The 57,671-nt window shown below is 59.0% G+C and carries 49 protein-coding genes and 1 tRNA gene (1 of these 50 running past the window's edge); 27 read left to right on the top strand and 23 right to left on the bottom strand.

All coding sequences use genetic code 11. The features are described from left to right. Positions 1 to 796 carry the 3' portion of a SpoVR family protein gene (locus AC07OG_RS23550; protein WP_495068231.1) on the top strand. The gene continues 767 nt to the left of window position 1, outside the view, so 796 of the gene's 1,563 nt are visible here — the last part of the coding sequence; its start codon lies beyond the left edge, outside the window; it ends in the stop codon at positions 794 to 796. A 63-nt stretch (positions 797 to 859) separates the two neighbouring features. Further along, entirely contained in the window at positions 860 to 2,089 is a 1,230-nt protein-coding gene (locus AC07OG_RS23545; protein ID WP_495068230.1) for a multifunctional CCA addition/repair protein, read from the top strand. 82 nt (positions 2,090 to 2,171) lie between these two features. On the opposite strand, the gene folK is transcribed toward AC07OG_RS23545, so the two are convergent. Then, positions 2,172 to 2,690 (bottom strand): 2-amino-4-hydroxy-6-hydroxymethyldihydropteridine diphosphokinase, encoded by a 519-nt coding sequence (folK, locus tag AC07OG_RS23540; protein WP_060541637.1) that lies wholly within the window; start codon positions 2,688 to 2,690, stop codon positions 2,172 to 2,174. Continuing rightward, entirely contained in the window at positions 2,681 to 3,037 is a 357-nt protein-coding gene (folB, locus tag AC07OG_RS23535; protein WP_060541638.1) for a dihydroneopterin aldolase, read from the bottom strand. Before folB ends, folK begins: the two co-directional genes overlap by 10 nt. A gap of 74 nt (positions 3,038 to 3,111) precedes the next feature. On the opposite strand from folB, the gene plsY reads away from it, so the two are divergent. Beyond that, complete coding sequence (gene plsY, locus AC07OG_RS23530) at positions 3,112 to 3,681, top strand: glycerol-3-phosphate 1-O-acyltransferase PlsY (protein ID WP_060541639.1); 570 nt, start codon at positions 3,112 to 3,114, stop codon at positions 3,679 to 3,681. 23 nt (positions 3,682 to 3,704) lie between these two features. Here plsY and tsaD read toward each other — a convergent pair whose 3' ends face one another. Further along, a complete protein-coding gene (tsaD, locus tag AC07OG_RS23525) occupies positions 3,705 to 4,730 on the bottom strand; it encodes a tRNA (adenosine(37)-N6)-threonylcarbamoyltransferase complex transferase subunit TsaD (protein ID WP_495068229.1) in 1,026 nt (341 codons plus the stop codon). 199 nt (positions 4,731 to 4,929) lie between these two features. Here tsaD and rpsU point away from each other — a divergent pair, with 199 nt between their 5' ends. From rpsU to AC07OG_RS23500, 5 genes are all read left to right on the top strand, one after another. Beyond that, positions 4,930 to 5,145: a 30S ribosomal protein S21 gene (gene rpsU / locus AC07OG_RS23520; protein WP_002551877.1), complete on the top strand. Its 216-nt coding sequence runs from the start codon at positions 4,930 to 4,932 to the stop codon at positions 5,143 to 5,145. 482 nt (positions 5,146 to 5,627) lie between these two features. Continuing rightward, the gene (dnaG, locus tag AC07OG_RS23515) at positions 5,628 to 7,607 is read left to right on the top strand and encodes a DNA primase (protein ID WP_495068228.1); all 1,980 of its coding nucleotides are present in this window, start codon (positions 5,628 to 5,630) and stop codon (positions 7,605 to 7,607) included. 67 nt (positions 7,608 to 7,674) lie between these two features. Next, a complete protein-coding gene (gene rpoD / locus AC07OG_RS23510) occupies positions 7,675 to 9,522 on the top strand; it encodes an RNA polymerase sigma factor RpoD (protein ID WP_495068227.1) in 1,848 nt (615 codons plus the stop codon). A gap of 124 nt (positions 9,523 to 9,646) precedes the next feature. After that, the gene (locus AC07OG_RS23505; RefSeq protein WP_495068226.1) at positions 9,647 to 13,393 is read left to right on the top strand and encodes an EAL domain-containing protein; all 3,747 of its coding nucleotides are present in this window, start codon (positions 9,647 to 9,649) and stop codon (positions 13,391 to 13,393) included. Between the two features lie 15 nt (positions 13,394 to 13,408). Next, positions 13,409 to 13,485 (top strand) — tRNA-Ile (locus AC07OG_RS23500). Positions 13,486 to 13,681: 196 nt separating this feature from the next. Here the strand turns inward: AC07OG_RS23500 and AC07OG_RS23495 are convergent. From AC07OG_RS23495 to AC07OG_RS23475, 5 genes are all read right to left on the bottom strand, one after another. Further along, positions 13,682 to 13,909 (bottom strand): hypothetical protein, encoded by a 228-nt coding sequence (locus tag AC07OG_RS23495; RefSeq protein ID WP_495068225.1) that lies wholly within the window; start codon positions 13,907 to 13,909, stop codon positions 13,682 to 13,684. Positions 13,910 to 14,479: 570 nt separating this feature from the next. Beyond that, on the bottom strand, positions 14,480 to 15,487 hold the full coding sequence (locus tag AC07OG_RS23490) for an SEL1-like repeat protein (protein WP_495068224.1): 1,008 nt from the start codon (positions 15,485 to 15,487) through the stop codon (positions 14,480 to 14,482). Positions 15,488 to 15,767: 280 nt separating this feature from the next. After that, complete coding sequence (locus AC07OG_RS23485) at positions 15,768 to 15,974, bottom strand: hypothetical protein (protein WP_495068223.1); 207 nt, start codon at positions 15,972 to 15,974, stop codon at positions 15,768 to 15,770. Positions 15,975 to 16,158: 184 nt separating this feature from the next. Further along, positions 16,159 to 16,635: a hypothetical protein gene (locus AC07OG_RS23480; protein WP_495068222.1), complete on the bottom strand. Its 477-nt coding sequence runs from the start codon at positions 16,633 to 16,635 to the stop codon at positions 16,159 to 16,161. 700 nt (positions 16,636 to 17,335) lie between these two features. Beyond that, positions 17,336 to 18,217, bottom strand: a complete 882-nt coding sequence (locus tag AC07OG_RS23475) for a polysaccharide lyase family 20 protein (protein WP_495068221.1) — start codon at positions 18,215 to 18,217, stop codon at positions 17,336 to 17,338. Positions 18,218 to 18,596: 379 nt separating this feature from the next. Between AC07OG_RS23475 and AC07OG_RS23470 the strand changes: the two genes are divergently transcribed. Both AC07OG_RS23470 and lptF read left to right on the top strand, forming a co-directional pair. Further along, entirely contained in the window at positions 18,597 to 19,010 is a 414-nt protein-coding gene (locus tag AC07OG_RS23470; protein ID WP_495068245.1) for a DUF4398 domain-containing protein, read from the top strand. Between the two features lie 54 nt (positions 19,011 to 19,064). Further along, positions 19,065 to 19,853 carry a lipotoxin F family OmpA-related lipoprotein LptF gene (lptF, locus tag AC07OG_RS23465; protein WP_495068220.1) on the top strand — a complete coding sequence of 263 codons (789 nt, stop codon included), beginning with the start codon at positions 19,065 to 19,067 and terminating at the stop codon, positions 19,851 to 19,853. 276 nt (positions 19,854 to 20,129) lie between these two features. Here the strand turns inward: lptF and AC07OG_RS23460 are convergent, their stop codons facing one another. Next, complete coding sequence (locus AC07OG_RS23460; RefSeq protein ID WP_495068219.1) at positions 20,130 to 20,807, bottom strand: peptidase M41; 678 nt, start codon at positions 20,805 to 20,807, stop codon at positions 20,130 to 20,132. A gap of 212 nt (positions 20,808 to 21,019) precedes the next feature. On the opposite strand from AC07OG_RS23460, the gene AC07OG_RS23455 reads away from it, so the two are divergent. From AC07OG_RS23455 to AC07OG_RS23410, 10 genes are all read left to right on the top strand, one after another. Next, complete coding sequence (locus AC07OG_RS23455; RefSeq protein WP_060541655.1) at positions 21,020 to 21,481, top strand: Lrp/AsnC family transcriptional regulator; 462 nt, start codon at positions 21,020 to 21,022, stop codon at positions 21,479 to 21,481. 259 nt (positions 21,482 to 21,740) lie between these two features. Then, positions 21,741 to 23,423, top strand: a complete 1,683-nt coding sequence (locus tag AC07OG_RS23450; protein ID WP_218423710.1) for a flavin monoamine oxidase family protein — start codon at positions 21,741 to 21,743, stop codon at positions 23,421 to 23,423. Between the two features lie 12 nt (positions 23,424 to 23,435). Then, a complete protein-coding gene (locus AC07OG_RS23445; protein ID WP_495068218.1) occupies positions 23,436 to 24,230 on the top strand; it encodes a carbon-nitrogen hydrolase family protein in 795 nt (264 codons plus the stop codon). A gap of 38 nt (positions 24,231 to 24,268) precedes the next feature. After that, entirely contained in the window at positions 24,269 to 26,683 is a 2,415-nt protein-coding gene (pqqF, locus tag AC07OG_RS23440; protein ID WP_495068217.1) for a pyrroloquinoline quinone biosynthesis protein PqqF, read from the top strand. A gap of 155 nt (positions 26,684 to 26,838) precedes the next feature. Continuing rightward, positions 26,839 to 26,913, top strand: a complete 75-nt coding sequence (gene pqqA, locus AC07OG_RS23435) for a pyrroloquinoline quinone precursor peptide PqqA (protein ID WP_003422658.1) — start codon at positions 26,839 to 26,841, stop codon at positions 26,911 to 26,913. Between the two features lie 81 nt (positions 26,914 to 26,994). After that, positions 26,995 to 27,906 (top strand): pyrroloquinoline quinone biosynthesis protein PqqB, encoded by a 912-nt coding sequence (gene pqqB / locus AC07OG_RS23430; RefSeq protein WP_495068216.1) that lies wholly within the window; start codon positions 26,995 to 26,997, stop codon positions 27,904 to 27,906. A gap of 129 nt (positions 27,907 to 28,035) precedes the next feature. Beyond that, positions 28,036 to 28,788 (top strand): pyrroloquinoline-quinone synthase PqqC, encoded by a 753-nt coding sequence (gene pqqC, locus AC07OG_RS23425; RefSeq protein ID WP_495068215.1) that lies wholly within the window; start codon positions 28,036 to 28,038, stop codon positions 28,786 to 28,788. Next, complete coding sequence (gene pqqD, locus AC07OG_RS23420) at positions 28,785 to 29,060, top strand: pyrroloquinoline quinone biosynthesis peptide chaperone PqqD (protein ID WP_495068214.1); 276 nt, start codon at positions 28,785 to 28,787, stop codon at positions 29,058 to 29,060. Before pqqC ends, pqqD begins: the two co-directional genes overlap by 4 nt. Beyond that, positions 29,032 to 30,204, top strand: a complete 1,173-nt coding sequence (pqqE, locus tag AC07OG_RS23415; RefSeq protein ID WP_060541661.1) for a pyrroloquinoline quinone biosynthesis protein PqqE — start codon at positions 29,032 to 29,034, stop codon at positions 30,202 to 30,204. Before pqqD ends, pqqE begins: the two co-directional genes overlap by 29 nt. After that, positions 30,170 to 31,996: a S9 family peptidase gene (locus AC07OG_RS23410; protein ID WP_495068213.1), complete on the top strand. Its 1,827-nt coding sequence runs from the start codon at positions 30,170 to 30,172 to the stop codon at positions 31,994 to 31,996. The genes pqqE and AC07OG_RS23410 overlap by 35 nt, the downstream gene beginning before the upstream one ends. 127 nt (positions 31,997 to 32,123) lie before the next feature. Here AC07OG_RS23410 and AC07OG_RS23405 read toward each other — a convergent pair whose 3' ends face one another. Together AC07OG_RS23405 and AC07OG_RS23400 are read right to left on the bottom strand one after the other, a co-directional pair. Continuing rightward, positions 32,124 to 32,282 (bottom strand): YqaE/Pmp3 family membrane protein, encoded by a 159-nt coding sequence (locus AC07OG_RS23405; RefSeq protein ID WP_007947822.1) that lies wholly within the window; start codon positions 32,280 to 32,282, stop codon positions 32,124 to 32,126. Positions 32,283 to 32,470: 188 nt separating this feature from the next. Further along, positions 32,471 to 33,754, bottom strand: coding sequence for an aspartate aminotransferase family protein (locus AC07OG_RS23400; RefSeq protein ID WP_495068212.1), 1,284 nt, complete (start codon positions 33,752 to 33,754; stop codon positions 32,471 to 32,473). Positions 33,755 to 33,923: 169 nt separating this feature from the next. On the opposite strand from AC07OG_RS23400, the gene AC07OG_RS23395 reads away from it, so the two are divergent. Next, on the top strand, positions 33,924 to 34,853 hold the full coding sequence (locus AC07OG_RS23395) for a LysR family transcriptional regulator (protein WP_495068211.1): 930 nt from the start codon (positions 33,924 to 33,926) through the stop codon (positions 34,851 to 34,853). 227 nt (positions 34,854 to 35,080) lie between these two features. On the opposite strand, the gene AC07OG_RS23390 is transcribed toward AC07OG_RS23395, so the two are convergent. The 10 genes from AC07OG_RS23390 to bioB all read right to left on the bottom strand — a co-directional run bounded on the left by AC07OG_RS23390 (position 35,081) and on the right by bioB (position 47,681). Beyond that, positions 35,081 to 36,859 (bottom strand): acyl-CoA dehydrogenase C-terminal domain-containing protein, encoded by a 1,779-nt coding sequence (locus tag AC07OG_RS23390; RefSeq protein ID WP_060541665.1) that lies wholly within the window; start codon positions 36,857 to 36,859, stop codon positions 35,081 to 35,083. A 304-nt stretch (positions 36,860 to 37,163) separates the two neighbouring features. Beyond that, positions 37,164 to 38,960 carry an acyl-CoA dehydrogenase C-terminal domain-containing protein gene (locus tag AC07OG_RS23385; protein WP_495068210.1) on the bottom strand — a complete coding sequence of 599 codons (1,797 nt, stop codon included), beginning with the start codon at positions 38,958 to 38,960 and terminating at the stop codon, positions 37,164 to 37,166. 86 nt (positions 38,961 to 39,046) lie between these two features. Further along, positions 39,047 to 40,339, bottom strand: a complete 1,293-nt coding sequence (locus AC07OG_RS23380) for a GGDEF domain-containing protein (RefSeq protein ID WP_495068209.1) — start codon at positions 40,337 to 40,339, stop codon at positions 39,047 to 39,049. 239 nt (positions 40,340 to 40,578) lie between these two features. Next, the gene (locus AC07OG_RS23375) at positions 40,579 to 42,384 is read right to left on the bottom strand and encodes a phenylacyl-CoA dehydrogenase (protein WP_218423702.1); all 1,806 of its coding nucleotides are present in this window, start codon (positions 42,382 to 42,384) and stop codon (positions 40,579 to 40,581) included. 279 nt (positions 42,385 to 42,663) lie between these two features. Further along, a complete protein-coding gene (locus AC07OG_RS23370) occupies positions 42,664 to 42,960 on the bottom strand; it encodes a hypothetical protein (RefSeq protein WP_060541669.1) in 297 nt (98 codons plus the stop codon). Positions 42,961 to 43,067: 107 nt separating this feature from the next. Beyond that, positions 43,068 to 43,748 (bottom strand): dethiobiotin synthase, encoded by a 681-nt coding sequence (gene bioD, locus AC07OG_RS23365; RefSeq protein WP_060541670.1) that lies wholly within the window; start codon positions 43,746 to 43,748, stop codon positions 43,068 to 43,070. Beyond that, positions 43,745 to 44,557 (bottom strand): malonyl-ACP O-methyltransferase BioC, encoded by an 813-nt coding sequence (gene bioC / locus AC07OG_RS23360; RefSeq protein ID WP_495068208.1) that lies wholly within the window; start codon positions 44,555 to 44,557, stop codon positions 43,745 to 43,747. Before bioC ends, bioD begins: the two co-directional genes overlap by 4 nt. Further along, positions 44,550 to 45,281 carry an alpha/beta fold hydrolase gene (locus AC07OG_RS23355; protein ID WP_495068207.1) on the bottom strand — a complete coding sequence of 244 codons (732 nt, stop codon included), beginning with the start codon at positions 45,279 to 45,281 and terminating at the stop codon, positions 44,550 to 44,552. The genes bioC and AC07OG_RS23355 overlap by 8 nt, the downstream gene beginning before the upstream one ends. Then, positions 45,274 to 46,452 (bottom strand): 8-amino-7-oxononanoate synthase, encoded by a 1,179-nt coding sequence (gene bioF, locus AC07OG_RS23350; RefSeq protein WP_495068206.1) that lies wholly within the window; start codon positions 46,450 to 46,452, stop codon positions 45,274 to 45,276. Before bioF ends, AC07OG_RS23355 begins: the two co-directional genes overlap by 8 nt. Positions 46,453 to 46,625: 173 nt before the next feature. Continuing rightward, on the bottom strand, positions 46,626 to 47,681 hold the full coding sequence (gene bioB / locus AC07OG_RS23345) for a biotin synthase BioB (protein ID WP_495068205.1): 1,056 nt from the start codon (positions 47,679 to 47,681) through the stop codon (positions 46,626 to 46,628). A 92-nt stretch (positions 47,682 to 47,773) separates the two neighbouring features. On the opposite strand from bioB, the gene AC07OG_RS23340 reads away from it, so the two are divergent. The 5 genes from AC07OG_RS23340 to rarD all read left to right on the top strand — a co-directional run bounded on the left by AC07OG_RS23340 (position 47,774) and on the right by rarD (position 53,585). Continuing rightward, complete coding sequence (locus AC07OG_RS23340; RefSeq protein ID WP_495068204.1) at positions 47,774 to 48,514, top strand: ComFC family protein; 741 nt, start codon at positions 47,774 to 47,776, stop codon at positions 48,512 to 48,514. 61 nt (positions 48,515 to 48,575) lie between these two features. Then, the gene (locus tag AC07OG_RS23335) at positions 48,576 to 49,340 is read left to right on the top strand and encodes a TOBE domain-containing protein (RefSeq protein WP_218423701.1); all 765 of its coding nucleotides are present in this window, start codon (positions 48,576 to 48,578) and stop codon (positions 49,338 to 49,340) included. A 67-nt stretch (positions 49,341 to 49,407) separates the two neighbouring features. Then, positions 49,408 to 51,309, top strand: a complete 1,902-nt coding sequence (locus AC07OG_RS23330; RefSeq protein ID WP_495068203.1) for a PhoX family protein — start codon at positions 49,408 to 49,410, stop codon at positions 51,307 to 51,309. A 202-nt stretch (positions 51,310 to 51,511) separates the two neighbouring features. Then, positions 51,512 to 52,486 carry a serine/threonine protein kinase gene (locus AC07OG_RS23325; RefSeq protein ID WP_060542306.1) on the top strand — a complete coding sequence of 325 codons (975 nt, stop codon included), beginning with the start codon at positions 51,512 to 51,514 and terminating at the stop codon, positions 52,484 to 52,486. A gap of 211 nt (positions 52,487 to 52,697) precedes the next feature. Then, complete coding sequence (gene rarD, locus AC07OG_RS23320) at positions 52,698 to 53,585, top strand: EamA family transporter RarD (RefSeq protein ID WP_218423698.1); 888 nt, start codon at positions 52,698 to 52,700, stop codon at positions 53,583 to 53,585. A gap of 214 nt (positions 53,586 to 53,799) precedes the next feature. Here rarD and AC07OG_RS23315 read toward each other — a convergent pair whose 3' ends face one another. Continuing rightward, complete coding sequence (locus tag AC07OG_RS23315) at positions 53,800 to 54,318, bottom strand: glycine cleavage system transcriptional repressor (RefSeq protein WP_060542308.1); 519 nt, start codon at positions 54,316 to 54,318, stop codon at positions 53,800 to 53,802. A gap of 546 nt (positions 54,319 to 54,864) precedes the next feature. Between AC07OG_RS23315 and AC07OG_RS23310 the strand changes: the two genes are divergently transcribed. Then, positions 54,865 to 57,042: a malate synthase G gene (locus AC07OG_RS23310; RefSeq protein ID WP_060542309.1), complete on the top strand. Its 2,178-nt coding sequence runs from the start codon at positions 54,865 to 54,867 to the stop codon at positions 57,040 to 57,042. 53 nt (positions 57,043 to 57,095) lie between these two features. On the opposite strand, the gene AC07OG_RS23305 is transcribed toward AC07OG_RS23310, so the two are convergent. After that, a partial coding sequence (locus AC07OG_RS23305; RefSeq protein ID WP_495068202.1) for an IS3 family transposase occupies positions 57,096 to 57,671 on the bottom strand: 576 nt, incomplete at its 5' end.

Raw genomic sequence — 57,671 nt, 5'->3', positions numbered from 1 at the left:
GGAAATCGTCAGGATCGTGCGCAAGATCGCCCAGTATTTTTACCCTCAACGCCAGACCCAGGTGATGAACGAGGGCTGGGCAACGTTCTGGCACTACACGCTGATGAACGATTTGTACGACGAGGGCCTGGTCACCGACGGCTTCATGATGGAGTTCCTGACGTCCCACACCAGCGTGGTGTTCCAGCCCGGCTTCGACAGCCCCTATTACAGTGGCATCAACCCCTACGCCCTGGGTTTTGCCATGTACCGGGACATTCGGCGCATGTGCGAAGAGCCAACGGAAGAAGACCGCCGCTGGTTCCCGGACATCGCGGGCACCGACTGGTTGGCAGCCATCAAGTTCGCCATGAGCAGCTTCAAGGACGAGAGCTTCATCCTGCAGTACCTTTCGCCCAAGGTGATCCGCGACCTCAAGCTGTTCAGCATTCTCGATGACGACCAGAAGGATGACTTGCTGGTGCCGGCCATTCACGATGAAGGCGGCTACCGCATCATTCGTGAAACCCTGGCCGCGCAGTACAACCTGGGCAACCGCGAGCCGAACGTGCAGATCTACAGCATCGATCGTCGCGGCGATCGCTCCCTGACCTTGCGCCACCAGCAGCACGACCGCAAACCCCTGGGAGAGTCCACCGAGGAAGTACTCAAACACCTGCACCGCCTCTGGGGCTTCGACATTCACCTGGAGACCCTGCAAGGCGACCAGGTCATGAAAACCCACCATGTACCACCCAGAAACGAGCATAGCGAAGGCGATTACGGCCGGCTGGACCTGGCCGTCATTCATCTTTGATCAGGTTTGCGCCTCCGAAAGCCCGACGCAACGGTTATCCTGTCGAGCTAACGGAGGTTTTTTATGCAGATTTATAAAGTCGGCGGCGCCGTACGTGATCGCCTGCTGGGCAAACCCGTCACCGATATCGATTGGGTAGTGGTCGGTGCTACCACCGATGAAATGCTCGCCAAGGGCTTTCGTCCAGTGGGTGCGGACTTCCCGGTATTTCTTCATCCCAAAAGCGGTGAGGAATACGCCCTGGCCCGTACCGAACGCAAAAGCGGACGCGGTTACGGCGGCTTTACCTTTCATGCCAGCCCCGAAGTGACTCTGGAAGAAGACCTGATTCGCCGCGACCTGACGATTAACGCCATGGCCGAAGACGATCAACAGAACCTGACCGATCCTTATCATGGTCAGCGTGATCTGGAAGCTCGCGTGCTGCGCCACGTTTCCCCGGCATTCGCCGAAGATCCGCTCAGGGTTCTGCGTGTAGCCCGCTTCGCCGCGCGTTATGCCGGACTGGGATTCACCGTCGCCCCAGAAACCCTGGAGCTTATGCGCCAGCTCAGCGAATCCGGCGAACTGGAGGCTTTGACGGCTGAACGCAGCTGGAAGGAAATTTCCCGCGCACTGATGGAAGATCAGCCCCAAGTGTTCATTCGGGTACTGCGCGAATGCGACGCCCTGAAGGTGCTGATGCCCGAAGTGGACGCACTCTTCGGCGTGCCACAACCTGAAGCTCATCACCCGGAAATCGACACCGGCGAGCACATCCTGAACGTCTTGCAGCAAGCCGCACAACACAAACAGCCACTCACCGTGCGCTGGGCCAGCCTGCTGCATGACCTGGGTAAAGGCCTGACGCCAGAGGAAGAATGGCCGCGGCACATCGCCCACGAGTTCAAAGGCCTGAAGCTGATCAAAGCGGTCAACGAACGTTTCAAGGCACCCAGGGATTGCCAGGAACTGGCGCTGCTGGTGGGCGAATATCACACCCACGGGCATCGCGCCCTTGAACTCAAGCCTTCAACGCTGCTTGAGCTGCTGCAAAGCTTCGACGTTTATCGTCGACCGCAACGCTTCGAGGAATTCATTGCCGCGTGCGAAATGGATGCACGTGGACGCAAAGGCCTGGAACAGCGAAGTTATCCACAGGCGGATTATTTGCGTGGGGCAGCGATGGCGGCGCGCAGTGTTGCGGTGCAGCCGCTGCTGGAGAAAGGATTCAAGGGGCCGGAGCTGGGTGAAGCGATCAAGCGTGAACGACTCAAGGCATTGAAGGCTTACAAAGAAGCTGCGTCCGTGTGAAGAGCTTCGCGAGCAAGCCCGCTCCCACAGGTTCAGCGCAAGCCCTGTGGGAACGGGCTTGCTCGCGAAGGCGTCTTGCGACTTACAACAAATTCGAAGGCGTCAACTGCTCCCCACGCCACTCAAACGCCACCGGCGCCAGCACCTGATCAATCTGCGACTCGGCCCACAGCGTGGCGAAACTCTTGCCGACACCAGGATGCACCCGCTCCGGCGCAATCAACGACAAAGGCCACAACACAAAGGCATTTTTCAGAATTTCGGCCCGTGGCAAAACCAAGCCATCGAAATTGCCCACCAGCTCACCGTAGAGCAAAACGTCGATATCCAGCGGCAAACCTCGGCGATCCGGTGCGTAACGACCGTTATCCGCCTCAATGAATTTCAAGCGACGATCCAGCTCCATCAGCGGCAAATCGGTATACGCCGACACCACGAAATTGAAAAACGATCCGCTCTTGATGCCTACCGGCTCACTTTCAAATACTGCCGAGCAGCGGATATCCACCAAAAACGCCGCGAGAGCATCCAGACCTGCCTGCAAATGGGTTTCGCGCTCGATATTGCTACCGAGCCCGAGGAACACCTGAGTCAGCGACATCCGCGCTCGATCTCCACACCTACGCCACCGGTGGCAGCCGGTACGGCGCCGGGCTTGGTCAGCTTGAGACGCACCCAGGTGATGCTGAATTCACTCATCAACACCTCGACCAGACGCTCGGCAAATGTCTCGACCAACTGAAATTGCGCCTGCTCGGCAAAAGCCTGGATACGTGAGGACACGCTGGCGTAGTCAAGCGCCAGGGTCAGGTCATCACCGGCGGCGGCCGGGCGATTATCCCACGCGAAGCTCAAATCCAGACGCAAGCACTGCCGGATGCCTCGCTCCCAGTCGTAGGCACCAATTACCGTGTCGACTTCCAGGCCCTTGATAAACACTCTGTCCAAGCACTTCTCTCCGCTACACGACAAGGGCGCAATGCGCCGTTAGAATCAGGGCGTCCCCGCCCGGAATAGTTAGCATGTTTTGGTTACTGGCGATCCTCGCCTACCTGCTCGGCTCTCTGTCCTTCGCCATTTTGCTCAGCCGCCTGACCGGTAATCCGGATCCGCGAATGAGTGGCTCAGGCAATGCCGGCGCCACCAACATGCTGCGTCTGGCCGGCAAGAAACTGGCCATCCTGACCTTGCTCGGCGACCTTTGCAAAGGCTTGCTGCCGGTACTGATTGCAAGCCTTGCAGGGCTTTCGCTGCAGGAGCAGGCCTGGATTGGCGTCTGCGCCGTCATCGGCCATTTGTACCCAATATACTTTTGCTTTCGGGGCGGCAAGGGTGTCGCCACCGCCGCCGGCATGTTGCTGGGCCTCTATCCGCCCGCCGCCCTGCTGGCTGTCTGCGCCTGGCTGCTGACGTTCTACCTGACCCGCACCAGCTCACTGGCCGCGCTCATTGCCACGCCGCTGACCCTGCCGTTGCTGGCCTGGCAAGAACCGGCGGCCCTGCTGCCCATGAGCGCACTGACCGGACTGATCGTCTGGCGCCATCGCGGCAATCTACGCGACCTGTTTGCCGGGCGCGAACGGCATTTTTAGCGGCCGCACATGAGCGGCGCTCCTCACAGTGCCGACAACTGCTCCATTGGCCAACGTGCCTGCACGCTGATCGCCAGGCTCTCCTGCTGACCGGCCTGCAGACGCTGGCAGCCGGCAAACGCAATCATCGCGCCATTGTCAGTACAAAACTGCGGTCGCGCATAAAAAACGTCACCTTTCATGTCTCCGAGCATCTTCTCAAGAGAAGAGCGCAGCGCCTTGTTTGCACTGACGCCCCCGGCAATCACCAGACGCTTCATGCCTGCCGCTTTCAGGGCACGCTTGCACTTGATGGTCAAAGTCTCCACCACGGCTTGCTGGAACGCCAGCGAGATGTCGCAACGAGCTTGTTCGCTGTCGTCCCCGGCGCTCACGCACTGCTGCCAGGTGTTCAGCGCGAAGGTTTTCAGGCCGCTGAAGCTGAAATCGAGGCCCGGGCGGTCGCACATCGGCCGCGGAAAGACGAAGCGCCCCGCAACACCCTGTTCTGCCAGGCGAGCGATTTCCGGGCCACCTGGATAATGGAGGCCCATCATCTTCGCGGTCTTGTCGAATGCTTCACCGGCGGCATCGTCCAGCGTCTCACCCAGAAGGGTGTATTGACCGATTCCATCGACCTGCACCAGCTGAGTGTGACCACCGGAGACCAACAAAGCGACGAACGGAAATTGCGGCGGTTGCGACTCCAGCATCGGTGCCAGCAAATGACCTTCCATGTGGTGCACGCCAAGGGCCGGAATACCCCAGGCGAAGGCCAGCGCCTGCGCGCAGGAAGCTCCCACCAGCAAGGCACCGACCAGGCCAGGACCCGCGGTGTAGGCGATCGCGTCAATCTCTGTCGGCACGCAGTCAGCCTCGGCCAACACCTGACGAATCAAGGGCAGCATGCGTTTGACGTGATCACGCGAAGCCAGCTCCGGCACCACGCCGCCATAGGCGCGATGCAGGTCGATCTGACTGAACAGCGCATCGGCCAGCAGGCCGCGCTCACTGTCGTAAAGTGCGACGCCGGTTTCGTCGCAGGAGGTTTCTAATCCCAGTACTAGCATGGGTTTGCGCCTTGTTTAGGCTGAATTCGAAGGCGCGCATAATAGTCGTCGCGTGATGCCCCGACCAGCGGTTTTCGATCAGAGGCTTTGCATTCCGAGCGATGAGGGGTTAACATCCGCAACCCTTAAAAACCGACGTCTTCAAGTGCACTTTTGCCGCGAGGATGTTGACCCCGGTAATGAATGAAGGTAGCTCTGGATGCCAGCCGTCAAAGTAAAAGAGAACGAACCCTTCGACGTAGCTCTGCGTCGTTTCAAGCGCTCCTGCGAAAAAGCCGGTGTACTGGCTGAAGTTCGTAGCCGCGAATTTTACGAGAAGCCAACTTCTGAGCGTAAGCGCAAGGCAGCAGCCGCTGTTAAGCGTCACGCCAAGAAAGTTCAGCGCGAACAGCGCCGCGCCGTTCGTCTGTACTAATACACAGACGATCGTAGCAAGCTTCTGCCAAGCCCGGCTCTCAGCCGGGCTAATGGCATTTGCGTAAAACGCTTGATGCTTCACCGTCGAAGCCGCAGACGCGACCAAGACAAATCTGCTTCACCGCGTCAGACCTGGCTCTTTTGCCAGCGGTGCACGTCTTTTCTGACGAGCCTTTCAAGGCTACTGACGAGCACACCCACTGATTCCTCTCACGACGATCAGCCCAAGGCACCTGCATGCGTGCCGAATGATGAGCTATCCGAGGCCAACGACTGGCCGCAGGCGGACTCAGCGCAACACTTTCACATAGTCGAATACTGATTGGAATTAACGTCAGTGGATTTTCGGCAGATACACTCCCCGACAACGACTTCGCAGACGACAACGGTCGAGCCGCACATCTTGCGCGCCTCTAACAATGACCCGCGTTCGGCTAACCTTCGTTTCGGACCCCTTTGAGCGCAGATGACGAGAACGCCATGGCCGGGCTAATTCCCCAGAGCTTCATTGACGACCTTCTGAACCGCACCGACATCGTCGACGTGGTCAGCTCGCGCCTGCAACTGAAAAAAGCCGGCAAGAACCACACCGCCTGCTGCCCGTTCCACAAAGAGAAAACCCCGTCCTTCAGCGTCAGCCCCGACAAACAGTTCTATTACTGCTTCGGCTGCGGCGCTGGCGGAAACGCCCTCGGCTTCATCATGGACCACGACAACCTGGATTTCGTCCAGGCCGTCGAAGAACTGGCCAAAGCCGCCGGCATGGAAATCCCCCGCGAAGAAAGCGGTCGACCGCACAAACCGCGGCAACCAACTGATTCGCCGCTGTACCCGTTGCTCAGCGCTGCCGCGGACTTCTACCGGCAAGCCCTGAAAAGCCACCCATCGCGCAAAGCCGCAGTGGATTACCTCAAAGGCCGCGGGCTGACCGGCGAAATCGCCCGGGATTTCGGCCTCGGCTTCGCTCCGCCGGGCTGGGATAACCTGTTCAAGCATTTGAGCAGCGATACCCTGCAACAAAAAGCCATGATCGACGCCGGCCTGCTGATCGAAAACGCCGAAACCGGCAAACGCTATGATCGCTTCCGCGATCGCGTCATGTTTCCGATCCGCGACAGCCGCGGGCGCATCATCGCCTTTGGTGGCCGGGTACTGGGCGATGACAAACCGAAATACCTGAACTCACCGGAAACTCCGGTCTTCCATAAAGGCCAGGAACTCTACGGCCTTTATGAAGCGCGCAAGAACAATCGCAACCTCGACGAAATCATCGTCGTCGAAGGCTACATGGACGTTATCGCCCTCGCCCAGCAAGGCCTGCGCAATGCCGTCGCCACCTTGGGCACCGCCACCAGCGAAGAACACCTCAAGCGATTGTTTCGCGTCGTGCCCAGCGTGCTGTTCTGCTTCGACGGTGACCAGGCCGGCCGCAACGCCGCCTGGCGAGCACTGGAAGCGACGCTTTCGAGCCTGCAGGACGGACGTCGCGCACGCTTTCTGTTTCTGCCCGAAGGCGAAGACCCGGACACCCTGGTTCGCTCCGAAGGCACCGACGCCTTCCGCGCACGCATCAATCAGCACGCACAGCCCCTGGCGGACTACTTCTTCCAGCAGCTGACCGAAGAATCGGACCCGCGCTCGCTCGAAGGCAAGGCGCACATGGCGACGCTCGCAGCACCGCTGATCGACAAAGTCCCGGGGGCCAACCTGCGCACACTGATGCGCCAGCGCCTGACGCAAATCACCGGGCTCAGCGGTGAAGCCGTCAGCCAGCTGGCCCAGAGCGCGCCACAAGAAGCGCCGCCCGCCTACGATCCGGGCTTCGATTACGACGCAATGCCGGACTTAAGCGACTACCATCAGCCGCACGCACAGGAAATGTATGTGCCGCAGCAGGAATGGACGCCGAAAAAACCCGGCGCTGGCGGCAAGAAGTGGGAGAAGAAGCCTTGGGACAAGAACGGCAAGCGCGGCGGCGACCGCGATCAACCGAGCGCCCCACGCAAGCCTATTGCTGTCGAGGCACCCACGCTGATTGCGTTACGCACACTGATCCATCACCCGCAATTGGCCGGCAAGGTAGAAACCGCCAACCACTTCGCCAATGAGAGCAATACCTACGCACAGTTGCTGGTTGCCCTTATCGAAGCGGTGCAAAAAAATCCTAAGCTAAACTCTATTCAGCTGATGGCTCGCTGGCACGGCACGGAGCAGGGTCGCTTGCTCAAGGCCCTGGCAGAAAAGGAATGGCTGATTGAGGGCGACAACCTTGAACAACAGTTTTTAGACACCATTACTAGGTTATCAGCGGGTCAACACACCGATAGCCTGGAAGAACTCATCAGGAAAGCGAAGCAGCCAGGGTTGACTGCAGAGGAAGCAAATCAGATCGCAAATCAGATGCGCGACCTATTAAAACGCAATATGGCTGCACCAAACCCGACCTCAACTGGCGCGTGAGGTCATAGCTCAGGTATAATCCTCGGCTTGTTTTTTGCCCGCCAAGACCTTCAGTGGATAGGGTGTTATGTCCGGAAAAGCGCAACAGCAGTCTCGTATCAAAGAGTTGATCACACTTGGTCGTGAGCAGGGCTACCTGACTTACGCGGAGGTCAACGACCACCTGCCGGAGGATATTTCAGATCCGGAACAGGTGGAAGACATCATCCGCATGATCAATGACATGGGGATCAACGTATTCGAGGTTGCGCCAGATAAGGATTCCCTTATGCTGGCCGACGCCGATACCGACGAAGCCGCAGCCGAAGAGGCTGCCGCTGCATTGGCGGCGGTCGAGACCGACATTGGTCGTACTACCGACCCGGTGCGCATGTACATGCGCGAAATGGGTACGGTCGAACTCCTCACGCGTGAAGGCGAAATCGAAATCGCCAAACGTATTGAAGAGGGCATCCGTGAAGTGATGAGCGCAATCGCGCACTTCCCTGGCACGGTTGACCATATTCTCTCCGAGTACACCCGCGTCACCACCGAAGGTGGTCGCCTGTCCGACGTCCTGAGCGGTTATATCGACCCGGACGACGGTATTGCGCCGCCTGCAGCAGAAGTGCCGCCGCCGATCGATGCGAAAGCCGCCAAGGCCGACGACGAGACCGACGACGATGACGCAGAAGCCTCGGATGACGAGGAAGAAGCCGAAAGCGGTCCGGATCCGGTTATCGCTGCACAGCGCTTTGGTGCTGTTGCCGATCAAATGGAAATCACCCGCAAGGCGCTAAAAAAGCACGGTCGCAACAACAAGGCAACCATTGCCGAGCTGTTGGCCCTGGCTGAGCTGTTCATGCCGATCAAGCTGGTGCCGAAGCAATTCGAAGGCTTGGTCGAGCGTGTTCGTAGTGCCTTGGATCGCCTGCGTCAGCAAGAGCGCGCGATCATGCAGCTTTGCGTACGTGATGCACGTATGCCGCGCGCCGATTTCCTGCGCCAGTTCCCGGGCAACGAAGTCGACGAAAGCTGGAGCGACGCCCTGGCCAAAGGCAAAAGCAAATACGCTGAAGCCATTGGCCGTCTGCAGCCGGATATCATCCGTTGCCAGCAGAAGCTGACCGCGCTGGAAACCGAAACCGGTTTGACCATCGCCGAGATCAAGGACATCAACCGTCGCATGTCGATCGGTGAGGCCAAGGCCCGCCGCGCGAAGAAAGAAATGGTTGAAGCGAACTTGCGTCTGGTGATCTCCATCGCCAAGAAGTACACCAACCGTGGCCTGCAATTCCTCGACCTGATCCAGGAAGGCAACATTGGCTTGATGAAAGCGGTAGACAAGTTCGAATACCGCCGCGGCTACAAATTCTCGACCTATGCCACCTGGTGGATCCGTCAGGCGATCACTCGCTCGATTGCCGACCAGGCCCGCACCATCCGTATTCCGGTGCACATGATCGAGACGATCAACAAGCTCAACCGTATTTCCCGCCAGATGTTGCAGGAAATGGGTCGCGAACCGACCCCGGAAGAGCTGGGCGAACGCATGGAAATGCCTGAGGACAAGATCCGCAAGGTATTGAAGATCGCTAAAGAGCCGATCTCCATGGAAACCCCGATCGGTGATGACGAAGACTCCCATCTGGGTGACTTCATCGAAGACTCGACGATGCAGTCGCCAATCGATGTTGCCACTGTTGAGAGCCTTAAAGAGGCGACTCGCGAAGTCCTGTCCGGCCTCACTGCCCGTGAAGCCAAGGTACTGCGCATGCGCTTCGGTATCGACATGAATACCGACCACACTCTCGAAGAGGTTGGTAAACAATTCGACGTGACCCGTGAACGGATTCGTCAGATCGAAGCCAAGGCGCTGCGCAAGCTGCGCCACCCGACGAGAAGCGAGCATCTGCGCTCCTTCCTCGACGAGTGATACCAGAACCCCCGGCCCAGGCCGGGGGTTTTGTTTTGTGCAGATTTATCCCCCAAAGACCTCCCCTTGCACCTTGTAGCCCGTCTACACTCGAAGCATTCCTCCGTGCCATAACGAGACCGTTATGCCCAGACTGCCGACCGTGCTTTTTTTGCTGTCGCTGATGACGTGGACCGCAACGGCTGGCGCGCTGACACTGACTGATGAAGAACGTGGCTGGCTGGCAGCTCATCCGGACTTGCGCCTGGGTGTCGATGCGTCCTGGCCACCCTTTGAATTTCGCGACGATCATGGCCATTACCAGGGGCTCGCCGCGGACTATATCGATGTGATTCGGCAGCGGCTGGCCATCAAGCTCACCCCCGTCGAGCCCGCCAGCTGGACAGTTGTCCTGGACCAGGCCAAACAAGGAAAAATCGACCTGCTGCCAGGCGTCATGTCGACTCCGGAACGCCAGACGTATTTGTCCTTCACCCGCCCCTACCTGGACTTTCCGATTGTTATCCTGGCTCACGCCGGAGGCCCACAGCCACGCAAGCTAAAAGACCTGTACGGGCTGAAAGTCGCCGTGGTGGAGAACTATGCCCCCCACGAACTGCTACGCACCCATAACCCCGACCTCAATCTGGTAGGCATGCCCAACGTCAGCTCGGCATTACAGGCGCTGGCAACCGATGAAGTGGATGCCGTGGTGGGCGACCTGGCCTCCAGCGTCTGGAGCCTGCGCCAACTCAAACTGGACGGGCTATACGTCAGCGGTGAAACACCCTATCGCTATCAGCTGGCCATGGGAGTCCCCCGGGACAGCAAAATTCTGGCCGGTATTCTCGACAAAGTACTGGCCGACATGAGCCCGGATGAAATCAGCTCGATTCAGGAGCATTGGATCGGCAACGTCCTCGATCATCGGACTTTCTGGAACAATCTGCTGGTGTTCGGAATACCCGGACTGTTGCTGCTGTCCATTGTCCTGGCGGTAGTCATCCGCATTAACCGCCGCTTGAGTTCAGAAATCGCCCGCCGTGTCGACCTTGAACAGGAGCTGCGCAGTAGCGAATACCACTACCGCGGCCTGGTAGAGAGCCTGTCAGCCATCGCCTGGGAAGCGAAGATCGACGATTTCACCTACAGCTACGTGTCGCCTCACGCCGAGGATCTTCTCGGCTACCCCCTGTCGCATTGGCTGATTCCGGGCTTCTGGCGCAACATCATCCACCCGGCCGATCTGACCCGCGCCCAGACCTATTGCGATCACGAAGTACTTGCCGGACGCGATCACAGTCTCGATTACCGGGTCATCACCGCCGACGGCCGTTGCATATGGGTGCGCGACATCGTCAGCCTGATCGAACACGGACATGAACCGGTTATGCGCGGGCTGATGATCGACATCACCGAAGCCAAGCGCACCGAAGAAGCCTTGCGTCTGTCGGAGCAGAAGTTTGCCTCGGTGTTCCAGCAATGCCCGGACATTCTGGTGATCGCCCGCCTGTCCGACGGCTGCCTTCTGGAAGTCAACGAGGCGTTCGAAGAACAGATCGGCCTGCGCGCCGAAGACGTCATCGGCCAGACTGCCACCGACCTGAATATCTGGGGCATACCCGGCGTGGGACCGGGCTTGTTGCAGCGTTTACAGGCCGGCAGCATCCGCAACCTGGAGATGCCCTTCCGTCGCAGCAACGGCCAGGTGTTTACCGGCCTGATTTCCGCCGAACCTTTCGACCTCGACACGACTCCCGCATTGGTGGTGGTGGTGCGGGACATCACGCAACTCAAGGAAACCCAGCAGCAACTGCAAACCTCCGAAGAAAAGTTCGCCAAGGCTTTCCACGCTTCCCCCGACGGCTTGCTGCTGTCCCGGCAAAGCGACGGACTGTTGCTGGAGGTCAACGAAGGCTTCAGTCGCATCACCGGGTTCAATAGCGCAATGTCGGTGGATCGCTCGGTGCTGGAACTCGGGATCTGGGTCAACCTCAACGAACGCAAACAGATGCTCGACCTGCTGCACCGGGACGGCTTCGTCCGCGACTTCAGCTGCCATATCCGCCGCAGCGACGGGCAGATCCGTCTCTGTGAGGTATCAAGTCGTCCGCTACCGATTGGCAATGATGACTGCATGCTGACCATCGCCCGGGACATCACCGAGCGCCACCTGATGCAGGAAAAACTGCAACAGGCCGCTACCGTGTTCGAGAGTACCGCCGAAGGCGTATTGATCACCGACACCCAACAACACATCAGCGCGGTCAATCGCGCGTTTACGGAAATTACCGGCTATAGCGAGAGCGAAGCCCTGGGCCACACGCCCCGCCTGCTCGCCTCGGGGCTGCATGACAGCGCGTTTTACGCGGCCATGTGGCATCAACTGACCGCCGAGGGGCACTGGCAAGGCGAGATTTCCAACCGGCGCAAGAATGGCGAGCTATATCCGAGCTGGCTGACCATCAGTGCCGTGCGCAACCGAGACGAGCTCATCACCCACTTCGTCGCGGTATTCGCCGATATCTCCAGCCTCAAACACGCCCAGGCCAAACTCGATTATCAGGCGCACCACGACCCGCTGACCGGCCTGCCAAACCGCACCCTGTTCGAAAGCCGGCTGCTGACCGCGCTCAACACCCAGCAGGAAAACGGTGGCCAAGGCGCGGTGTTGTTCCTCGACCTGGACCGTTTCAAGCACATCAACGACAGCCTCGGCCACCCGGTCGGCGATCTGCTGCTCAAAGGCATTGCCGTGCGCCTCAAGGAACAGCTGCGCGACATCGATACCGTGGCACGCCTGGGTGGCGACGAGTTCATCATCCTGCTGCCCGGCTTGCTGCACCCCGGCGATGCCGACTCCATCGCCAGCAAGCTGCTCAACTGCTTCGGTGCGCCGTTCCAGGCCGGCGAACACGAGTTTTTCATCAGCGCCAGCATAGGCACCAGCCTCTATCCCAGAGATGGCTGCGACGTCGCCACACTGATCAAAAACGCCGACGCAGCGATGTATCGCTCCAAAGCCAAGGGGCGCAACCGCGTTGAAAGCTATACCCGTGACCTCACCGCCCAGGCCAGCGAACGCGTGGCGCTTGAGCACGAACTGCGGCGCGCTATCGAACGCAACGAATTGCACCTGCACTATCAACCGAAGATCAGCCTCGACGGCTACCACCTGGTCGGCGCCGAAGCGCTGATCCGCTGGCGTCACCCGACCTTTGGCGACGTACCGCGGGAACACTTCATTGCGCTCGCCGAAGAAAACGGCATGATCCTGCAGATCGGCGACTGGGTACTCGAAACCGCCTGCCGCCAGATGCACGAATGGAGCCTGAAGTACGAAGGCCTGGGCTCACTGTCGGTAAACCTCGCCGGCGCTCAACTCCGGCAGCCGAACCTGCTGGGCCGGATCGAGCAACTACTCAAGGACAACGGCCTGCGCCCCGAACTTCTGCAACTGGAGATTACCGAAAACTTCATCATGAGCCAGGCCGAAGAGGCACTGGCGGTGTTGCATCAACTCAAGTATCTGGGCGTGCAACTGGCCATCGACGACTTCGGTACCGGTTACTCCTCCCTGAGTTACCTCAAACGCCTGCCGCTGGACTTCCTCAAGATCGACCAGTCGTTCGTCCGCGGCCTGCCGGACGACCCCCACGACGCGGCCATAGTGCGCGCCATCATCGCACTCGGACGCAGCATGCAATTCACCGTGATAGCCGAGGGCGTCGAGACCCAGGCACAGCAGCAATTCCTCGCCAGCGAAGGCTGCGAACAAATCCAGGGCTACATCGTCAGCCCACCCCTTGCACCCGACGAATTCGCCGCGACATTTCTTCGTACAACCCTAACCACTTTTTCGGATGGCACAGCCGCGAAACCATCGCTATAATCCGCGTCCTACTGAGGGCCTATAGCTCAGTTGGTTAGAGCAGAGGACTCATAATCCTTTGGTCCACGGTTCAAGTCCGTGTGGGCCCACCATCTATCTCAAGGGTTTCAGCCGTTTTGGACTTCCCCGAAAGGCTGGCGACACCCCATCCAGCACCCCGTTTGTTTCCAGCGCCCCCAAAAAAATCCCCCGGAGGAGTTAGACCGGGGGATTGAAAAGCCTACGGCTGAATCGCGGAAGAGGACACAACCCAGCCGCGGGCTTTTGCAGCCTCACGCACGCGTGACGTTAGCGTGAGGGTAACCGGGAGTTGATCCCTTCGATTCGTTTGTGGTCAGCGTCGATCCGGGCAAGGGCCGCGGCCCGGCCGGTCAATGCCGCCTTATCCTTCGGCTTCCACTGGCCGGGCGCGTCCATCGGATCGAACTTGTCAGTGATTGCGCGACGGCTGCACAGTTCTTCGACCGCGGCCAAGATCGCCGCTACTCGTTCTTCAATGGACGGTGACGGTTTCATCACGCAACTCCTTTCAAGGCGTTGGGCGGCTGGCGTCTGAGCTGTTCACGTGTGAATGTGGCGCCCCCGGGAGCCGGTAGATAGATCTCAACGGGGTAGCCGCCTCCGATGTGCTCAGGTAAGCCGGTGAGTTACGTTTCGAAAGAGCGCCAAAAACTTATTAAAAATTTTTTAGCCATTGTCGCACTACCAATTGTAGCACTGCTCATTTTAGGGCTGGCAATTTCATGGGTAGTTAGCGGCTTTAGGAAAAAACAAAAAAATTTCTAACCAAGCGCTCATCTCACCGTTGGTGTTGTTCAGCGGCGATGACCGAATCAGGGTCTGCGGGCGAAAGTTCGAATAATTGGGCTTTATGGTAAATCCAGCATGTCCGCGCTTATCGGCGGCCGGTAAATTTTTCAATTAGTGATCTGGTCATGCCCTAACAGACTTTGCCTTTGGATGTGTCGTGTTGGTAATTACGTTATATTTATAGAGATTTGCCGCTTTAGCTACAGATTAATTCAATTCGACCCCGCAAAATGCGGGTCGAATTGAATTGGCTTCTAGGCCGTGTAGGGGAGTTTATTATGGCTCACCAAGTGCAGCTTTAATATTTCTAAGAGACTGGATAGAATCGGAAAATCCTTGGCTAATTGCCTTTTCATGCCAGCGCTTAGCTTTTTTAAGAAAATCAATATCTTGCTCGGAAAAAGTGCCTTTTGAAGTGTCAACTTTTTTTGTGTAGAAGAGCGCCAAGTTAAACTGCGACCCAGGGTCTCCACTTTCTGCTGCGAGTCTTGTAAATAGCTCGATATCACTATTTATTTCCCGCGTTCTATTTTTTTCAGGAACTTGGAGGCCTGCCCCTGACAAGAAAATCTGACAAAGCAAGTTCCCACTTAAAGCCGATTCTTTAATAATTTCTCCAGCCTTCTGCATTCCATGTTCATTTATAATATTCTCAATGTCACTGATTTTTTTAAAGGCCACATCCTTGTTGCGTGAGATTGATTCATTAACCGAGTTTGCTCGATTAGCAATAATGGCGTATCTATTTAAAACCTTCTTGGCATCCCCTATTAGCTCTGGGTCGTCATTGCCAGATGCTATGAATAGCCTTGCGTACTTAACTATTCCATTAAGAGCATTATTCATGCTTGCGTCTGCTATGGGTTTTTGCTGCTTAGCCAGAAGCTCATAAAGGTTCACGCAAGAAGCCATTGCCGAATAAGAATTGTCTTTGAGGCCAGCAGCTATTGCTTTTTCGCAAAACTTGATGCGATCATTCAGAAAATCTACCTTTAACTTAAATTGTTGATTCTTATCTCTGGTTAAATTTTCAGCATCTTTAAAGTAAAGATCAGTAAGCCAGATCATCTGCTTTAGGGATGCAATGTCCCCTCTTAGCGCCTCATTTCTAATGACCATAGTTACGACAGCAACATTCGGACTACTTAGCCAAGCGTCAATGAACGCCTCATCTCCAAGAATTTCTACTGTCTTAGATTTATTTCCATATAAATATCGATACGTTTCTTCGGCGCTTGAAAAGATTTTTGTGTAATCAACTTTTCCTTTGAAATATCCAAACATGAAATTCACCCTATGTGGCTTATTTTTCATTGAGTTGCAAACTGTCCGAAGGGACAGGGCAGAACCAACCATTAGGCAACATACTACGTCACGCTTAAACGCTACAGGATCCATGTCAAGCTTTTCATAATAGTAGGTTATCATTTCGCCATTAGGTAGCTAGACCACAAGTGTAGGGTGGGCTGGGACAATCCGAACATATCGATGCGGGCATCCAATTCTGCTTCTTAAGCGTGGTGGATGTCGTTTTCGTCGCTCATGATTTTTCTTCTCGTGGTGGTCACACGTCCACGTTGGGGTCAGTCGGCCAGAACTGTGAGTCACCCAGCGGCTTGCCGTCGGCCACGGCCTGCTTCAACGCCTTGAGCCATACGTCGTAATCGCCAATCGAGGGCGGGCCGTTGCAAAAGCCAAACATCTTGTAGTGTTTGCCCATGGTCCCTTCCTCGTCGCATTCGATGCCGTTGTCTTCGTTGTCGTCGCTCATCGCTGTTTTCCTCGTTGGTGCCGGCGATCCGGCCGCGGATTGTGTCGGCGTTTCGATCCGGCCGCGGGGGTTGTGATCTATGCGATCTACCGTACACACATCTTGCAACTTAATTAAAAGATCGAATATGTGTTGTATGTATTTACCGTAGAAGATGTGTCTGCGGTAGATCGCATAGATCAGGCTAGCCGCCACCCGCGGCCGGAGTGGTCCCACGCCCCGCGGCCGATATGTTCACGACCTTTGATTTATAAGGTTTATTTTCGGCAATGGCCCGCGCCAGTGCGGCCAACTCCTTCTTCGCCTCAGCGGCCGACACTTCCGGGCGGCGGTATCCGCTCTTGGCCTTGAACGTCACCGGGTCACCCGTTTCGCTAAACCATGCGCGTTGGGTCTCGGGGTACACCACCTGATAACCCAGCTTGTCCAAGTCACGGACCACGTGTTGGCGGCTGGGTTTCTTCATCTCCTCTTGAGGGATGATGCCGGCGCATTTATCAAGGATCTGCTGAACAAAGACCACGCGGGGCAATTCGTCCGCGTCACCCAAAAAGGCCAAGGTGCGCTCCACCGGACCGTCACCACTCATGCCGCCCCTATGTTCAATGATCTGGCACTTGCGGTCCGTGCATTCAGGGCGAACGTGCCCGAGCTTCAGCATGCTTGATTCGCATTTCTCCCCGAAGCGATCGAATCCATGACCTGGTGGTAGGGTCGGACATAACGGCTCGTTCAAACGCTAATGGATCGTTGATCTGGCCCAAATTAAGCTCGCTGAGGTCAATCTCAACTGATGAGGCTTCGATGTTGGAGAGGCGCTCGTACCGCTTTTTTTCTGATCGGGAGAAAACTTTGATTCGAACAAGCCGCTGATGTGTTGCCGGTGGTAAGAATCGCGTGGGATGTGACGTCGCCAAAGTCCACAAATCGTTCGACCCTCTCAGCTGTTGCTTTGGATCACCCACGCGTTGAGATTGCTCTATTCACTCCATCACCTCACTTCGTGTGCGCTGGCCGTGAAGCGTCACACGCTCTCGATACTGATGCCGAAACGGCAATGGATATTGCAAGGCTGCGTGAGTTTTACCCTGAGCGCCGGGAAACCTGATACGTCTTGGTGGTTTTCGTTTGGCGGTATGCCGTCTGTGGCGGCAAGCCCTTACACGTCGCAGCCAGCGTAATCGGCTTCAATGGTCACGCTACGGACGACTTGCCGATCTCTACATAGCAAGACCCAGAAATGCACATCGTTACCCTGAGGATCGCTTCGCGTCACATACCCGAGGCAGGAGCCGTATGCGGTAGTTCCGCACGTACTGACCCGTGCGGGGGGCAGGTAACTGCCATCCCTACCGCGCCCCTTAGAGCGGCGGCGCCATGATTCTGTAATCCGCCCTCACGCTACCGACTTTGATGTCGGTGATGTAAACGGTCTTGCTGGGGATGATCAAGGCCTCGCGATCAAAACCTTCCTTGTCTTTTACCTTCCATGTGGGGTGGTAGATCCCGGTCTTGAAATACGGCGTGTGGGCGCGCATCAGATAGGTGTTGGGGCCTTTGACTTCCCAAACGGCTTTGCCGTCCTTCCAGATTTCCAGGAAACCATCCTCCCCCGAGGACCATTTGACATGCAGCACCCAATCGACCCATTTGCCTTTTTCGACCTTCTCCTCCAAGGTTTTGGTGTCGGTCTGAATATCCGCCGGCGCGCCGAAAGCCCGACTAATTTTCCATGAATCGTTTTTAACTGAGATGGACAACGGCGGGAAATCGCGGCCCACGCGCTCCTTGCCCATTACCGCGTGCCACTGCAGAACGATGTCGTTCCCTGCGTTGGTGTCGAAGACCCAGTCCTTGGAAACCTGCACCCGCGCGGCGTACCACCGGTCCTGAAATCCTTCCTCGCTCGAAAGCGCCAGTTCGGAGCGGAAAGAACCCAGCGCGCGCGGAACCACCGCACGGAACGCCTTGGCGCCCTTGGGCATGCCGGGCGCGGGCACTACCTCCAGCCGGTCCTTCGTTTCAAGCCCCGGGACATGGTGGTTGTTCTGGTCATTAATGGCCAGCCTCCACTTCTTGCTTAGTTTACCGGAACTGAAATCGTCCTCGAACAGGATCACCTGACCCTCGTCGAAAACAGGGCTGCTTTTTTTTCCATACGGGCTGGCCGTCGCGGGCATGGCGTGGGCAAGCACCGCGACGGAGGCTGCGCAGGCAACGATAAGTAGGCGCAAAGAGGGCATGGAGGATGTCCTGGAAAATTTTTGGGAAAGATGCGACGGCGATGAGTCTGATTCAGGCTGAACGTTAGCAATTTCCGCAGTAAGCATCCAGCCAACACGCATCCCGAGCTCGCACATTCGAGACCTACGGCGTCCGCATAGGCGCCTAACGGGCGATTCAGGATGATGGCATTTTGCGCAACCGCTGCCGTCGTTACGAAAGTGATGGTGACGTCCTACAAATTGATCTGCGTCTTCTTCAGAAATTTCCTACATCCATTTATGTAGGGGGGGGGCTTAATTCTCGGTCTTTTAAAAGAGCGATGCCATGCTTGGTCCGACAGTTCCTTTCTTAGGGCTCCCGACCAGGATAGATATTGAAGTATTTCAGGAGTATCCAATGGAGTTGAAGACCATGAAAACTGTAACTGCCAATAACTCGTCCCCCCAATGGCGTGGCCTGAAGCTGGCTGCCTTGGCAATTGGCAGTAGTTTTATTCTGGCCGGTTGTGCCGGCAACCCGCCGACCGAGCAATACGCGGTAACCCAATCAGCTGTCAACGACGCGGTCAGCGCCGGAGGCACCGAGTTTGCGGCAGTGGAGATGAAGTCTGCGCAAGACAAACTCAGACAAGCCGAAATCGCCATGCACGACAAAAAGTATGACGAGGCTCGAACCCTGGCCGAACAGTCCGAGTGGGACGCTCGTGTAGCCGAACATAAGGCTCAGGCGATGAAAGCCCAACAGACATTGCAGGATACTCAGCAAGGTATTCAGGAACTGCGGCAGGAAAGTCAGCGCACCGTGCAGTAAGCGCGCATCCAGCCCCCAGCCCTGAAGTTTTTACCGATTGAAAGGACGATTGATATGCGTATACAAGTGATGATCCCCGCTCTCCTCGCCGCCAGCGTCGCCCTGGCAGCCTGCTCTACCCCGCCTAACGCGAACCTGGAACAGGCGCGTACCAACTACAGTGGCTTGCAAGCCAACCCGCAAGCCAGCAAAGTTGCGGCGCTGGAAACCAAAGATGCCCGTGAATACCTGGACAAAACCGAAGCGGCATACCGGGACAAGGAGGATCAGGCAAAGGTTGATCAATTGGCTTACCTGACCAATCAGCGTATTGAAGTGGCCAACCAGACCATCGCCTTGCGCAACGCTGAAGCCAGCCTGAACAATGCCGCGGCGCAACGTGCCCAGGCTCGTCTGGATGCGCGAGATGCACAGATCAAGCAGTTGCAAAACAGTCTGAACGCCAAACAGACCGATCGCGGAACCTTAGTAACCTTTGGTGATGTGTTGTTTGCCACAGGCCGGGCTGACCTAAAATCCAGCGGTCTGGTGAACATCAACAAACTGGCGCAGTTCCTCGCGGAACACCCGGATCGCAAAGCGATTGTCGAGGGTTACACCGACAGCACCGGCACCCAAAGTTACAATCAGTCGTTGTCGGAGCGTCGCGCCGATTCCGTGCGCACTGCGCTGGTGAAGATGGGCGTTGATCCCGCGCGCATCGTTGCTCAGGGCTATGGCAAGGATTACCCGGTCGCGGAGAACTCCAGCGTGTCGGGTCGGGCGATGAACCGTCGGGTAGAGGTGACCATTTCTAATGACAACCAGCCGGTGATCCCGCGTTCGGCCGTTAGCTCGAACTAAGCAAAACATGAAACACAAAAGCCCCGCCTGATCGCTCAGGCGGGGCTTTTTCATGTGCGCCCAGCATGGGCGCATTCTTGTTGGTGAAAGTCCCGCCGTAAGCTGACCACAGCGAACGAAGTGAAGCGCAGCCGGCGAGACGACTTGGATTGTGAGGATCGATAGTGCCTGGTGCACGCGTTGTTTGAGTCATGATTGTGTTCCCTGTAATCGCCAAAAATGGGACCGAACGTTCCCTTTGTGGGAATGATAGAGCCAGCCTTCTTCGGTTCTTCATTATTCCAAGCCCTGAATGACATCACCAACACCGTCAGACAAGACACCCAACGAAGCAATAGCCTGCACCACCCGCAACCGCTCCAGCATCGGCCCCGTGTAAACAACCTCATAGGTATCCGCCGGCCGCCCCCATTGCTCGACGATAGCCATGCCGTCGACCAGCACCCCGGCCAATTCGGCAATCGTATCGGCCAACAGCTCGACGACTGTTTGCGTGCGCAGCCACACCTGATCAGTCATCGCTTTAAGCTGCGCGGCTATGCGCTCAGTCGACGCTGGATCGGTATCCGGATAGACGATGTTGCGCAGCAGATGCTGAAGCTCCCTGACTTTTGCGTAGTCCTGTTCTGCGCCCTGCTCGCCTTTGAGGATGGCGATGGCTTTCACTTTGTCGACGCCTTTCGCGGACGGTTTTGAAGGGAGTGTCTGCGCCATTGCCCCAGCCAGGAGCACCATCATCCGGGCTTCCAGATGTTCCTTCATGGCTTCCATCGAAGCGATTGGCCGCGTCAACGTGATGGACGCTCCACCTTGATGCCGCAAATCCATGGTCACCGTCAGGGTCACGCCGCCTGTGGCGAAACCCAAGGCACGGGCCACGACGTAGTGGCCCATTTCGTGATGGGCGATCTGCAATGCACGGTCCCGTACAGCGGCAGGCAGCTTCGTCGTCATGTCCTTTGTCTCGGATCCTCGTTCTCGCATTCGACTACGAGTGACGGTCACTGTCGATCCTGTCGCTCCCACAAGGGATCTTTGGTGGCCACAGTCTTCACGCTCACTGGACATCATACTGTAGGGCCCCGCTCAAACAACCGCCGCGAGCGCTGTGCAGGATGTGCCTGTAACATGCCTGGCCATTGACCTGTCCCGCTGGAGACATCCCTTTGCCTGACACTCGCCCGCCTGTTCTCGATGAAATTGATCGCCAGTTGATTGCAGCCTTGCAGATCAACGCCCGTGAGAGCGTGGCCATGCTTGCGCGGCAACTGGGGATTGCTCGCACCACCGTGACTTCGCGCCTGGCACGGCTGGAAAAGGCCAAGGTGATCACCGGCTACGGGGTGCGGCTTGGTCAGCGCGTGGTGGATGGCGGGTTGCAAGCGTATGTCGGGATTACCGTGCAGCCGCGTTCGGGCAAGGAAGTGGTGCGGCGGTTGAGTGCGATGGCGCAGGTGCAGCAGTTGTGTGCGGTGAGTGGCGAGTTTGATTATGTGGCGTGGCTGCGTACCGACTCGCCGGAACAGCTGGATCAGTTGCTGGATCAGATTGGCAGTGTGGATGGGGTGGAGAAGACCACGACTTCGATTATCTTGAGCAGCAAGGTGGATCGGGGGCAGCCGGTTTGAACGCTATCCACTGTGGGAGCGGGCTTGCTCGCGAATGCGTCGTGTCAGTCGACTCCAGTGGCAACTGATACTCCGCGTTCGCGAGCAAGCCCGCTCCCACAGTGACGATATGTACAGCTTGATCGTCAGACTGATCATAAATATGGCAAAACGACGACACTTTGCGTCTTATTAACGTGTTCTGTGCTCTCTAGAATGGCTGGCATCTTTTCCTATACTCAGATGCGCATTCCGCGTCGGGTCGCCAGCAAGGTCAGCCATGAACAAGAATAATCGCCATCCTGCAGACGGTAAAAAACCGGTCACCATCTTCGGTCCCGACTTTCCTTTCGCCTTCGACGACTGGATCGAACACCCGGCCGGCCTGGGCAGCATTCCCGAGCACAATCATGGTGCCGAAGTGGCGATTGTCGGCGCCGGTATCGCTGGTCTGGTGGCGGCGTACGAACTGATGAAGCTCGGCCTGAAACCGGTGGTCTACGAAGCGTCGAAATTGGGCGGCCGCCTGCGCTCGCAGGCGTTCAACGGGACGGATGGCATCGTCGCCGAACTCGGTGGCATGCGCTTCCCGGTGTCGTCGACCGCGTTTTATCACTACGTCGACAAGCTTGGTCTTGAGACCAAGCCCTTTCCAAACCCGCTGACGCCTGCCTCCGGCAGTACCGTGATCGACCTGGAAGGCAAGACGCATTACGCACAGAAACTGGCCGATCTTCCTGCACTGTTCCAGGAAGTCGCTGACGCCTGGGCCGATGCCCTGGAAGCCGGCTCGCAGTTCGCCGATATTCAGCAAGCCATCCGCGACCGTGACGTACCGCGCCTCAAGGAACTGTGGAACACCCTCGTACCACTGTGGGACGACCGCACCTTCTACGACTTCGTCGCCACCTCCAAAGCGTTCGCCAAGCTGTCTTTCCATCACCGTGAAGTATTCGGCCAGGTCGGTTTCGGCACCGGCGGCTGGGACTCGGACTTCCCCAATTCGATGCTGGAAATCTTCCGCGTGGTCATGACCAACTGCGACGATCACCAGCACCTGGTGGTCGGCGGTGTGGAACAAGTGCCGCAAGGCATCTGGCGTCATGTGCCGGAGCGCTGCGTGCACTGGCCCGAAGGCACCAGCCTGAAGTCCCTGCACCGGGGCGCCCCGCGCTCTGGCGTGAAAAAGATCGCCCACGCCGCCGATGGCCGTTTTGCAGTTACCGACAACAATGGCGATACCCGCGAATACGCCGCCGTGCTGACCACTTGCCAGAGCTGGCTGCTGACCACCCAGATCGAATGCGACGAGACCCTGTTCTCGCAAAAGATGTGGATGGCCCTGGACCGCACCCGCTACATGCAATCGTCGAAAACCTTCGTGATGGTCGACCGCCCGTTCTGGAAGGACAAGGACCCGCAAACCGGCCGTGACCTGATGAGCATGACGCTCACCGATCGCCTGACGCGTGGCACCTATCTGTTCGATAACGGCGACGACAAGCCCGGCGTGATTTGCCTGTCGTACTCGTGGATGAGCGATGCGCTGAAAATGCTCCCGCACCCGGTGGAAAAACGCGTAGAGCTGGCGTTGAACGCGTTGAAAAAGATCTACCCGAAAGTCGACATCGCCGCGCGCATCATAGGCGATCCGATCACCGTGTCCTGGGAGGCCGATCCTTACTTCCTCGGCGCGTTCAAAGGTGCCCTGCCCGGCCACTACCGCTACAACCAGCGCATGTACGCGCACTTCATGCAGGAGGAGATGCCGGCCGAGCAGCGCGGTATCTTTATCGCCGGCGACGACGTTTCATGGACGCCAGCCTGGGTCGAGGGCGCGGTACAGACCTCGCTCAACGCGGTATGGGGCATCATGAAGCACTTCGGCGGGTCGACACATAAAGCGAACCCGGGCCCGGGTGATGTGTTCAAAGACATCGGCCCTATCGCCCTGCCCGAGTAAGAGGATTCCGAAATGCGCGTAGCCCTTTACCAATGTCCACCGCTGCCATTGAAGCCCGCCGCCAACCTGCAACGCCTGCATCAACTGGCGATGGAGGCCAAGGGCGCCGACCTGTTGGTGCTGCCGGAAATGTTCATGACCGGCTACAACATTGGCACCGAGGCAGTCAGCACGCTGGCCGAGGTGTACAACGGTGAATGGGCGCAGCAGATCGGCCGGATCGCCAAGGCGGCCGGCCTGGCGATTGTGTACGGCTATCCCGAACGCACCGCTGACGGGCAGATCTACAACGCTGTGCAGTTGATCGACGCCAGTGGCGAACGCCTGTGCAATTATCGCAAGACGCATCTGTTCGGTGATCTGGATCGCTCGATGTTCAGCCCCGGTGAAGACCAGTTTCCAGTGGTTGAGCTCAACGGCTGGAAACTCGGCTTCCTGATCTGCTACGACCTGGAGTTCCCGGAAAACACGCGCCGCCTGGCCCTTGCCGGCGCCGAGCTGATTCTGGTGCCGACGGCGAACATGGTTCCGTTCGACTTCGTCGCTGACGTCACCGTGCGTTCGCGCGCCTTCGAAAACCAATGCTACGTGGCCTACGCCAATTACTGCGGCCACGAAGGCGAGATCCACTATTGCGGGCAAAGCAGCATCGCCGCGCCGGACGGCAGCCGCATTGCCCAGGCCGGACTGGATGAAGCGTTGATCGTCGGCGAACTGGATCGACAGCTGATGCTCGACTCCCGCGCCGCCAATCGTTACCTCAGCGACCGCCGGCCCGAGCTTTACCACGCGCTCAACAAGCGTTAATCCGCTAGCATTGGCACTTCACTGTTCTGGAAGTGCCCATGCCTGCGCCGATACTCCCCCGCCCTCACACCGAAACCCTGGCCAATGGCTTGCGCGTGACCCTGCGTCATGTGCCCGGCCTGAAGCGCAGCGCCGCTGCGTTGCGAGTGGCGGCGGGTAGTCATGACGTGCCATTGGCGTGGCCGGGGCTGGCGCATTTCCTTGAGCATTTGCTGTTTCTCGGGACTGAGCGTTTTCCTGCAAGCGAAGCGCTGATGGCCTACGTGCAACGTCACGGTGGGCAGGTGAACGCCAGCACCCGCGAGCGCACTACCGATTTCTTCTTTGAACTGCCAACCCGATCGCTCAGTGGCGGGCTCGAACGCTTGTCAGACATGCTCGCCCGACCGTGCATGAATTCGGACGATCAGATGCGGGAGCGGGAAGTGTTGCAGGCGGAATATATCGCTTGGTCGCAGAATCCTCAGGCGCAGCAGCAGTTCGCGCTGTACGAAGGACTGGCGGCAGAACATCCGTTGCGCGGGTTTCATGCGGGCAATCGGGACAGCCTGAAGATTGAATTGCCAGCGTTTCAGCAGGCATTGAAAGACTTCCATCAGCAGTTTTATCGCACCGGCCAGATGACCCTGAGTCTGGTCGGACCGCAAAGTCTTGATGACTTGCGCACGCTGGCAGAGCAGTTTTCAGCGACGCTACCGGTTGGGGATAAAAACCCGCAGGCAGCCACTTCGCCGCTGGCGGTGAAAAGTTATCAACAGGTCAGCCAGCAGCACGGCAATCTTTTGTTTGCCTTCGATGCGTTGCCGGACACCTCTGCCGAGGCGATGGCGTTTCTTTGTCATTGGCTCAATAGCGCCAAACCAGGTGGTTTGCTCGCGTACTTGCAGGCCCGGAATCTGGCCGACGGTTTGAAAGCCGCGCCGCTGTATCACTTCAACCGACAAGGCATGCTGCATCTGCAGTTCAGCACACCATCCGGATCATTGAGTGCCATTGGCGAACACCTGCGAGATTGGCTCGGCTTCTTCGCACGACAGGATTGGGCACCGCTGCGCGAGGAATACGCAGCACTGCAGCAACGACAGCAGCAAGTCAGCGGCGCACTGCAACTGGCGCGCCTCGACAGCGAACAGCTTGAAAGTGGCTTGCCCGAGTCCGGCGTTGCCGCCCTCAAACAGATTCTCAATGAAATCGGCGCTGTGGATAACTTCAGCGACCATTGGCACCTGCCCGCCGCCAATCCCTTCCTGCGCAGCAGTGAACCGCTGGCCAATGCCGGATTGATTCGTGGCCAGACCAGCGCCCACCGCGGTCTGCGCACGTTTGCCCAGGACCGCTCGCGCAGCCGCCGAGAACGCTCGCCGATGCAGTTCAGTCAGACATGGCGGGATGACGGTGATGAAGGCTCGATTTATCTGCGTTGGCGGATGGAAGCCGCAGCCACGGTTGACCTGCAAGAGCAACTGCAAGGCAGTCTTTGGCAAACACAGCAAGATGCGCGCGAGGCGGGAGTCGAGTTGTCGTTCAGCACGAGTGGCCATGAATGGTTGCTGAAACTGACCGGCCTGCAAGAGTCGATACCCGCAGCCCTCGAACATGCGCTGAAATGTCTGACACAGATTGATGCCGATTCCCCGCGCGCAGAGCCGGAAACGCCGTTGCTGCCCATCCGCCAATTGCTCAAGGCATTGCCGGAGCATTGCCTGGAATCAGCGCAAGCCTCCAAAGACGCGAAACACCTGTGGACAACTTCCCGCTGGGATGGCTGGGCGCTGGGCCTCAGCCCACAAACCCAATCGGCGATGGGCCTGGCCCTGAGCCGCATTCCCGGTATACCGGACAATCAATTGCCGGCACCGACAGCGTTCACAACACCACACTTGTGGCGCCACATTGAAACGGCGTCCAGCGAACACGCCTTGTTGCTGTTCTGTCCGGTCGCCAGCCGCGAGATCGCCGACGAAGCGGCCTGGCGTTTGCTGGCGCACCTGTGCCAAACACCGTTCTATCAACGCCTGCGGGGTGAATTGCAGTTGGGTTATGCGGTGTTCAGCGCCCTGCGGCAGATCCATGGGCGAACCGGATTGCTGTTTGGCGTGCAGTCCCCGACGGTGACATCGGTGGAGTTGCTCGGCCACATTCGGCAGTTTCTCGAAAACATTCCGACGCTCGTGACACAACTTGATGAGGCCAGCCTGGGCCAACTGCGCCAGAGTCTTGCCGATCAATTCGACGACTCGTCTCTATCCTGCAGAGACGCTGGCGAACTGCTCTGGCAGGCCAGGCTCGCCGGCCACTCGTCGGATTATCTGGCGCAACTGGTCACCGCGATCGAGCAACTCGACGCCCCACAGTTGCTGGCTGCTGCGCAACGGTTAAACAACATCGAAGGCGGCTGGCTCTGCCTCGCCAGCGATTCCATGCCCGGCGCCCCGTGGCAAGCGGCGAAATGATCATTACCGAGCCTGTAAGGAGCTTTCTCAAAGATTCACGGGCAAACCCCTGGAAATTTTGAGTAACATAGCAGCCTAACTATTTGGAACCTCCCCGCGCTGCCGTGGACTATAACTATAGACAGCGCTATCCCATCACCCTGAAGGAGTCACCCATGTCCTGGACAAAACCGGCTTACACCGACCTGCGTATCGGCTTCGAAGTCACCATGTACTTCGCAAGCCGCTGATCTCTGCCCTGGCAGATCCGCAGCACAACGCCTCGGTTATCCGAGGCGTTTTATTTTCAGCGTTGAAATGATGGAGCACCCATGTTTGTCCAGATTCTAGGTTCCGCTGCCGGCGGCGGTTTCCCCCAGTGGAACTGCAACTGCGTGAACTGCGCAGGTTTTCGCGATGGCAGCCTGCGGGCCAAGGCGCGGACACAATCTTCCATCGCGATTTCCGATGACGGCGTGAACTGGGTGCTGTGCAATGCCTCCCCGGACATCCGCGCCCAGCTCCAGAGCTTCGCCCCGATGCAACCGGGCCGTGCCCTGCGCGACACCGGGATCGGCGCAATCATCCTCATGGACAGCCAGATCGATCACACCACCGGCCTGCTCATGTTGCGTGAAGGTTGCCCGCATCAGGTCTGGTGTACCGACATGGTCCATGAGGATCTGAGCAGCGGTTTTCCACTGTTCACCATGCTGAACCACTGGAACGGCGGGCTGAACTGGAACCGCATTGAGCTCGACCAGAGCTTCAGCATCCCGGCCTGCCCGAACCTGCGATTCACCCCGCTGCCTTTGCGCAGTGCAGCGCCGCCCTACTCGCCACACCGCTTCGACCCGCATCCGGGCGACAACATCGGCCTGATCGTCGAGGACTTGGCCACCGGCGGCAAACTGTTCTATGCGCCGGGCCTGGGCAAGGTCGATGCATCACTGCTGGAGATCATGGCCGGCAGTGACTGCCTGCTGGTCGATGGCACCTTGTGGGACGACGACGAAATGCAGCGCCGTGGCGTCGGCACCCGTACCGGCCGCGAGATGGGCCATCTGGCGCAGAACGGCCCTGGCGGCATGCTCGAAGTGCTGGAGCAGTTGCCCGAGCAGCGCAAGGTGCTTATCCACATCAACAACACCAACCCGATTCTCGATGAAGACTCACCGGAGCGCGCGGAGCTGGATCGGCGCAATGTTGAAGTGGCGTATGACGGCATGAGTATTGTGCTGTAGCGGATGCCCCCATCGCTGGCAAGCCAGCTCCCACAAAGGAGATCGCATTCCAATGTGGGAGCGGGCTTGCTCGCGAAAACGTCCGACCAGACACCAACGATTTCAACGGTTGTTCCCCGGAGAACCGCAATGACCGACACCCCAATGTCCCCCAGCGAATTCGAAGCCGCCCTGCGCGCCAAGGGCGCCTACTACCACATCCATCACCCCTATCACGTGGCGATGTATGAAGGCAGGGCAACCCGTGAGCAGATCCAGGGCTGGGTTGCCAACCGCTTCTACTACCAGGTGAACATTCCGCTCAAAGACGCGGCCATCCTGGCCAACTGCCCGGACCGCGAGATCCGCCGCGAGTGGATCCAGCGCCTGCTCGACCATGACGGCGCCCCCGGCGAAGACGGCGGCATCGAAGCCTGGCTGCGCCTGGGCCAGGCTGTCGGTCTCGACCCGGATCAGTTGCGTTCCCAGGAACTGGTGTTGCCCGGTGTGCGTTTCGCCGTGGACGCCTACGTCAACTTCGCCCGCCGGGCCAGTTGGCAGGAAGCCGCCAGCAGCTCGCTGACCGAACTGTTCGCGCCGCAGATCCACCAGTCGCGCCTGGACAGCTGGCCACAGCATTACCCCTGGATCGACCCGGCCGGCTACGAGTATTTCCGCACTCGCCTGGGCCAGGCGCGGCGCGATGTCGAGCACGGGCTGGCGATCACCCTGCTGCACTACACGACACGGGAAGGCCAGGAGCGCATGCTGGAAATTCTTCAGTTCAAACTGGACATTCTTTGGAGCATGCTCGATGCCATGAGCATGGCCTACGAACTGAAACGTCCGCCGTATCACAGCGTGACCGGGCAACGGGTCTGGCACAAAGGAATCACCTTATGAGTTTCGACCGCAGCAAGACCCCGACCTGGCGTCCCGGCTACCGCTTCCAGTACGAACCGGTGCAAAAAGGCCACGTGCTGCTGTACCCGGAAGGCATGATCAAACTCAACGAAAGCGCCGCGCTGATCGGCGGATTGATCGACGGCGAGCGCGATGTCGCGGCGATCATTGCCGAACTCGACCAGCAGTTCCCCGGCGTGCCAGAGCTCGGTGACGATATCGAGCAATTCATGGAGGTTGCCCGTGCGCAGCACTGGATCGAACTTGCCTGATTCATCGGTGCAAGTACCGCCCACACCCGAAGTCGGCCTGCCGCTGTGGCTGCTCGCCGAGCTGACGTATCGCTGCCCGCTGCAATGTCCGTACTGCTCCAATCCGCTGGACTTCGCCAAGCAAGGCGAGGAACTGAGCACCGAGCAATGGATCAAGGTATTTCGCGAAGCCCGCGAGATGGGCGCCGCACAACTGGGCTTTTCCGGTGGTGAACCGCTGGTGCGCCAGGACCTCGCCGAGCTGATTTCTGAAGCGCGCAAACTGGGGTTCTACACCAACCTGATCACCTCCGGCATCGGTCTCACCGAGCAGAAAATCAGTGATTTCAAAAAGGCCGGTCTGGACCACATCCAGATCAGTTTCCAGGCCAGCGACGAGCAAGTGAACAACCTGTTGGCCGGGTCGAAAAAAGCCTTCGCGCAGAAACTGGAAATGGCCCGCGCCGTGAAAGCCCACGGCTATCCGATGGTGCTGAACTTCGTCACCCATCGACACAACATTGACCAGATCGACCGCATCATCGAGTTGTGCATTGCCCTTGAAGCGGACTTCGTCGAGCTCGCCACCTGCCAGTTCTACGGCTGGGCGCAACTCAATCGAGTCGGGCTGTTGCCGACCCGGGAACAACTGGTGCGGGCCGAGCGCATCACCAACGAATACCGCGCCCGGCTGCAAGCCCAAGGGCATCCGTGCAAGTTGATTTTCGTCACACCGGACTATTACGAAGAACGCCCGAAAGCCTGCATGAATGGCTGGGGCAGTATTTTTCTGACGGTCACGCCGGACGGAACCGCCCTGCCCTGTCACGGTGCCCGGCAGATGCCGGTACAGTTTCCCAACGTGCGCGACCACAGCATGCAGCACATCTGGTACGACTCGTTCGGCTTCAACCGCTTTCGTGGCTACGACTGGATGCCCGAGCCGTGCCGCTCCTGCGACGAGAAAGAAAAAGATTTCGGCGGCTGCCGCTGCCAGGCGTTCATGCTCACCGGTGATGCGAGCAATGCCGACCCGGTATGCAGCAAGTCACACCATCACGGCGTGATCCTCAAGGCTCGCGAAGAAGCCGAGCACGCCACCCGGACCATCGAACAACTGGCCTTTCGCAATGAACGAAACTCACGCCTCATCGCCAAAAGCTGAACCCTTGAGCGCCGCCAAAGCCGTTGCGGCTGGCATCGATTTCGCCGAACTGCAGGTCGGTCGCCATGGCTTGTTCTGGAACGAATATCGGCCCGCAGACGCTGCGTGCCGGATCTGGCATTGGCACAACAATGCGGCGACTTGCCTGACACCCCCGGGTTTCAGTGTGCGCAGTCGGGTGTACGAATACGGCGGCGGGGCGTTTTGCCTGACCGACACTGGCATCGTTTTCGTCAACGAAGCGGATCAACAGCTGTACCGCCAATCACTGCAAGACGAAACACCTGAGCTGCTGACGTCCGGGGAATGCCGTTACGGTGATCTGCAATTTGCCAATAATCAGGTGCTGGCCGTTGAAGAACATCGCGACCGGCACCGACTGGTGGCGATCGATCTCACCGATGGCGTGCGTCATCTGCTCGCCGAAGGCGCCGACTTCTACGCGGCGCCGACCCTGAGCCCTGATGCCCGACGTCTGGCCTGGATCGAGTGGAGCAAACCGGATCAACCCTGGACCGCGACCCGCCTGATGGTTGCCGAACGCCAGGGCGACGGCCGTTATGCCAACCCCCGTTGCGTCGCTGGCAACAGCGCACAGGAGTCCCTGCAACAACCGCGGTTTGATACAGATGGCCGCCTGTTTTGCCTGACCGATCGCGGCGGATTCTGGCAGCCATGGGTGGAATCGGCCGTAGGCTTGAGCCCGTTGCCCAGTGCCCCCGCCGATCATGGCCCCGCGCCCTGGCAACTGGGCGGCTGCACCTGGCTGCCGCTGGACGGGGACACCTATCTGGCCAGCTGGACCGACGGCGGCTTTGGCCGGCTGGGCTTGTGTGGCGCCAGCAGCGAAGACTTCACCGGCGACTACAGTCGCTTCCGTCATCTCGCTGTGGATAAGCAGTTCATTTACTGCATCGCCGCTTCGCCCGTCAGCGCCACGGCGGTGATCGCCATCGACCGCCAGACCCGACAGGTAAAGGTCCTGGCCGGTGGCATTGCACCGTTGCCTGCCGAGCAAATCAGCCGCCCGCAGACCTTGCGCTACCCCAGCGGCTCCGGTGAAGCCCACGGCTTCTTCTACCCGGCGATGACCGGTGAGGCGAAACCTCCACTTGTGGTGTTCATCCACGGCGGTCCGACTTCGGCGTGCTACCCGATGCTCGATCCACGCATCCAGTTCTGGGCACAAAGGGGGTTCGCCGTAGCCGACCTCAACTATCGCGGCAGCAGTGGTTATGGCCGGGCTTATCGCCAGGCCCTGCATCTGAGCTGGGGCGATGTTGACGTAGAGGATGCGTGCGCGGTGGTCGACTATCTCGCCGAGCGCGGATTGATCGACCGCGACAAGGCATTCATTCGCGGCGGCAGTGCCGGCGGGTACACCACCCTTTGCGCGCTGGCATTCCACAAGGTGTTCCGCGCCGGCGCCAGCCTTTACGGTGTCAGTGATCCTGTGGCCCTCGGACGGGCGACCCACAAGTTCGAGGGCGATTATCTGGATTGGCTGATTGGCGATCCCGTGCAGGATGCCGATCGCTACGCCGCTCGTACGCCACTACTGCATGCGAGCAACATCAGCGTACCGGTCATATTCTTTCAAGGGGAACTGGACGCCGTGGTCGTCCCGCAACAGACCCGCGACATGGTCAAGGCGCTGCAAGACAACGGCGTACTGGTCGAAGCGCATTACTTCGCCGATGAACGCCATGGCTTTCGCAAGGCGGGTAACCAGGCCCATGCGCTGGAGCAGGAGTGGCTGTTTTATCGGCGGGTGATGGATCAGGGGGGCTGAGTTCAGGGCAAAGTGCTTGAAATTTAGCGCCCCCATCGCGAGCAGGCTCGCTCCCACAAGGTTTTGTGAGCGACGCACTTCCAATGCGGGCCTGCTGGCGAGGGCTGGCTACCTGACAACGTGTCAGTCAACGCTTGGCGATGATGTAAACCGCATGCACGATCCCCGGAATATAACCGCACAGTGTCAGCAGGATATTCAGCCAGAACGCCCCGCCGAATCCGACCTGCAGAAACACGCCCAATGGCGGCAACAGAATGGCAATGATGATTCGAACAAAATCCATGGGCTTGCTCCTGGTTGAGGGGGGCTTTTAAAACCCTACACTTAATCGACCGCTACCGTTCGTCAGGGTTCAGTAAAGCATCCCGGGGAAAACCCGGCGAAAAAAAACGCCCCACGCCAAAAGAATCAGGCATGGGGCGTGCGTTATACCGCGAGACGGTTCTGGAATGAGTTGAAGGACGCCTGCGATCAGACGGCAATCCCTTTGCGGCAGTGCAATTGCGCGGTGCGCACGCGGGAGAATGCGCGCGTCAGGCGCAGGAGCATTTCGTCGATGCTGACCTTGCTGACGGTCAGCGCGGGGGTGAAGCGCAGGCAGTCGGTTTGCGGGGCATTGAGCAGCAGGCCTTCCTGTAGTGCGGCATTGACCACGGCAGCGGCCGAATCGTCAGATAACGTAAGCCCCCAGAGCAGCCCTTGCCCGCGCAATTCGCCGTGTCCGTAGCGCCAGGACAAACGCCGCAGGCCTTCGCTCAGATACTGGCCGGTTTCTCCCACGTGCTTGAGCAATCCCTTGTCCTGCACGCTCTCGAGCACCGCGAGTGCCGCAGCGTTCATCAGTGCATTGCCATGGTGGGTCCCGGTCATTTCACCCATGTCGAAGCAACAGGCTTTGCCCCGCGCCAGCAAAGCGGCCACTGGCACCCCACCGCCCAGGCCTTTGCCGAGCACGACGATATCTGCCCGCACGCCGTAGGATTGTTCGGCAAGCAAAGTGCCGCAACGACCGATGCCGGTTTGCACTTCGTCGAGGATCAACAGGATGCCGAGTTCGCGACACAACCGCTCGACCCCCTTGAGGTAATGCGCGGTGGCAGGGATGACTCCCGCTTCACTCTGGATCGGCTCAAGCATGATCGCCACGGTCCGCTGATCCACGGCGGCATGCAGTGCCGGCAGGTCATTGAACGGCACGTGGCTGAAACCTGGCAGTTGCGGTTCGAAGCGGTTGGTCAGCGTCGAACTGTCCGACGCCGAAATAGTCGCCAGGCTACGGCCATGACAGCCGTTATTGGCCACGATGATCCGCGAAGCGCCGCCTCGATGCTGTTGACCCCATTTGCGCGCCAGTTTGATCGCCGCTTCACAGGCTTCGCTGCCCGTGTTGAGCAGGTACGCCTGATCGCTGCCGGTACTGGCACACAGCCTTTCAGCGAGGCTGAGCATGCCACGGTTATGTAATCCAAAACCCGGGTTGATCAGCGATTGGGCCTGCGCCGTGATCGCGTTGACCAATGCCGAGGGGCTATGGCCCAGGCTGTTGGCGCCACCGCTCTGGGAGAAGTCCAGATAGGCGCGGTCATCACTGTCCCACAACCAGGAACCCTGGCCGCGCGTAAAAACCTGGGCCGGCCGTTCGACACTCGGCATCAGGTATTCAGTGGATAGACTATCGCTTTGGGATGGCGCGGCGGCGCCCATGACCAGGTCATCAAGGCTGGGCGTGCTACGGCGTAGACTGAATAGATTCATTGGCAAAAACCTCCCAAGAAGTTTTTTGCGTTACCTATGCAAATGCCATCGAAACAAACAGTATTCATCGCGCTCTGTGGCCCTGTAAGCCTTGTGAATACAGTTAGACTAGGCTCAGCCAAGGCGTAGAGCCATTTCGATTTCCGAGCATTTTCGATAAGTATTAGTTATGGATTTTAAGCAACTGCGTTATTTCGTCGCGGTGTATGAAGAAGGTCATGTCGGCCGGGCCGCAGAACGCCTGTCAATCTCCCAGCCGGCGCTGTCGCAACAAATCCGCCACCTCGAACAGAACCTCGATGTGAGCCTGTTCGAGCGCAGCAGCAAACGCCTGTTGCCGACCCTCGCGGCCCATACGCTGTACAACCACGCCCAGCCCCTGCTTGATGGCTTGCAGCGTGCGCGCGAAGCCCTCGGCAACTTCAAGGGGCAGGCGCTGCGCACCCTGGCCATCGGTGTATTGCAGACCGTCCACTCCAACCTCGTGCCGCAAATGCTTGAGCGCGTGCGCCAGGCGCAGCCGCATCTGGTGGTGCAGATTTACGAGCTGACGGGGCTGGAAATCGAGCGCCGGCTGCTCAATGGCTCGCTGGACATCGGCATCGGCTACCTGCCGCCCCGTCAGCCGGGCCTGCATGGCGTGATGCTGTATGAGGATGAACTGACCCTGGTCATCCCGGCGGAGCATCCGTTGCGCGACTTCAAGAAAGTGTCCATCCGTCAGGCCGCCGAGCTGCCGATGTTGTTGCTGGGTGAAGAGTTTCAGATCAGGCAGATCTGGCAGGCCCAACTGGCAAACCTGGGACGCCGCCCGCAGGTGCAAGCGGAACTGAACAACATGGCGGGGATTCTCGACAGCCTGCCAAACACGCGACTGGCGACCGTACTGCCCGGGCGCTCACACAAGACCCACGGCACCGATGAACTGCTGTGGAAGCCCCTGAGCGAACCGCGAGTGCCACTGAAAGTCGGTTTGGTGTGTCGCGATGTGCAACGGCAACAGGCCTCTCTGGCCTTGCTGCGCACGGTGCTGGAAGAAGTGATGAAGGCTCAGGATGAGCGCTTGAACAGCGCACAGGCTCTGGATGGATTGAGCTGAGAACTTTTTCGCGGCCAAAAGAAAACCCCGCCGAAGCGGGGCTTTGCAGACTGTTTCCCTGACATCCTTTTCGCTCCACCGTCCTGGCAGAATCCTACGTGTCCGTGTTGTTGCTTTGCGCTTCCTGCGCTACGTCCATGGCAAGTAGATTAGCCCTGGATCCAATTTGCTTCTATGGGAGAACAGCAGCACGGCATGTAAGAGAATGCTTACATGCCGTTACAACATCAGAATTGTCCTGCATCCAGCAGGAACAGGGACTCGCTACCGGCCTTCACCGATGCACTCAACGAATGAATGCGCGGCAGCAGACGGGCGAAATAGAAGCGTGCAGTGCCCATCTTGCTGGCGTAGAAATCGTCCTCGGCTTCTTTGCCGATGGCGGCCTTGGCCATCAGTGCCCACATGTAGGCGTACGACACGTAACCGAATACCTGCAGATACTCGACCGACGCCGCGCCGATTTCATTTGGGTTGTTTTTCACTCGGTCCAGCAGCCAGGCGGTCAGTTCGTCGAGGGTGGTCACTGCGTCGTTCAGCGGCTTGGTGAACTCCGCAAGGTCCGCACTGGCGGTCGATGTGAAGTGACGGATTTCGTCCGCGAACAGGTTGTAGAACGCGCCACCGGTACCGACGATCTTGCGCCCGACCAGGTCCAGCGCCTGAATGCCGTTGGTGCCTTCGTAGATCTGGGTAATGCGCACATCGCGCACCAGTTGCTCCTGGCCCCACTCACGGATGTAACCATGGCCGCCGAAAACCTGCTGGCCATGAACGGTGGTTTCCAGACCGAGGTCGGTCAGGAATGCCTTGGCTACCGGGGTCAGCAGCGCAACCAGATCTTCCGCGCGCTTGCGGGTCGTGGCGTCTTCGCTGAACTTGGCGGTGTCCAGTTGCATCGCCACATAGGTGGAAAAAGCACGACCGCCTTCGTTCGAGGCTTTCATGGTCAACAGCATGCGACGCACGTCCGGGTGGACGATGATCGGGTCTGCAACCTTGTCTTTGTTCTGCGCGCCGGTCGGCGAACGGCTTTGCAGACGATCACGGGCGTATTCCACGGCGTTCTGGTAGGAACGTTCGCCAGTGGCCAGGCCCTGGATACCGACGCCCAGACGCTCGTAGTTCATCATGGTGAACATGGCCGCCAAGCCCTTGTTCGGCTCGCCGACCAGGTAACCCACGGCTTCGTCGAAGTTCATCACGCAGGTCGCGGACGCCTGGATGCCCATCTTGTGTTCAATAGAGCCGCAGTTCGCCGGGTTGCGTGCGCCCAGGCTGCCATCGGCATTGACCATGAACTTGGGCACCAGGAACAGCGAGATACCTTTCGGACCCGCCGGTGCGTCCGGCAACTTGGCCAGCACCAGGTGGATGATGTTTTCGGTCAGGTCGTGTTCGCCACCGGTGATGAAGATCTTGGTGCCGCTGACTTTGTAGGATCCGTCGGCCTGAGGCTCGGCCTTGGTGCGGATGATGCCCAGGTCGGTACCGGCGTGCGGTTCGGTCAGGCACATGGAACCGGCCCAGACACCGGCGTACATGTTCGGCAGATAGGCCGCTTTCAGCTCTTCACTGGCGTGAGCGTTGATCGACAGACAGGCACCGGCGGTCAGCATCGGGTACAAACCGAACGACAGGCTGGCGGAGTTGACCATCTCTTCGACCTGGGCCGAAACAGCCTTGGGCATGCCCATGCCACCGAACTCCGGATCGCCACCCACACCCACCCAGCCGCCTTCAGCATAGGTCTGATAGGCCTGTGGGAAACCTGCCGGCGTGGTGACCGCACCGTCCGCCCAATGGCAACCTTCTTCGTCAGCCCCACGGCTCAGGGGCGCGATGCTTTTGCTGGTGACCTTGCCGGCTTCTTCGAGAATGGCTTCGACAGTTTCTGCATCGACAGTCTCGGCCAGAGCAGGCAACTGGGCCCAGAGTTTGGCGACCTCGAAAACTTCATTGAGGACGAAGCGCATATCGCGCAGGGGCGCTTTGTAGTCAGCCATGGCAAACCTCACAAGATCTAAACAGGTGATTCACAGGAGTTGTTTTTTGCGTTGGGTCCGAGTGTAACCCAACAACTTTTCAGACACATAGGGTCAGCCCGTGACCAATTTGTAATGATTGGTCACTGACTATCAGGTCATAAAAAAACCCGCTGTATCGCGGGTTTCCAACAACGCAGACAATTGTAGGAGCGAGCATGCTCGCGAGGGTCGTAACGATAACGCGGGCATTCAAAATTCCCGCGGCGTTCTCTGGTTCTTCGCGAGCATGCTCGCTCCTACAAGTACCGGACAGATGGCATCGTTACAGCGCAAATAACTCCGCCGGCAGCTGCATCAGACAATCACTACCCGCCTCGATTGCCGCCCGATGAGCGGCGGTGCGCGGCAGCAGGCGCTTGAAGTAAAACTCGCTGGTCGCCAGTTTGCCCCGGCAGAAATCGGCTTCGCCGCTGCCGGCATCGAGTTGGGCCTGAGCCACCAGTGCCATGCGCAGCCACAGATAGCCGAGGATGATGTAACCGCTGTACATCAGGTAATCCACCGACGCGGCACCGACTTCGTCAGGGTTTTTCATGGCGGCCATGCCGACTTTGCCAGTCAACTCACCCCACTGCCGATTCAGCTCATCGAGCTGCGCCACATAGCTGGCCAGCTGCGGATGGGCGGCGTTGGCCAGGCAGAACTTATGGACGATTCTGGTAAAGCCGCGCAACAGTTTGCCCTGGCTGCCGAGGACTTTGCGCCCAAGCAGGTCGAGCGCCTGAATGCCGTTGGTACCTTCGTAGATCGGCGCGATCCGGCAGTCGCGAACCAGTTGTTCCATGCCCCATTCGCGAATGAAGCCATGGCCACCAAACACCTGCATGCCGTGGTTGGTCACCTCCAGGCCCGTGTCGGTCATGAAGGCCTTGCAGATCGGCGTGAGGAACGCCAGCAGGTCTTCAGCATCCTGACGCGCCGTTTCATCGGGGCTTCGGTGCGCCACGTCCAGCAGTTGCGCGGTGAAGTAAGTCAACGCGCGGTTGCCTTCATTGAAGGCCTTCATGGTCAGCAGCATGCGCCGCACATCGGGATGCACGATGATCGGGTCGGCCGCTTTTTCCGGGGCTTTCGCGCCCGTCAGCGAACGCATCTGCAAGCGCTCGTTGGCGTACTTGATCGCGCCCTGGAAACTCGCCTCGCCCAAACAAAGGCCCTGCATGCCGGTACCCAGCCGGGCGTGGTTCATCATGGTGAACATGCAGTTCAGGCCCTTGTTCGGTTCACCGATCAGGAAGCCCTTGGCACCGTCGAAGTTGAGCACGCAGGTGGCGGAGGCCTTGATACCCATTTTATGTTCGATCGAGCCGCAGGAAACACCATTGCGCTCGCCCGCCTCTCCCCCGGCATCAGGCAGGAACTTCGGCACGATGAACAGCGAAATGCCCTTGGTCCCGGCCGGAGCGTCCGGCAGTTTCGCCAGCACCAGGTGAATGATGTTGTCACTCAGGTCGTGCTCGCCGGCGGAGATGAAAATCTTGCTGCCGTAGATCGCGTAACTGCCATCGGCCGCAGGTACGGCACGGGTCTTGATGATGCCCAGATCAGTGCCGCAATGGGCTTCGGTCAGGCACATGGTGCCGGTCCATTGGCCGGCGGTGAGCTTGTTCAAATAGGTCTGCTTCTGCTCCTCGGTACCATGGGTATGGATCGCCGACATCGCACCATGGGTCAGCCCCGGGTACATGCCCCAGGAGGTGTTGCTCGAACCGACCATCTCGCTGATGACCAGGCCCAGGGAGCTCGGCAAGCCCTGGCCGCCGTAGGCCGGATCCGCCGCCAGGCCATGCCAGCCGCCCTCGACGTATTGGGCGAACGCCTGCTTGAAACCTGCAGGCGTCGTGACCACGCCCTTGTCGAAATGGCAGCCCTCTTCGTCGCCGCTGCGGTTGAGTGGCGACAGGACGTTTTCGCAGAATTTCGCCCCTTCTTCCAGGATCGCATTGACCATGTCCGGGCTGGCGTCGGTAGCCCCCAGCGCCGCATAGTTGCCATGAAAATCGAAGACGTGGTCGATCAGAAAGCGCATGTCGCGCAAGGGAGCTTTGTACTCAGGCATGGTCATTTCTCCGTCAGCAGATTGAATCAACCTACTGCCGGCGGCCACACCCGACAATCACAGTGCAGACCCTGAATGCGCCATCATCACTGAACCGTAGCGGCGTCCATGCGCACCGCGCCACGGCGGTTCTGACCGAACGCCATCACACAGTTACGCCCGGCGCCCTTGGCACTGTAGAGGGCCTGGTCTGCGGACTTGAGCACCTCTTCCGGGGTGCGCTGATCGATCCGTTCGGCTACGCCGATACTGACCGTTACCGACACGCTCGAAGCACCCGAACCGGAGCGACGCTGGCGCCCCTGACTATCATCCTGGGGACGGTTGTCCTGATTACGCAACTGGATGTTGTAGGTAGCGATGGATTCCCGGATCACTTCCAGGTGCGGCATACACTCTTCGAGGGTCTTGCCTGCAAACACCAGTGCAAATTCCTCGCCGCCATAGCGATACGCCTTCCCGCCGCCGCCGATTTTCGACAGCTTGCTGGCGACCAGGCGCAGCACCTGATCGCCGACGTCGTGGCCGTGGGTGTCGTTGAATTTCTTGAAGTGGTCGACGTCGCTCATGGCCAGCACATAGTTGCGTCCCAACCGCTGCATACGCTCATTCAGCGCCCGACGACCCGGTAGCCCGGTCAGCTCGTCGCGAAATGCCATCTGATAGGCCTCGTGGGCCACGGCCGCAGCGATCATCAGCATCACCTGGCTGCACATGATGTTCAGGGTGAACGGCAGGATGAAAGTTTTCGGCAACATCCAGAACAGCCCGAGCAAGCCCACCAGTTGCGCGGCATGCAGCGGCCTCGGGTTACGCCAGTACTGGTAGGCCAGCAGAAGAAAAGCGGCAATGAATACCGGGTAAGACAGCTGGATCAGACTCATCCATGCACCGTGCAACGCCGGCCAGCGAATCTCCGACAGCCAGATCAACAGCGCATGCGGGTAACTTTGCTCAAGGCCCAGCGCAACGCTGCCGACAGCCAGCAACACCGCAAAGCGCGCCACCATATCCTGAAACAGATGGGTGCGTTCCTGCCATGCCGCGAACACGCCAAACATCAACGGCAGCAGCAGACAACACAAATGAAAGACCACGGCGGCGTCGTCGCGAACCTTGCCGTTGTCGCGGTAATAGTCGGTCTGGGTGTCGAGCAGAAAGTAGGCGATGTACACCGTGGCCATCAGAAACAACTCACGCTGACGTCGGTAAACCGCGCAGTAGGCGCCGCCGAGCAGCAGCACCAGGGTTGGCAGCACGTTGAACAGTGAAGTGAAGAAGACGCTCAGGTCCTTGATGTACGCAGCCGCGAGCCCCGCCAGTAACAGCAGCAGTGACGGCAGGAAATGACTGAAACGTACAGCGGAAGAACGTGGCAAGGGTAAAGCTCCGACCCGTCGATTCAATAGATGGCAATGTGCCAACTACTGTAACGGCAGAACCCTCAAGTTACTGAGTGAAATACTGCGGTATTTGCAAAAAAAAGCCTCACTGCCGACAAGCGGGGCGCCCGTCATGCAAGGGCGAGACACCAGCGAGGGCTGGTTCTAGGCTTTCGCATACAAAAAAACCGCTGACCCCGAAGGACCAGCGGTTTCCTGTACAACCTCGCCGGGACTTAGTAGCCCAGGTCGAAGTTCTCTTCTTTCATGTCCATCAGGTTGTTGGCGCCCGACAGCATGGTTGCAACGTGAGTGCGGGTACGCGGCAGGATGCGCTGGAAGTAGAAGCGCGCAGTCTGCAGCTTGGCGGTGTAGAACGCCTCTTCGGAAGTGCCGGCAGCCAGTTTTTCCGCAGCCAGGCGCGCCATGTCAGCCCAGAAGTAGGCCAGGCAGGCGTAACCGGAGTACATCAGGTAGTCCACGGAAGCCGCGCCGACTTCTTCGCGGTCTTTCATCGCAGCCATACCGACCTTCATGGTCAGCTCGCCCCACTCTTTGTTCAGTGCAGCCAGCGGCGCGACGAATTCCTGAACGGCTTCGTTGCCTTCGTTGGTCTGGCAGAACTTGTGGACGATCTTGGTGAAGCCTTTCAAAGCCTCGCCTTGAGTCATCAGCACTTTACGGCCCAACAGGTCGAGTGCCTGGATACCGGTGGTGCCTTCGTACAGCATCGAAATGCGGCTGTCGCGAACGTTCTGCTCCATGCCCCACTCGGCGATGAAGCCGTGGCCGCCGTAGATCTGCACGCCGTGGTTGGCCGATTCGAAACCGACTTCGGTCATGAAGGCTTTGGCGATCGGAGTCATGAACGCCAACAGAGCGTCGGCTTTCTTCTTCTCTTCTTCGTCCACGCCGTACTTGACGATGTCGACCTGTTTGGCGGTGAAGTACACCATCGCGCGGTTGCCTTCGGCGAATGCCTTCATGGTCAACAGCATGCGACGTACATCAGGATGCACGATGATCGGGTCAGCGGCTTTGTCCGGCGCTTTCGGGCCAGTCAGCGAGCGCATCTGCAGGCGATCACGAGCGTATTTCAAGCCGCCCTGGAAGCCGATCTCGGCGTGGGCCAGACCTTGCAGTGCGGTACCCAGACGTGCGGTGTTCATGAAGGTGAACATGCAGTTCAGGCCTTTGTTCGCCGGGCCAATCAGGAAACCGGTGGCCGCGTCGAAGTTCATCACGCAAGTGGCGTTGCCGTGGATGCCCATCTTGTGTTCCAGGGAACCACAGGACACCGCGTTACGCTCACCGATCGAACCATCAGCGTTGGGCATGAATTTCGGAACGATGAACAGGGAAATGCCTTTGGTGCCGGCCGGTGCATCCGGCAGGCGGGCCAGTACGATGTGGACGATGTTGTCGGCCATGTCGTGTTCACCGGCCGAGATGAATATCTTGGTGCCGGAAACTTTGTAGGAACCGTCAGCCTGAGGTTCGGCCTTGGTACGCAGCATGCCCAGGTCGGTGCCGCAGTGCGGTTCGGTCAGGCACATGGTGCCGGTCCATTCGCCGGAAACCAGTTTGGTCAGGTAAGCGTCTTGCTGTTGCGGGGTGCCGTGCTCGGAGATGGTGTTCATCGCGCCGTGCGACAGGCCTGGGTACATGCCCCACGACCAGTTGGACTCGCCAACCATTTCGCTGACTGCCAGACCCAGGGACTCCGGCAAGCCTTGGCCGCCGTGTTCTACGTCGTGGGCCAGGCTTGGCCAGCCGCCTTCAACGAATTGCTTGTAGGCCTCTTTGAAACCGGTCGGCGTCTTAACGCCGGACTCGCTCCAGGTGCAGCCTTCAGTGTCACCCACGCGGTTCAGCGGAGCCAGCACCTGCTCACAAAACTTGGCGCCTTCTTCGAGAATGGCGTCAACCATGTCCGGAGTTGCGTCTGCGCAAGCCGGAAGGCTCTGATAGTGCGCTTCGTAACCGAGCAGTTCGTCACGAACGAAGCGAATATCACGCAAGGGGGCCTTGTAGTCAGGCATAGCGAAAAACCTCTGCTGATGTAACCGGGGATGAACGACCGCGGCGATTTGTCGCTGCGATCAAACAGTTGTTTGAAACATACGTTTACGCCGAAATCTTGTCAAGCGTCGTTCTTTTGCCGCTGGTCACGATATCCACTCAGCCAGGCACGCAACAACGCGGCAGGCGCCTTGCATCGCTACCTGCCGTGTAGAAAAGATTAGTTGAGGAAGAACGACTTACGCAGAAAAACGCCGCGAACAAACGCGGCGTTTCAGGGGTGCGGATTCAGTGAAGCGTCAGGCGAAAGTATCGATCAAGGTTCCAAGCACTTCATCGGACGCCTTGGCGACTCTGGCGCCCAGCTCGACCTGGGATTGGCCCTGGTCCATTTCCACCAGATTACTGGTCAGGTCCGACCGCTGGCTGCGATCGACCGACTGCAGGCGATCGATCTGGGCCTCGGAGGACTGGCTGCTGACCGAGCGTTCGATTGAATGACTGGCGATCTGCCCGGCAGCTTGATCGACACGATTCTGGCCTGCCTGAAGAGTGCTCAGACCGGCATAAAAAGCGCTGTTACCTGAGATTTCCATGGGAGAGTTCGTCCTGGTGAAGGATCAACAGTGACCATTGAAGCAGAGCCGCTTGCAAAACACCCGTCAAAAACACTAATGGCACTATGCCTTGTCATAGGCAAAAGCTAGTCCAGCAGATCCAGTTGCAAGTGCTCGGCCACCGCTTCGGCCGAGACTGTCTTGAGTTTCGGCACCCGGCCCAGGCACGGTGCCGGTATCCGTTCGGCAAGCGTCGCGAGGTTTTCTTCCAGGCGCGAGGTCTTCGGATCGATGATATTGGCCACCCAACCCGCCAATTGCAGACCGTCCCGGGCAATCGCCTCGGCAGTCAGCAAGGCATGATTGATACACCCCAGTCGCACTCCGACCACCAGAATCACCGGCAGATCCAGGGCTATGGCCAGGTCGGATACATTGTCCTGATCCGCCAGCGGCACACGCCAGCCGCCGGCACCTTCGATCAAGGTGAAATCCGCCTGCATGTCGAGAATCTGCCGCATCGGCACCAACAATGACTGCACCGTCAGTGCCACGCCGGCCTCGCGCGCCGCCAGATGCGGGGCAATGGCCGGTTCGAACGCCAACGGATTGACCTGTGCATAAGTCAGCGGTAGCGAGCACTCGGCTAAAAGCGCCAGGGCGTCGGAGTTACGCAAGCCCTTGGGCGTCACGTCGCAGCCGGAAGCAACCGGCTTGCCCGCTGCCGTGCTCATGCCCGCCGAACGCGCGGCATGTAACAGACCTGCAGCTACGGTGGTTTTACCGACATCGGTGTCCGTACCGGTAATGAAATAGGCTGCGCTCATAAGGGCTTCTCCAGTACGGCGTACACCACTTGATAAGTCGCCGGCAGTCCCTGGGCCTGACGAAACTGCTCATACGCTTCAACCAAACCCAAAATCCGCGCCCTGCCGGTCAGACCACCCGGCCGGCCAGGATTCAGATTATGTGCTCCCAGCGCCTTGAGCTCATGGGTCAGGCTGCGCACATCCGGGTAATGCAATACATGTGGACGGGTCTGCAGGCTGATCGCCCGCAAGCCACTGTCCGCACACAGCTGTTGATAAACAGCGAACTCGCGGAAGCGGTTGACGTGCACCATGCCATCGACCTTACGCCAACTATCACGCAACTCACACAATGTGCCTACGCATAGACTAGCAAACGCGAAAATCCCACCCGGTTTGAGTACCCGATGAGCCTCGCTGAGCACCGAAGCGAAATCTTCGCACCACTGCACCGCCAGGCTGGAGTAGATCAAATCGCAAGTCGACTCCTGCAACGGCAAACACTCGGCATCACCGGCAATGAAATCCGCTGCGCCGCCTAATGGCCTGGCGTGGTTGAGCATGCCCTCGGCAATGTCCAGTGCCACCCCGTGACCGGTAGAAAAACGCGAACCCAGGGCACGGCTGAAATGACCGGTGCCGCAGCCCAGGTCCAGCCAGCGTCGCGGAAAAAAATCCTCCGGCAAACGACTCAACAACTGGCTGCCTACGTCACGCTGCAATTGGGCGACGCTGTCATAGCTCACCGCCGCGCGGGAAAACGAAGCCGCTACCTGACGCTTGTCGGGCAAGCCACCGGGCTGATGGGAAAGGGACAGATCAGTCATCGCCGCACTCGTGCAAAAAGGCCTGGATAGCCCCCGCCACACCGTGGGGGTCTTCCAGAAGAAATGCGTGGCTGGCCTGTTCGATCAGACCGATTTCAACGTCTGGCAACAACGCCAGCAGATCGCTTGCCGCTTCGGCCGGCACCAGTGCATCGACGCCGGCGAACAAATGCAGTTGCGGGCCGCGAAAAGTCTGCAAGGCCTGGCGTGTGTCCAGTTGTGCGAGCAGCTCCAGGCCGCTCAGCAACACGGCGGCCGGGGTATGGGGCGCCCCGCCGAGCAATAGCCGCGACAAGCCGCGGGGATCTTCGGCGCCTTGAGCGCAGAGCAGTGAAAAGCGCTTGAGCGTCAGTCGCGAATCGGCCGCACAACCGGCAAGAAACGCATCGAAGGTTTCGCCAGCCATTGCGCTCGGCCATTGGTCACTGGCGACAAATGCGGCGTTACTGGCCAGCGTCAGCAAACCACAGCAGCGATCGCCGCGACGGGCTGCGAGCGCGGACGCGAGCATACCGCCCAGAGACCAGCCGCCGAGCCAGGCATCCTGAGGCAAATTGGAGTCGAGTTCATCGAGCCATTCTTCAAGATCGCTAGACTCCAACTCCGGCAACGGCTCGATCTCCACCCGCAGGCGTTCATCCAGGCCTTGCAACGCGGCGGCCAAGGGTTCCAGCGGCGAAACGCCGAGGCCCCAGCCGGGCAGTAGAATCAGTCGATCACGCATGGCCCGGCTCCGGATCAAGTTGTTGGAAACAGTCGGCCAATCCTTCTAACAATAGCTGTACCTGCGCCTCGCTGTGGGCTGCGGTCAGGGTGACCCGCAGGCGTGCGCTGCCAGCGGGCACGGTGGGCGGACGAATCGCCGTGACCATCAAGCCTCGCTCGCGCAGCATTTGCGACAAGCGCACCGCACGACCGGCGTCGCCGATCATGATCGGCTGAATCGGCGTGAAGCTGTCCATGAGCTCCAGGCCAATCTGTTCGGCACCCCGGCGGAACTGGCGGATCAGCGTCTGCAAATGCTCGCGCCGCCAGTGTTCGCTACGCAGCAGTTCCAGACTTTTCAGCGTCGCACAGGCCAGTGCCGGTGGCTGGCTGGTGGTGTAGATGTAGGGCCGGGCGAACTGGATCAGGCTCTCTATCAACTCGTCGCTGCCCGCTACAAAAGCCCCCGCCGTACCGAACGCCTTGCCGAGTGTGCCGATCAGGACCGGCACGTCTTCCTGGCTCAGGCCGAAATGCTCGACGCTGCCGCCACCGGTGGCACCCAGCGGACCAAAACCGTGGGCATCGTCGACCATCAGCCATGCGCCTTTGGCCTTGGTTTCCCGAGCCAGCGCCGGCAAATCGGCGAGGTCGCCGTCCATGCTGAACACGCCATCGGTGACCACCAGCGTATTGCCGGTGGCTTTCTCCAGGCGCTTGGCCAGGCTGGTGGCGTCGTTGTGCAGATAACGGTTGAATCGCGCACCGGACAACAACCCGGCATCCAGCAACGAGGCATGATTGAGCCGGTCTTCGAGCACCGTATCTCCCTGCCCCACCAGCGCCGTCACCGCCCCGAAGTTGGCCATGTAGCCGGTGGTGAACAGCAGGGCACGCGGGCGACCGGTCAGGTCGGCCAAGGCTTCTTCCAGGGCGTGATGCGGGCCGCTATGACCGATGACCAGATGCGAAGCGCCGCCGCCCACACCCCATTTCGAAGCGCCGGCGCGCCAGGCTTCGATCACTTGCGGGTGATTGGCCAGGCCCAGGTAGTCGTTATTACAGAACGCCAGCAAGGATTGACCATCGACCACCACTTGCGGCCCTTGCGGGCTTTCGAGCAGGGGGCGCTGGCGATAGAGGTTTTCGGCACGGCGGGCAGCAAGGCGTGCGGCGAGATCGAAAGACATGCAGGCCTCGTGGATCAATTTACATAAATCAGAACACGCCCCTCCCGGTGGGAGCGGGCTTGCTCGCGAAAGCGTCAGGCCAGTCGACATCGTTGCTGGATGTCAGTCCGTCTTCGCGAGCAAGCCCGCTCCCACAGGAGGGATGCATTCCATCAGCGGTATCATCAGAAGCTTCAAACAGCCGCGTTGTAGAACTGCTCGCTGTTCTTTTGCTCCACCAGCGCCTGTTCGATCGCTGCCTGATGCACTTCGTCGGCGTGCTCTTCGCGGGCTTCCGGCAGGATTCCCAGGCGCGAGAACAGTTGCATGTCCTTGTCGGCCTGCGGGTTGGCGGTGGTCAGCAGTTTTTCCCCGTAGAAAATCGAGTTGGCGCCGGCGAAGAACGCCAGGGCCTGCATCTGCTCATTCATGGCTTCGCGGCCGGCGGACAGACGCACGTGGGATTTGGGCATCAGGATCCGGGCAACGGCGAGCATGCGGATGAAGTCGAACGGATCGACATCGTCGGCATTTTCCAGCGGCGTGCCGGCGACTTTCACCAGCATGTTGATCGGTACCGACTCCGGGTGCTCCGGCAGGTTGGCCAACTGGATCAGCAGATTGGCGCGGTCGTCGAGAGACTCGCCCATGCCGAGGATACCGCCGGAGCAGATCTTCATCCCCGAATCACGCACATAGGCCAGGGTTTGCAGGCGCTCGCTGTAGGTGCGGGTAGTGATGATGCTGCCGTAGAACTCCGGCGAGGTATCGAGGTTGTGGTTGTAGTAGTCAAGGCCGGCCTGTGCCAGGGCTTCGGTCTGCTCCTGATCGAGGCGACCGAGGGTCATGCAGGTTTCCAGACCAAGGGCTTTTACGCCCTCGACCATCTTCAGCACGTACGGCATGTCTTTGGCCGAAGGGTGTTTCCACGCTGCGCCCATGCAGAAACGGGTGGAACCGATGGCCTTGGCGCGAGCAGCCTCTTCGAGGACCTTCTGCACTTCCATCAGCTTCTCTTTTTCCAGACCGGTGTTGTAGTGACCGGACTGCGGACAATATTTGCAATCTTCCGGGCAGGCGCCGGTCTTGATCGACAGAAGGGTCGACACCTGGACGCGGTTGGCGTCGAAATGTGCGCGGTGCACCGTCTGCGCCTGGAACAACAGGTCATTGAACGGTTGAACGAAGAGTGCTTTGACTTCGGCCAAAGACCAGTCATGACGCAGGGTTGCAGTGGTGCTGGCGCTCATGGGTGTTTCCTTTGAATTATGCTTGGCAGGCGACTGGGTCATGGAGACCCGCAGTTGCTTCACAAATGTTTCGGCATATTTAAGGAAGAGTGATGCGCTGTCAACCACGATACGATGGACCGGTTTACATCTGGTTAAAAAACAAACAAGCCTGTTTACTCTGCGATGAGCCCGCCGACGACATCATCCCTATCTGCACGGCCTGCGAAACAGAATTGCCTTGGCTCGGCGATCAGTGCCAGACCTGTGCCCTGCCCCTGCCTGGCGCAGGCTTGTACTGCGGTCAATGCCTGAAGCATCCGCCGGCTTTCGAACGAGTTATTGCACCCTGGACCTACAACTTTCCGATCGACAGCCTGATCACTCGTTTCAAGCACAGTGCGAAATGGCCCTTCGGCCGTCTGCTCGCCGAACTGCTCGCGCAATCGGTGCAGCATAACTTCGATAATGGCCTGGACCGCCCCGACGCATTGGTGCCCGTGCCTCTGGCCAAGCGGCGCCTGCGCCAACGGGGTTTCAACCAGGCTGCGATGCTGGCTCGGTGGCTCGGCGCCGGTCTCGACCTTGCTTGTGACGAACGGCTACTCCTGCGAACACAAGACACCGACGCACAACAGGAACTGAATGCCGATGCCCGGCATAAAAACCTGCGCAACGCTTTCGCCCTGGCAGCCAACGTCACCGTCAAAGGCAAACACCTGGCCCTGGTCGACGACGTGCTGACTACCGGCGCCACGACACAAGCGCTGGCTCGTCTGTTGGTGGATGCCGGCGCGGCGCGGGTCGATGTCTATTGCCTGGCTCGTACCCCCAAGCCTGGCGAGTCGCCCTGACTTGACTCCCGCGCCCCGAGCCGCCAACGTCTCCCCATTGCCACAGCCAAAGCGTTTTGCCATGTCCCTGCCTACCTTGTTATCCCAGCACATTGTCCGCCGCCCGCAGCGCATTGCCCTGCTGCAGCACATTGCCGAACAGGGCTCGATCACCCGCGCCGCAAAAAGCGCCGGCCTGAGTTACAAGGCAGCCTGGGATGCCATTGATGAGCTGAACAACCTGGCGCAGAAACCGCTGGTGGAACGGGTTGTCGGCGGCAAGGGCGGTGGCGGGGCGAAGCTGTCCAGCGAGGGTGAGCGCGTGTTGCGCTTGTATCAGAAACTGCAAGCGCTGCAGGCCCAGGTTCTGGAAGCGGCTGAAGACGCGAGCGACCTCGATCTGCTGGGACGCTTGATGCTGCGAACCAGTGCGCGCAATCAGTTACATGGCAAGGTCGTGGCGATCGATTCCCATGGGCGTAACGATCTGATTCGCCTGCAAATCGCCGAGGGCTTGATCATCAATGCCCAGATCACTCACGACAGTACCGAACGCCTGGAATTGCAGATCGGTACCGAAGTCGTGGCCTTGATCAAGGCCGGCTGGCTCGACGTACTGGCGCTCGACACCCGCGAAACCTGCGCAAGCAACTGCTTGAGAGGAATCATCGAGAAGATACTCGATGCCGAAGATGGCCCCAGCGAAGTGCGCATCACCCTGCCCGGTGGCCTGACACTCTGTGCCCTGGCTGAGCCAGAACATCTTGAAACTCAGGGGCTTGGCATCGGCAAACCGGTGCGTGTGGAGTTTTCACCCTCCATGGTTTTGCTGGGCACGCCGCTGTAAACACTACTGCAACAAAAGTTTCATCCTCGATCATTAAGGTGACTGCTCTGACCGCAGGGAGCCTGAAATGAGCCTATTAGAAGAAAACCAAGCCACCGACCTCGAAAACATGGTCGGTCTCAGCCGTCGCGGCTTCATCAGCGCGGGGGCCCTTTGCGGTGCCGCGATGTTCCTCGGTGGCAACCTGTTGAGCCGCAGCGTACTGGCCGCCAGTGTCAGCGCCGGCAACAGCCAGTTGTTGGGATTTGAAAGTATTGCCGCCGCCACCAGCGACACCATCACCCTGCCGCCGGGTTACAAGTCTTCGGTATTGATCAGTTGGGGCCAGCCGCTGCACAAGGACGGTCCGGCCTTCGACCCGAGCGGCAACGGCAGCGCCGAACACCAGGAACTGCAGTTCGGTGACAACAACGACGGCATGAGCCTTTTCGAGTTTCCCGGTGAAAACGACCGGGCGCTGATGGCCATCAACAACGAATACACCAACTACCGCTACCTCTACCCCCACGGCGGCATGCCGCAATCGGCCGAAGAAGTGCGCAAAGCGCTGGCCTGCGAAGGTGTGTCGGTGATCGAGGTGCAGCGCAAGGACGGCCAATGGCACTTCGTCCAGGGCTCACGCTACAACCGCCGGATTCATGGCAATGCGCCGATCAGCCTGAGCGGTCCTGCTGCCGGTCATGAGCTGCTGAAAACCAGCGCCGACCCACAGGGCAAGAACGTTCTCGGCACCTTCCAGAACTGCGCCAACGGCAAGACACCGTGGGGCACATACCTGACCTGCGAGGAGAACTTCACCGACTGCTTCGGCAGCAGCAATGCCGAGCAGAAATTCGACGCCGCGCAGAAACGCTACGCAGTGGTGGCCACCAGCAAAGAGATCAACTGGCACCAGCACGACGAACGATTCGACATGGCGAAGAATCCCAACGAACTGAACCGTCATGGCTGGGTGGTGGAAATCGACCCGTTCGATCCGCAATCGACCCCGGTCAAGCGCACGGCCCTGGGCCGTTTCAAACATGAAAACGCCGCCCTGGCCGAGACCGGCGACGGTCATGCCGTGGTGTACATGGGCGACGATGAGCGCGGCGAGTTCATCTACAAGTTCGTCAGCCGCGACAAGATCGACCACAAGAACCCCAAGGCCAACCGCGACCTGCTGGACCACGGCACCCTGTACGTGGCGCGCTTCGACGCTGGCGACGGCAATGCCGACCACCCGAAAGGTCAGGGTGAATGGATCGAGCTGACCCACGGCAAAAACGGTATCGACGCCAGCAGCGGCTTTGCCGACCAGGCCCAAGTGCTGATTCACGCGCGGCTCGCGGCCAGCGTAGTCAAGGCCACGCGCATGGACCGTCCGGAATGGATCGTGGTCAGCCCCAAGGATGGCCAGGTCTACTGCACGCTGACCAACAACGCGAAACGCGGGGAAGACGGCCAGCCGGTGGGCGGACCTAATCCGCGGGAGAAAAACGTCTACGGGCAGATTCTGCGCTGGCGCACCGAGCGTGACGATCACGGCTCAAAAACCTTTGCCTGGGACCTGTTCGTCGTCGCCGGTAACCCGGGGGTTCACGCCGGCACCGCAAAAGGCGGATCGTCGAACATCACGCCACAGAACATGTTCAACAGCCCGGACGGACTGGGCTTCGACAAGGCCGGGCGGTTGTGGATCCTGACTGATGGCGATTCGAGCAATGCCGGGGATTTCGCGGGCATGGGCAATAACCAGATGCTCTGCGCTGATCCGGTGACCGGGGAGATTCGTCGTTTCATGGTCGGTCCGGTGGGCTGTGAAGTCACCGGTATCAGCTTTGCTCCGGACCAGAAAACCCTGTTTGTCGGGATTCAGCATCCGGGAGAAAACGGCGGTTCGACGTTCCCCGAGCACCTGCCCAACGGCAAGCCGCGCTCTTCGGTGATGGCAATTACTCGCGAAGATGGCGGGATCGTCGGCGCCTGATCGGCCCTCATCGCGAGCAGGCTCCCACATTGGATCGTCTGTGTGCATGCAAACTTCGGCACAACACCGATCACCTGTGTGCGAGCCTGCTCGCGATGGCGTCAGCCCAGACACCACATATCTCAAGCCCAGCCCCTAAAGCAGCCCGTCTGCGCTACCATGCCTGGCCGGACGCAGCAGCCTGCTGCGCGCAGGAGTCAGCATGGCCCACCCGTTTGAAACCCTTACGCCAGACCTCGTGCTCGATGCCGTCGAAAGCATCGGCTTTCTCAGCGACGCGCGCATTCTCGCGCTCAACAGCTACGAGAACCGCGTCTATCAGGTCGGCATCGAAGACGCCGAGCCGCTGATCGCCAAGTTCTACCGGCCGCAACGCTGGACCAACGAAGCGATTCTGGAAGAACACCAGTTCACCTTCGAGCTCGCCGAGGTCGAGGTGCCCGTCGTTGCGCCGATGATTCACAACGGTGAAACCCTGCACGAACATAACGGCTTCCGTTTCACCTTATTCCCGCGTCGAGGCGGCCGGGCACCCGAGCCCGGCAACCTCGATCAGTTGTATCGTCTGGGACAATTGCTCGGTCGCCTGCACGCCGTTGGCGCCACCAAGCCCTTTGAGCACCGTGAAGCGCTGGCCGTGAAAAACTTCGGCCATGATTCGCTGGCGACCTTGCTCGAAGGCAATTTCATTCCCCGCAGCCTGCTACCGGCCTACGAATCAGTGGCCCGCGACCTGCTCAAGCGTGTGGAAGATGCCTACAGCAATACACCGCACCAGAACATCCGCATGCACGGTGATTGCCACCCGGGCAACATGATGTGTCGTGACGAAATGTTCCACATCGTCGATCTCGATGACTGCCGCATGGGCCCGGCGGTGCAGGACATCTGGATGATGCTCGCCGGTGATCGCCAGGACTGCCTGGGCCAGCTCTCGGAGTTGATGGACGGATACAACGAATTCCACGACTTCGATCCACGGGAACTGGCCCTGATCGAACCTCTGCGCGCCTTGCGGCTGATGCACTACAGCGCCTGGCTGGCCCGCCGCTGGGACGACCCGGCATTTCCCCGCAGTTTTCCGTGGTTTGGCACGGAACGGTATTGGGGGGATCAGGTGTTGGCATTGCGTGAGCAGCTAGCGGCACTCAACGAAGAACCATTGAAACTGTTCTGAACAGTTCCCCTGTAGGAGCGAGCAGGCTCGCGATGGTGGTCAACGATAACGCGGGGAACCTGATACCCCGCGCCGTCTTTGAGTTCATCGCGAGCCTGCTCGCTCCTACAGGGGTTTGCTGTTCACAATTTCCTGACTATTGCAGTAAGACATCCGCAGACAAATCTCCTTACAATCCCTTCTTTGTTAGCTACCTAAGCAAGGATTCTGCATGCAAGCCGCCAACCCGCGTCGCGGGTATATTCTGGGCCTGAGTGCCTACATCATCTGGGGACTTTTCCCACTCTATTTCAAAGCCATTGCCAGCGTTCCCGCCGTGGAGATCATCGTTCATCGCGTGCTGTGGTCTGCCCTGTTTGGCGCCTTGCTGCTGATGGTCTGGAAGCACCCGGGCTGGTGGCGCGAGTTGCGGGACAACCCACGACGACTGGCGATCCTGGCCCTGAGCGGCACGTTGATCGCGGCCAACTGGCTGACCTATGTCTGGGCGGTGAACAACGGACGCATGCTCGATGCCAGCCTCGGCTACTACATCAACCCACTGGTGAACGTCCTGCTGGGCATGCTGATCCTCGGTGAACGCCTGCGGCGCATGCAGTGGGTTGCCGTCGGCCTCGCGGCAGTCGGTGTGGCGCAGCAGGTCTGGCAAGTCGGCAGCCTGCCTTGGGTGTCGCTGGTGCTGGCGCTGACCTTCGGGTTCTACGGCCTGATTCGCAAGCAGGCACCGGTCAAGGCACTGCCCGGCCTGGTCGTGGAAACCTGGATGCTGGTACCGATTGCCGTCGCCTGGTTGCTGTTCAACCCGACCGCCAGCAGTGCCCAGGCCGAATTCTGGTCCACCTCCGAAGCCTGGTGGCTGGTCGCTGCCGGACCTGTCACGCTGGTGCCGCTGGTCTGTTTCAACGCCGCTGCACGGCATTTGCCCTACACAACCCTCGGGTTTCTCCAGTACCTGGCGCCGACGCTGGTGCTGTTGCAAGCCGTGCTGCTGTTTGGCGAACACTTGTCGTCCAGCACGCTGCTGGCGTTCATTTTTATCTGGGCGGGCCTGGCGGTTTACAGCATCGACGCGTGGGTAAGCTTGCGCCGCCGCGGCTGATCAAAAAACACACAAACCTCTGCAAGCCACGTATTACGTGGCCTGCATCGTTCCTTCCCAAGGTTATCCACAGCGTGATCCCCGGCGTTTGTGCGCAAGTCCCTGAAACTGTTGGTTTTTTGATCAGATCCTGAAGAACCCCGGCCGGCGTGGGCTGGCGGGGTGTCTCTACAGGTTATCCACAGGCAGGTGCACGTTTAACTTGGATAACCTCTCAGGGCTCGCTGCGCAGCACCAATTCCACCATCAGATCGTCTGCCAGGGTTTCCAGGCGTGACTGCAACACGTCCAGGGACAACGTCAGTGGAACGGCGAGCAGCGCCTCGGCGTGGAACAACGGCTCGCTGCTCATCGGCGCCGGGCGCACATCGGTCACGAGCCGCTCCAGGTTCACCCCCTGCTCGCTCAACAAGCGCGTGATGTCGCGCACGATCCCCGGACGGTCATTGCCCACCAGTTCCATGGCGATCGGCTTCCAGGTGCAGGATTGTTCAATGCCGCTTTCGGCAATCAGCACGCGAATGCCGTGGGCAGACAAGGCTTGCAGGGCATCGACCAACTCATCGTAGGCCTCTGCGGGTACGCCTACCCGCAGAATCCCGGCGAACTGCCCGGCCATGCGCGACATGCGGCTTTCCAGCCAGTTGCCGCCGTGCTCGGCAATGCACTGGGCAATGCGCTCGACCTGCCCTGGCTTGTCCGGTGCGATTACAGTGAGTACGAGGTGGTCCATGGCGCAGCCCTCTGGTCATGACTTTTGTTATAGAAAACCAAGTATAGGCAAGAGTTGTTTCTGCGCTGAATCGGCTGACGCCATCGCTGGCAAGCCAGCGCCTCCAAAAATTGCCAACCCCCCGTAGGAGCCGGCTTGCTGGCGATCCGACACACCGCCGAGCTAATGCCAGCCAACAAATCGTGTACAACTTTTTATATTTAACTGGAACAATCCAGTAGTTTTTTGAGAACATCCTGTTCCGCACCGTGACCGCAATGCGTCATGGGGTCGCAGAACGACGTAATTAGTCTGATTTTCACAACCGCAATTCATCATGTAGTATGCCGCAGCGCGCACTACATAACGTTGGATCGATGTCTGCCGCAGGCACGTTTGCAACCCTGAAAGCCCTGTCAGCAAGGCCCTAAGCCGTTGATTGGTCCCAACCCAGCTGCCCGTGATTGGCATGTACTGGTAGACGGGTTTGTGGTTTAAATGGCCCAAGGCTTCATTGTTAAATTGAAGAGCTGAAAAGCGAAATAGCTGAGCAGAGTGAGGCAAGCAATGACTGAACACGTTCAAGTCGGTGGCCTGCAGGTCGCCAAAGTCCTGTTCGACTTCGTGAACAACGAAGCCATTCCCGGTACCGGCCTCACCGCCGACAAGTTCTGGGCCGGTGCCGACAAGGTCATTCATGACCTGGCGCCGAAGAACAAAGCCCTACTCGCCAAACGCGATGATTTTCAGGCTCGTATCGATGGCTGGCACCGATCCAGGGCCGGTCAGGCGCATGACGCCGTGGCCTACAAAGCCTTCCTGCAAGAAATAGGTTATCTGCTGCCAGAAGCGGCCGATTTCCAGGCCACGACGCAAAACGTCGACGAAGAAATCGCCCGCATGGCCGGACCACAACTGGTGGTGCCGGTAATGAACGCCCGTTTCGCTCTCAATGCCTCGAACGCCCGCTGGGGTTCGCTGTATGACGCGCTCTACGGCACCGATGCCATCAGCGAAGCCGATGGCGCGGAAAAAGGCAAAGGCTACAACAAGGTTCGTGGTGACAAGGTCATCGCCTTCGCCCGCGCCTTCCTTGACGAAGCGGCACCATTGGCGGCCGGTTCCCATGTCGATTCCACCGGCTACAAGATCGTCGACGGCAAACTGGTGGTCGCCCTCAAAGGCGGCAGCAACACCGGACTGCGCAACGATGCACAGCTGATCGGTTTCCAGGGCGATGCCACTGCACCGACTGCGATCCTGCTGAAAAACAACGGCCTGCATTTCGAAATCCAGGTCGACGCCAGCACCCCGGTCGGCCAGACCGACGCAGCGGGCGTCAAAGACATCCTGATGGAAGCCGCACTGACCACCATCATGGACTGCGAAGACTCGGTCGCGGCTGTTGATGCCGATGACAAAGTGGTGATCTACCGCAACTGGCTCGGCCTGATGAAGGGCGACCTGTCGGAAGAAGTCGCCAAGGGTGGCAAGACGTTTACCCGCACCATGAACGCCGATCGCACTTACACCGGTGTCGACGGTAACGCGGTAAACCTGCACGGGCGTTCGCTGTTGTTCGTGCGCAACGTCGGTCACCTGATGACCATCGATGCGATCCTCGACAAAGACGGCAACGAAGTGCCTGAAGGTATTCTCGATGGCCTGGTCACGTGCCTGGCATCGATGCACAACCTGAACGGCAACACCTCGCGCAAAAACACCCGCACCGGCTCCATCTACATTGTGAAGCCGAAGATGCATGGTCCTGAAGAAGCGGCGTTCACCAACGAGCTGTTCGGTCGCATCGAAGACGTGCTGGGCCTGCCGCGCAACACCCTCAAAGTCGGGATCATGGACGAGGAGCGTCGTACCACGATCAACCTCAAGGCCTGCATCAAGGCCGCCAGCGAGCGTGTAGTGTTCATCAACACCGGTTTCCTCGACCGCACGGGCGATGAAATCCACACCTCCATGGAAGCCGGCCCGATGGTGCGCAAGGCAGACATGAAGGCGGAAAAATGGATCGGCGCCTACGAGAACTCCAACGTCGATATCGGCCTGAGCACTGGCTTGCAAGGTCGTGCACAGATCGGTAAAGGCATGTGGGCGATGCCAGACCTGATGGCTGCCATGCTTGAACAGAAAGTCGCTCACCCGCTGGCCGGTGCCAACACCGCCTGGGTGCCGTCACCGACCGCCGCTGCCCTGCACGCGCTGCACTACCACAAGGTTGACGTGTTCGCCCGCCAGGCCGAGCTGGCCAAACGTGCCCACGCTTCGGTGGATGACATCCTGACCATCCCGCTGGCCGTCAACCCTCAGTGGACTGCCGAGCAGATCAAGAACGAACTGGACAACAACTCCCAGGGCATTCTCGGTTACGTGGTGCGCTGGATCGACCAGGGCGTAGGCTGTTCGAAAGTGCCAGACATCAATGATGTCGGCCTGATGGAAGACCGTGCCACGCTGCGTATTTCCAGCCAGCACATCGCCAACTGGCTGCGTCACGGCATCGTCACAGAAGAACAGGTTATGGAAAGCCTCAAGCGCATGGCGCCGGTGGTTGACCGTCAGAACGCTGGCGATTCGCTGTATCGTCCGCTGGCACCAAACTTCGACAGCAACATCGCCTTCCAGGCGGCGGTCGAACTGGTGATTGAAGGCACCAAGCAACCGAACGGTTATACCGAGCCGGTGCTGCACCGTCGTCGTCGCGAGTTCAAGGCTGCCAATGGCCTTTAAGTAAGCGATAACACCGTGTCTAGTCCTGAAATAGGTTTACACCTGTTTCAGTCTCAAAACGCCCGATGCACCGCATCGGGCGTTTTGTATTTCAAGGCCAGATGTGGCCGCTCCGCGTTGTAGATCAGCACTGATTCATCAACCATTCTCACCGCGTCGGCCAGGTTCTTGGGGCGCTGCAGCAAAAACTCCGTCTTCAAAATCCCGTTTATTCGCTCCGCCATCGCGTTCTGATAGCAGTCATAGCCATCGGTCATCGAACAAATGACCCCGTGTTTGGTGTGAAAACGCTGATAAAGGTCGGAGCAATACTGGGCCCCACGGTCTGAGTGATGAACCAGCGGCTGCTTGGTTTTCCTTCCTCCTACAGCCTTCTTCAGCGCTTTGAGCACCGACTCTGTATGCAAGCTCTCATGCACATGATGTCCCACTATTTTACGCGAGTATGCGTCGGTGATCAGGCTCAGATAAGCAACGCTCTCCTGGGTAGGCAGATAGGTTATATCCGCAACCCAAACTTGCTCAGGAGCACAGGCAATGATTTGCTGCGGGCCTGCCTTGAGTAGGTTTGGATGGCGGCGAAATCGATGATGGCTGTGGGTAGTCTTGTGGTATGCCCGCTTGCGAGG

Source organism: Pseudomonas sp. GW821-FHT09H03 (genome assembly GCF_059415945.1).
Note: the sequence above shows the minus strand (reverse complement) of the source record. Positions and strands in the feature narration are given on the sequence as shown.

Bases quoted from the DNA above. Each gene is read 5' to 3' on its own strand.
- AC07OG_RS23545 (WP_495068230.1), top strand. From the start codon at position 860: ATGCAGATTTATAAAGTCGGCGGCGCCGTACGTGATCGCCTGCTGGGC.
- folK (WP_060541637.1), bottom strand. From the start codon at position 2,690: ATGTCGCTGACTCAGGTGTTCCTCGGGCTCGGTAGCAATATCGAGCGC.
- plsY (WP_060541639.1), top strand. From the start codon at position 3,112: ATGTTTTGGTTACTGGCGATCCTCGCCTACCTGCTCGGCTCTCTGTCC.
- tsaD (WP_495068229.1), bottom strand. From the start codon at position 4,730: ATGCTAGTACTGGGATTAGAAACCTCCTGCGACGAAACCGGCGTCGCA.
- rpsU (WP_002551877.1), top strand. From the start codon at position 4,930: ATGCCAGCCGTCAAAGTAAAAGAGAACGAACCCTTCGACGTAGCTCTG.
- dnaG (WP_495068228.1), top strand. From the start codon at position 5,628: ATGGCCGGGCTAATTCCCCAGAGCTTCATTGACGACCTTCTGAACCGC.
- rpoD (WP_495068227.1), top strand. From the start codon at position 7,675: ATGTCCGGAAAAGCGCAACAGCAGTCTCGTATCAAAGAGTTGATCACA.
- AC07OG_RS23505 (WP_495068226.1), top strand. From the start codon at position 9,647: ATGCCCAGACTGCCGACCGTGCTTTTTTTGCTGTCGCTGATGACGTGG.
- AC07OG_RS23495 (WP_495068225.1), bottom strand. From the start codon at position 13,909: ATGAAACCGTCACCGTCCATTGAAGAACGAGTAGCGGCGATCTTGGCC.
- AC07OG_RS23490 (WP_495068224.1), bottom strand. From the start codon at position 15,487: ATGTTTGGATATTTCAAAGGAAAAGTTGATTACACAAAAATCTTTTCA.
- AC07OG_RS23485 (WP_495068223.1), bottom strand. From the start codon at position 15,974: ATGAGCGACGACAACGAAGACAACGGCATCGAATGCGACGAGGAAGGG.
- AC07OG_RS23480 (WP_495068222.1), bottom strand. From the start codon at position 16,635: ATGCTGAAGCTCGGGCACGTTCGCCCTGAATGCACGGACCGCAAGTGC.
- AC07OG_RS23475 (WP_495068221.1), bottom strand. From the start codon at position 18,217: ATGCCCTCTTTGCGCCTACTTATCGTTGCCTGCGCAGCCTCCGTCGCG.
- AC07OG_RS23470 (WP_495068245.1), top strand. From the start codon at position 18,597: ATGGAGTTGAAGACCATGAAAACTGTAACTGCCAATAACTCGTCCCCC.
- lptF (WP_495068220.1), top strand. From the start codon at position 19,065: ATGCGTATACAAGTGATGATCCCCGCTCTCCTCGCCGCCAGCGTCGCC.
- AC07OG_RS23460 (WP_495068219.1), bottom strand. From the start codon at position 20,807: ATGACGACGAAGCTGCCTGCCGCTGTACGGGACCGTGCATTGCAGATC.
- AC07OG_RS23450 (WP_218423710.1), top strand. From the start codon at position 21,741: ATGAACAAGAATAATCGCCATCCTGCAGACGGTAAAAAACCGGTCACC.
- AC07OG_RS23445 (WP_495068218.1), top strand. From the start codon at position 23,436: ATGCGCGTAGCCCTTTACCAATGTCCACCGCTGCCATTGAAGCCCGCC.
- pqqF (WP_495068217.1), top strand. From the start codon at position 24,269: ATGCCTGCGCCGATACTCCCCCGCCCTCACACCGAAACCCTGGCCAAT.
- pqqB (WP_495068216.1), top strand. From the start codon at position 26,995: ATGTTTGTCCAGATTCTAGGTTCCGCTGCCGGCGGCGGTTTCCCCCAG.
- pqqC (WP_495068215.1), top strand. From the start codon at position 28,036: ATGACCGACACCCCAATGTCCCCCAGCGAATTCGAAGCCGCCCTGCGC.
- pqqD (WP_495068214.1), top strand. From the start codon at position 28,785: ATGAGTTTCGACCGCAGCAAGACCCCGACCTGGCGTCCCGGCTACCGC.
- AC07OG_RS23410 (WP_495068213.1), top strand. From the start codon at position 30,170: ATGAACGAAACTCACGCCTCATCGCCAAAAGCTGAACCCTTGAGCGCC.
- AC07OG_RS23405 (WP_007947822.1), bottom strand. From the start codon at position 32,282: ATGGATTTTGTTCGAATCATCATTGCCATTCTGTTGCCGCCATTGGGC.
- AC07OG_RS23400 (WP_495068212.1), bottom strand. From the start codon at position 33,754: ATGAATCTATTCAGTCTACGCCGTAGCACGCCCAGCCTTGATGACCTG.
- AC07OG_RS23395 (WP_495068211.1), top strand. From the start codon at position 33,924: ATGGATTTTAAGCAACTGCGTTATTTCGTCGCGGTGTATGAAGAAGGT.
- AC07OG_RS23390 (WP_060541665.1), bottom strand. From the start codon at position 36,859: ATGGCTGACTACAAAGCGCCCCTGCGCGATATGCGCTTCGTCCTCAAT.
- AC07OG_RS23385 (WP_495068210.1), bottom strand. From the start codon at position 38,960: ATGCCTGAGTACAAAGCTCCCTTGCGCGACATGCGCTTTCTGATCGAC.
- AC07OG_RS23375 (WP_218423702.1), bottom strand. From the start codon at position 42,384: ATGCCTGACTACAAGGCCCCCTTGCGTGATATTCGCTTCGTTCGTGAC.
- AC07OG_RS23370 (WP_060541669.1), bottom strand. From the start codon at position 42,960: ATGGAAATCTCAGGTAACAGCGCTTTTTATGCCGGTCTGAGCACTCTT.
- bioD (WP_060541670.1), bottom strand. From the start codon at position 43,748: ATGAGCGCAGCCTATTTCATTACCGGTACGGACACCGATGTCGGTAAA.
- bioC (WP_495068208.1), bottom strand. From the start codon at position 44,557: ATGACTGATCTGTCCCTTTCCCATCAGCCCGGTGGCTTGCCCGACAAG.
- AC07OG_RS23355 (WP_495068207.1), bottom strand. From the start codon at position 45,281: ATGCGTGATCGACTGATTCTACTGCCCGGCTGGGGCCTCGGCGTTTCG.
- bioF (WP_495068206.1), bottom strand. From the start codon at position 46,452: ATGTCTTTCGATCTCGCCGCACGCCTTGCTGCCCGCCGTGCCGAAAAC.
- bioB (WP_495068205.1), bottom strand. From the start codon at position 47,681: ATGAGCGCCAGCACCACTGCAACCCTGCGTCATGACTGGTCTTTGGCC.
- AC07OG_RS23340 (WP_495068204.1), top strand. From the start codon at position 47,774: ATGCGCTGTCAACCACGATACGATGGACCGGTTTACATCTGGTTAAAA.
- AC07OG_RS23335 (WP_218423701.1), top strand. From the start codon at position 48,576: ATGTCCCTGCCTACCTTGTTATCCCAGCACATTGTCCGCCGCCCGCAG.
- AC07OG_RS23330 (WP_495068203.1), top strand. From the start codon at position 49,408: ATGAGCCTATTAGAAGAAAACCAAGCCACCGACCTCGAAAACATGGTC.
- AC07OG_RS23325 (WP_060542306.1), top strand. From the start codon at position 51,512: ATGGCCCACCCGTTTGAAACCCTTACGCCAGACCTCGTGCTCGATGCC.
- rarD (WP_218423698.1), top strand. From the start codon at position 52,698: ATGCAAGCCGCCAACCCGCGTCGCGGGTATATTCTGGGCCTGAGTGCC.
- AC07OG_RS23315 (WP_060542308.1), bottom strand. From the start codon at position 54,318: ATGGACCACCTCGTACTCACTGTAATCGCACCGGACAAGCCAGGGCAG.
- AC07OG_RS23310 (WP_060542309.1), top strand. From the start codon at position 54,865: ATGACTGAACACGTTCAAGTCGGTGGCCTGCAGGTCGCCAAAGTCCTG.